Raw genomic sequence first — 56,770 nt, forward strand, 5'->3', positions numbered from 1 at the left:
GGTTCGGGACTATGCGCATCTGGCACGTGAAAAATCAGTGATCGATTATGCCTTTCATCTCATTTTGTCCGACCCGTCCGAAAAGACACTGACGGAGCATCTGCCCGATGTGATCGCCGGAGGCATCACTTCCTTCAAGGTCTACATGACCTATGAATCCTGGAAGCTGGATGATTTTCAACTGCTGGATGTGCTGCATGCCGCCGACCGCTACGGCGCCATGGTGATGGTCCATTGCGAGAACAACGACATCATCCGCTGGATCACGCGCCGGCTGCTCAGCGAAGGCCGCGTGCATCCGAAATATCATGCCGTGGCGCATGATCCGCTGGCGGAAAGCGAGGCCACTAATCGCGCCATCGCCTTGTCGCGCCTCATGAGCGTGCCGCTTTTGATCGTGCACGTGGCGGGCCTGGAGGCTGTTCGGGTGATCCATGCCGCTCAGGTCATGGGCGCGCCCATCTATGCCGAAAGCTGCCCGCAGTATCTGTTTCTCACCGCGGACGATATCGACAAGCCCGGGGTGGAGGGCGCCAAATTCTGTTGCAGTCCGCCGCCGCGAGATCCGCAATCACAGCAGGCTGTCTGGGAAGGCTTGCTGAACGGTACGCTGCAGGTGTTTTCGTCGGATCACGCTCCGTATCGTTTCGATGAAACCGGCAAGCTGCCGCGAGGCGATGCCACCACGTTCAAGCAAATGGCCAACGGTTTGCCGGGGATCGAGTTGCGCATGCCGCTGCTGTTTTCCGAAGGCGTTCGCACCGGCCGCATGAGCATCGAGCAGTTCGTGAACCTGACAGCGACCAATCATGCCGTCATGTATGGGCTGTATCCCCGCAAGGGCGTGATCCGTGTGGGCAGCGATGCGGACTTCGCCGTGTGGGATCCCGAGCTGAGCAAGACCGTGTGCTGGGACATGCTGCACGATAACGTGGGCTATACCCCCTACGAAGGCCGCGAGGTCATCGGCTGGCCCCTGGCCGTCTTCAACCGTGGCCGGGCTGTCGTCGAGCATGGCGAACTGCGGGCCCGAGCGGGCGATGGGCAATATCTGCCCTGCGGCGAGCCCGCTCCCATCACGCGCAACAAGAAAGCCATTCGGCAGGGTCTGGTCGTCAAGAAGCTCTTTGCGGCCTGACCCCCCTATTTTCCAGGAGACAAGACATGTCGACATCGAACAAGAAATTTTTCTTCCTCGTGGCCGCGGCCGGCAGCGCCATGGCGTTGCAGATCGGCCCGGCGGCGGCTGAAACGCTGACGACGGGGGTCGATCCCACCTTCGCCCCCATGGCCATGCAAAACCTCAAGGGGGGGCTGGAGGGCTTCAATGTGGATCTGGGCAATGCGCTGGCCAAGGAAATGGGCATTACGATCAAGATCGAACCTTCGCAGTTTTCCGCCATCATTCCCGCCCTGAACGCCGGCAAGTACGATTTTGTGCTGGCCCCCACCACCGCCACCGAACAGCGGGCCCAGACGCTATTGTTTTCCGAGGGCTATTTCAATACCGACTACACCTTCGTCCAGAAAAAGAACGTCCAGCCCGTCACCGATCTGGAGCAGCTTCGTGGAAAGACCATCACCGTGAACAGCGGTTCGGCTTATGAGGCCTGGGCCAAGGAAAATGAAAAGCGGTACGGCTTCAAGTATCAGGTGTTCAGCACCACGGCCGATGCCATTCAGGCGGTGCTTTCGGGCTTGGCCGATGCGGCCCTGATCGACAATATTTCCGGCCCCTGGGCCGCCAAGAAGAACCCCATGCTGCAGACCAGCTATACCATCCGTTCCGGCAAGGTGTTTGCGCTGGTTTTTCGCAAGAACGACGTGAAGGGGCGTGACCGCCTGTCCAATGCACTGAAGTGCCTGAAGAAAAAGGGCGTGGTGGCGGGCCTGGTCAAGAAGTGGCTGGGCACCGAACCGGGACCGGACGCGGCCGCCGTCGTGATCGAGCCGGGTCAAGGCGTGCCGGGCCTGCCGGGCTATGATCCCGCCCCGGCCCAGTATCGCTGCCAATCCTGAGGATCCCATCATGAACATGGCGACCGAGATAGCCGCGACGCCGGCCACCGCCGCGCAGGCGGAGCCCATCCTGCGGATCAAAGGCCTGCACAAGCAGTATGGCCATAACGAGGTGCTCAAGGGCGTGGACCTGGATGTGCAGGCCGGTGAAATGGTCTTCATCATCGGGCCGTCCGGATCCGGCAAGAGCAGCCTGCTGCGCTGCTGCAATCGCCTGGAGGAAAGCTCGTCCGGGTCCATCATCGTGGACGGCGAGGAAATCACCGCGCCGCGTGCCGACTTGAACCGCATTCGCCAGAAGATCGGCATGGTCTTCCAGCACTTCAATCTGTATCGGCACATGAGCGTGCTGTCCAATGTTGCCCTGGCGCTGCGCAAGGTGCAGAAGTTGCCCAGGGCCGAGGCCGAGTCGCGGGCTCGGGAAGCCTTGGAGCGGGTGGGTCTGGCTCACCGTGCGGATTTTTACCCGGACCAGCTCTCGGGGGGGCAGCAGCAGCGCGTGGGCATCGCCCGTGCCCTGGCGCTGCACCCCAGGATCGTGTTGTTCGACGAGCCCACCAGCGCGCTCGACCCCGAACTGGTGGGCAGCGTGCTGAAGGTCATGAAAGACCTCAAGGCGGGAGGCATGACCATGGTCGTGGTGTCTCATGAGATGAGCTTCGCCATGGCGGCCGCCGATCGGGTGGTGTTCATGGATGGTGGCAGCATCATCGAGCAGGGGTCGCCCAAAGAGGTCTTCGGCAATCCGAGGCATGAACGCACCAAGGCGTTCCTGTCCAGCGTATCGCACAACTATTGAGGCCGTTCCATGGATCTCGCCGCCTTGCGCTTTGCCTTCTTCAACCTGGACGTGGCCCGCCAGGCTTTCGATCCCGTGTTGCATGGGATGTGGGTCACGGTGCAGCTGGGTGTGCTCATCACGCTCACTGGATTGGCCGCGGGGCTGGTGCTGGCCTTCGTGCGCGCGCTGCACTCGCGGGTTCTCAATGTTTGCATCATCGCCTTCGCCGACGTCATGCGAGCCATGCCGCCGCTGGTGGTGCTGATGGTGCTGTTCTTCGCCTTTCCGTACGTCGGGCTGTCGATGTCGGCCTTTTTTGCCACGTGGCTTGCGTTGTCTCTGGTGCTCACCGCCTTTGCCGAGGAAATCTTCTGGGCCGGCATCCAGTCCATTCCCAGGGGGCAGGCCGAGGCCGCCCGGTCCACGGGCATGAGCTGGTTCCAATCCATGCTCTACGTCGTCGTCCCCCAGGCCTGCAAGCTGGCCGTGCCACCGCTGACCAATCGAGTGATCGCCATTACCAAGGCCACGGCCTTGGGCGCCATCGTGGGACTGAGCGAGGTGCTGAACAATTCCCAGACGGCCAGCAGCACCCTGGGCAACGCCACGCCGCTTACCCTGGGGGCCCTGGGCTGCCTGGTCATCTTCGTGCCGATCGTGGTGGGCAGCCGCCTGCTGGAACGTCGCTTCCGCTGGAAAAACTAGGAGGGGTCCGTCGTGCAGGAAATCATTCACAATTTCTTCAACCTGGACATCTACCAGGAAGTCGCCCCCTATCTGCTCGAAGGCTTATGGATGACGGTGCTGTTGTCGGCGCTGGTGATCCCGCTGGGACTGTTCTTTGGCCTGATGGCCGCCGTCATGCATCAAGAACTGCGCTGCCGCGGCCTGCGGGTGGCGCTGATGGTATACATCGACATCTTCCGCTCCCTGCCGCCGCTGGTGCTGCTGATCTTCATCTATTTCGGCTTGCCCTTCCTGAATCTGGACATGCCCAAGCTGGTGGCCGTGGCCTTGTGCTTCACTTTGAACACCAGCGCCTATTTTGGCGAAGTCTTTCGCGCCGGCCTGGAAAGCGTGCCCAAGGGGCAGATGGAAGCCGCCCGGTCCACGGGGCTGTCGAGGGCGCAGGCACTGGTCCACGTGCAGATTCCCCAGGCCACGCGGGCGGTGATGCCCGATCTGATCAGCAATGCGCTCGAGGTGGTGAAGCTCACCACGTTGGCCAGCGCCGTATCCTTGCCCGAGATGCTGTATCTGGCCCGCAACGCCCAGGCGCTGATGTACAACCCTTCGCCGCTGGTGCTGGCGGCGATCCTCTATTTGATCATTCTGTTGCCCATCGTGCGTTACCTGGGCCGGCTGGAGCAACGCAAGCTCGCGGCAGCGAGCCATTGAGGCGGAGGCGCACCGGTTTTGCGCGAACCCGCCATCGGGCGGCGCGGACGTGAAAGAGCGCGGGAACCGGACTGTCCGCCGTTCAGAGCAGACCGGCTTCCTGCTCCACGATCTGGCCAAAGGCACGGGCCAGCAGGGGAAGCGGTTCGTAGCGGGAGCAGGCCAGATAGAGCTCCAGCGTGTGCCGGTCCCGAAGGGGCCTTACCACGAGCCGGTCGCTGGTCTGGGCGGCGGCCACGGCCTGATCCACGATGCCGACTCCAAGCCCCTGTGAAACCAGATCGCAGACATTTTGTTGGGCATCGACCTCGACCAGAATGCGCTCGGGTTCCCGGCCTTCGCCGAACAGATCGGACAGCACCTTGGCCAGGGGCGATCCGCTGCGGTAGGCGATCATGGCCTGATCCTGCAGGTCGGACAGGTCGATGGCCGGTTGATCGGCCAGTGGATGCCCGCCCGGCAGCACGCAGACCAGGGGAATGGCTCCGACCTGGGTGGATTTCAGGTTGGGATGGGCGGCCGGCATGAACAGCAGGCCGATTTCGCTTTCGCCGTCGAGGATGCTGCGGACCAGCGCATCGTAGGTGAGCGTGCGCAGACGGATGCGGACGCCAGGGTGCTGGTGGGTGAATCGCTCGATGCAGCGCGGCATCAGGCCGTGACCGAGGCTGGGGCTGCTGACGATGCCCAACAGGCCTTGTTTTTTCTCACCCAGCTGGTGGGCCAGAGCGGAGATGCGCGTAATGCCGCTGTAAACCGATTGCACTTCATTGAAGAGCAGGCGCGCCTCGGTGGTGGGATACAGCCGGCCCTTGATGCGTTCGAATAACGGATAACCCAGTTGCTGCTCGGTATGCGCAAGCAGGCGGCTGACCGCCGGTTGCGAAACGAATAGCAGCTTGGCTGCCGAACTGATGGTGCCGGTGATCATGATGGCTCGGAAGGTATTGATCTGCTTGAGATTCATGGCCTGCGGAGCCCATAACAAAAGGTTAATGCCGAGGGACAAATGAGTATATCAAGATATTGCGGTTTCAACGATAGAATGAATCGGATCGTTATGGGGCGGTTATGGAAAAAACCATTTATGTCATCAATCCGAATCGTTTGACGGATGTCACCCGGGGCCTGAAAGAAAGTCTGGTGCCGTTTCAACTGAAGGGTGGGCCGGCCATCGAATGCATGACGTTGCATGACGGACCCGCCGGCATCCAGAACGAACAGGACGTGGCCGCGGCCGCTGTGCTGGTGGGGCGGATGATCGATGATCTGGCCCGGAGCCGGGGGGATTGCGCCGCCGCGTTCGTGATTGCCTGCTTCAGCGATCCCGGCCTTCATCTGGCGCGTGAAAAGACCGTCCGTCCTGTGCTGGGCATCAATGAGTGTGGTCTGCTGACCGCCCTGGCCCTCGGGCGGCGAGTAGGCGTGATCGCCATATTGCCCACCCTCATGGACCGCCATGCGCGCGGCTACGCCGCCGCCGGCATCGCTTCGCGCATTGCCGGTGAATATCCCCTGGACCTCGCTGTCGCCCAGCTGCGGGATGCCGAAGCCACTCGGCGGCGCATGCAGGCTGTCGGCCGCCGGCTGGTGCGGGAAGACGGAGCCGATGTGTTGGTGCTGGGCTGCGCCGGCATGTCGCAATACCGTGCCTGGCTCGAAGACGCCCTGGGTGTTCCGGTCGTGGATCCGACCCTGGCGGCCGTGGCCGTGGCCATGGGGCGGGTGGCTGGACAGGCACCGGGATTTTGAATCGGATTTTGGAACTGGAGCACATATGAACGCACACATACCTTCCCGCAAATTCGGCTTGGCCGTGGCTCAGATAGGAGGTATCGATCTGGCCGACAGCCGCGCAAGCGTGGTCAGGCGCTTGCTGGACATGCTGCGTGAGGCGCATGGCCGAGGGGCCGGATTCGTGGTGTTTCCCGAGCTGGCCCTGACCACGTTCTTTCCGCGTTATTGGATGCCCCTCGAAGACGTCGAAGCGCGTTATTTTGAAAAAAAGATGCCTAACGCGGATGTGCAGCCCCTGTTCGATGAGGCTCGGCGTCTGGGCGTCGGGTTTTACCTCGGCTATGCCGAACTGACCCCGGAGGGTAAACGCTACAACACTTCGATCCTGGTTGATAAATCGGCCAATATCGTGGGTAAATATCGAAAGATCCATTTGCCGGGACACGATGACCACAAAGCGGGCGCCCCTTTTCAGCATCTGGAAAAGAAGTATTTCGATGTCGGCGAAGACACCTGGAAAGTCTGGAATATGGATGGCATCCGTACCGGCATGTGCCTGTGCAATGATCGCCGCTGGCCTGAAACCTGGCGTGTCATGGGATTGCAGAGCGCCGAGCTGATCGTGCTGGGCTACAACACCCCCGCGCATAATATCCACTGGCCGGAGCCGGTGCATTTGCGCATGCAGTCGCATTTGCTGTCCATGCAATCGGGCGCTTATCAGAATTGCGTCTGGGCGGCCGCCGCCGGAAAGACCGGCTTCGAGGACGGCTTTCACTTGATCGGAGGCTCCGTGATCGTGTCGCCCGCGGGTGAAATCGTGGCTCAGGCCGCCACGGAAGAGGATGAGGTCATCACTGCCACGATCGATCTGGCGATGGGTGAAAATTTCAGAAAAAATATTTTCGATTTTGCGCGCCATCGCCGGCCTGAGCATTACCGGCTGATCGTGGATCGCGTCGGGGCGGGAGAGGCCATCTAGGGCGCATTTCCGCCGCCGGGGCGCCAGGGCCGGTCCGCATGTCCGGGGCTCGGCCCGCGCCCGGCTCCGGGCGGACTACGGTCGCGCCATCGAGGCGCTCTGATCCGCGGGCGCGTTGGGCAGGGGTTCCCAGCGGAACCGGTTCTTGCCGGAATGCTTGGCCGCGTACATGGCGGCGTCGGCGTGGGCCACCAGGGCGTCCGGGTCCTGGCCGTGCCGGGGGTAGATCGCCGCGCCGATGCTGGCCGAAATCCGCACCTGGACGTCGTCGGCGAGGTCGAAGGGGCGGGCCAGCGCCTCCAGGATCGTGCGGGCGACGCGTTCGCAGCCTTCCAGGTCGTCCAGGCCCGCCAGCACGATGCCGAACTCGTCGCCGCCGAAGCGGGACGCGGTGTCCTCGGAGCCGGCGCGCACGCAGTGTTCCAGACGGCGGGCGACCTGCTGCAGCAGGATGTCGCCCATCGCGTGGCCGTGGCTGTCGTTGACCTCCTTGAAGCCATCCAGGTCCAGGTACAGCACGGCCGCCAGGCCGTTGTGGCGGTTGGCCGCCTCCAGGGCGCGGGCGCAGCGGTCCTGGAACATGACGCGGTTGGGCAGCCCGGTCAGCGCGTCGTGCAGGGCGTCGTGCGACAGGCGGGTCTCCAGGTTCTTGCGGGCCGTGATGTCCTGCACGACGGCGACGAGGAAGTCGGGCAGGCCGGCCGCGTCGCGCACGACGCTGAGGGCCTCGCAGACCCAGAGCAGGCTGCCGTCGCGGCGCCGGTAGGGTTTCTCGACTTCGGGCGGGGGCCCCAGGAAATGCGCCGTCAGGCGGCCGTTCAGGAAGGCGCGGGCGCCGTCCCGGTCGCCCGGATCGACCAGGTCGAACAGGGTGCGCTTGAGCAGTTCGTCCGCCTCGTAGCCCAGCATGCGGCAGAACTTTTCGTTGACCTCCAGGAGGCGGCCGTCGGGCGCGACACGGGCGATGCCCATGGCCGCCTGGTGGAAGGTGGCGCGGAACAGCGCCTCGTTGGCCTCCAGGACCTCGGTGGCCGTGCGCTGGCGCAGCGACAGGAAGAGGAACAGGACGGCGAGTCCGGCCAGGGCGGCCGTCGCGCCGCCGGCGAGGAGCAGGTAGGTCTCGCGGCGCTGCCGGGCGGGGGCCAGGACCTCGGCATAGTCCGTGCCGACGGTGATCATCAGCGGGTAGCTGCTCATCGTGCGGTAGCTGATGATGCGGGTGACGCCGTCGATGGAATGGCCGTCGTCCACGAACGAGCCCTCGGGCTGGGTGGCCTGGCGCAGGTTCCAGGGGTGTTTGCCGGAATCCAGGCCGTAGGTGGGGCGCGTGCCGACCAGGCGGCTGCGCAGGGCGCCGTCCAGGCCGGCGATCTCCAGCATGTCGGAGGGGCCCGGGCGGATCCCGCCGTAGAGGGTGGCGAAGTTGGCGGGGTCCACCGACATCACCACCACGCCGCCGAAGCCGCCGTCCGCTCTGGAGATGCGCAGGGACATGGGGATGCGCCACTGGCCGGAGATCCGGCCCAGGACGGGGCGGTCCAGGTAGAGCGTGTCTTTGCGGTTGTCGCGCTGCTGCGTGAAGAAGTCGCGGTCGGCGTAGTTGACGCGGCTGGCGCCCTGGGTGCTGGTGACGACGGCGCCGGTTGCGTCGACGATGCTGAGGATGGTGAAGGCCTGGTCCCGGATGATGCGCTGCTCGGCCCAGCGCGCCAGATCCAGCCCGGCGCCGTCGCGCAGGTACGCCTGGCGGGCGAACGCGGCGATCTGCTCAGCTTCCTTCAGGGTACGGGCCACCTGCTGCTCCAGGGCGATGGCCAGGTTGGCGTTGGAGCGCATGGCGGCGGTCACGGCCTGGGCGCGCTCGAAGGTGGTGCGCTGCAGGGTGGTGAGCCAGATTGCGCCGATGGCCGCGGCGCAGACCAGCAGGACCACCAGCTGCAGAAGGGACAGGCCAGGCAGCCGGAATCCGGTCCTGCCGGAAGCCTGAGAGGTACGGCTGCCGCCCGGCCTGACGGACAGTGTCATCGAAGGGCTCTCCCGTCTGTGTCCGGCGCGATCCGCGCCCGAATTCCGCCTGTCATGGGTGACAGAACTTTACGGCGCCCCACCCGGTTTGTCGAGCGCGGGCGGGGTACGGACATGATATTCTTTTCGATTCCGTATCCAATTGCTGCCGTTCGCGCCATGTCCGTCGATTATCTGAAACGCATCCTGACGTCCAAAGTCTATGACGTCGCCCACGAAACCGCACTGGACCTGGCGCCCCGGATTTCCAAGCGGATCGGCAACACCGTGCTGCTCAAGCGCGAGGACACCCAGCCCGTGTTCAGCTTCAAGCTGCGCGGCGCCTACAACAAGATGGCGCACCTGAGCGAGGACGAGCTGCGGCGCGGCGTCATCGCCGCGTCGGCCGGCAACCACGCCCAGGGGGTGGCCCTGGCCGCCAGCCGCCTGAAGTGCCGGGCGGTGATCGTCATGCCGGTGACCACGCCCCAGGTCAAGATCGACGCCGTGCGCGCCCTGGGCGGCGAGGTCGTGCTGTTCGGCGACAGTTTCACCGATGCCGCCGAGCATGCCGCCGAACTGCAGGCGCGCGACGGGCTGACCTTCGTGCACCCCTTCGACGACCCCGACGTGATCGCGGGCCAGGGCACCGTGGGCATGGAGATCCTGCGCCAGCACCCCGGCCCCATCGACGCGATCTTCGTGGCCATCGGCGGCGGCGGCCTGATTTCCGGCGTGGCGGCCTACGTCAAGCAGCTGCGTCCGGAAATCAAGATCATCGGCGTGCAGATGGTGGATTCCGACGCCATGGTGCGCAGCATCCAGGCCGGGCGCCGGGTGCGGCTCGCCGACGTGGGGCTGTTCTCCGACGGCACGGCGGTCAAGCAGGTGGGCCAGGAGACCTTCCGCCTGGCCCGCGAATACGTCGATGATTACGTCACCGTCGATACCGACGCCGTCTGTGCCGGGATCAAGGACGTGTTCCAGGACACGCGCAGCGTGCTGGAGCCCGCCGGCGCGCTGGCGCTGGCCGGGGCCAAGCGCTACGCCGCGCAGCACAAATGGAAGGGCAAGACCCTGGTGGCCATCACCTGCGGCGCCAACATGAATTTCGACCGCCTGCGCTTCGTGGCCGAGCGCGCCGACGTCGGCGAGGCGCGCGAGGCCCTGTTCGCCATCACCCTGCCGGAAAAGCGCGGCAGCTTCCTGCGCCTGTGCGAGGCCGTGGGCGACCGCGCCGTGACGGAATTCAACTACCGGATTTCCGACGCCGAGCAGGCGCACGTCTACGTCGGCCTGCAGATCCGCTCCGAAGCCGAAATCGAGAAACTGGCGGCGCATTTCCGCAAGCGGGACTTTCCCACCCTGGACCTGACCAGCAACGAGATGGCCAAGACCCACCTGCGCTACATGGTGGGGGGACGCTCGGCCCTGGCCGAAAACGAAGTGCTGTACCGCTTCGAGTTCCCCGAGCGGCCCGGCGCCCTGATGAAGTTCCTGGGGGCCATGAATCCGGACTGGAACATCAGCCTGTTCCATTACCGCAACCAGGGCGACGACTACGGCCGCATCCTGGTCGGCATCCAGGTGCCGCCCGCCGACAAGAAGGCCTTCAAGGAATTCCTGTCCTCGCTGGGCTATCCGTACTGGAACGAAACCGACAATCCGGCCTACCGCCTGTTCCTGTAGCCTGCGGCTGCGCCCCGCAGCCGGCAACCCGAAGCCCGCCACCCGCAGCCGGCCGCGGCGCGCGGCCCGCCGCGGCCGCGGTCAGGCCGCCCGTGTCGCCGGGCCCGCCGCATCCCGCGCTGGCGCGGCGGGGCCCGCGGGCGGGCAGACGCGCGCCGCCGGAAAGAGGATGCTGAAGACGCTGCCTTCGCCCGGCGTGCTGCGGATGTCCAGCGTGGCATCGTGGCGCATGACGACGTGCTTGGCGATGGCCAGGCCCAGGCCGGTGCCGCCGGTGGCGCGCGAGCGGCCCCGGTCGGCCCGGAAGAAGCGCTCCGTCAGGCGCGGGATGTCGGCGGAATCGATGCCGATGCCGGTGTCCCGCACGCGGCAGGCGGCGCCGCCGCCGGGCGCCGGCTCCCACAGGACCGTGATGGACCCGCCCGGCGGGGTGTAGCGCACGGCGTTGGTCAGCAGGTTGCCGATCGCCGAGGCCAGCTCGGTGTCCTGGCCGCGGATGCGCAGGGTCTCGTCCAGCCGCGCGTCGAAGGTGTGGCGCCCGCCGGACAGGGCCTGGGCCTGGGCCAGGGCGGTGCGCACCAGGGCCGCGACGGGCACGGGGCCGCCTTCCTGGTTGGGAGTCGATTCCAGCGAGGACAGGGTGAGCAGGTCGGACACCAGGGCCTGCATGTTGCGGGTCTGCTGCGCCATCAGGTCCAGGTAGTGGCGGCGCTGTTCGCCGGTCAGGGCATCGCCGGGCAGGTCCTGCAGGGTCTCGACGAAGCCCGACAGCACGGTGAGCGGCGTGCGCAGTTCGTGCGAGACGTTGGCGACGAAGTCCTTGCGGGTGTTCTCCAGCCGCTCGATCTGGGTGATGTCGCGCGTGACCATCAGGAACTGGCCGACGCCGTAGGGCGCCAGGTGCAGCGACAGGGTGCGGGCCGCGCCGCCGTGCCCCAGGTGCAGGATCAGCGGGCGGTCCCAGGTCTCCTGGCCGGCGTAGCGGGCGAATTCGGGCGCGCGCACGATGTTGAGGATGCTGTGCCCGCGGTCCCGTTCCAGGTCCAGCCCCAGGTGGCTGGCCGCGGTCTGGTTGCACCATTGCAGGGCCTTGTGGGGATCCAGCGTCAGGGCGCCGTCGGGCAGGGCCTCGGCGGCCAGCAGGGCGCGGTGGAAGCTGCGCGTGCGGTCCTGCAGGTCCAGGCGGTTCTGCTTCAGCTTGCGGTAGATGGGCGCCAGGATCTCGTCCCACGGGCCGACCGAGGGCGGCGGCGGCTCGTCGATGGCGCGCACCCAGCGGGCGATGCGCGACAGCTGCAGGCCGCTGACGAGGATCATCAGCAGCAGGCCCAGGGCGAAGAAGGCCCAGCCGGTGGCGGCGCCCAGCCAGGCGCCCAGCAGCCAGCCGCCCAGCGCCCAGAGCGCGATGGAAACGAGAGTCTTGCTCATTGAGGATGCGTGATGCTGAAACGGTAGCCCGCCCCGCGCGAGGTCTGGATGGCGCCTTCCAGGCCGGCGGGCGACAGGGCTTTGCGCAGGCGGCGGATGTGGACGTCCACCGTGCGTTCTTCGACGAAGACGTGGTCGCCCCAGACCTGATCCAGCAGCTGGCTCCGGCTGTATACGCGCTCCGCATGCGTCATGAGGAAGTGTAGCAGGCGGAATTCCGTGGGCCCCATGGGCAGCGGCAGGCCGTTGCCCGACACGCGCCGCGAATCCGGCTCCAGCCGCAGTCCGCCGGCCTCGATGGGGTCGGGGGTGTGCTGCGGCGCGCGGCGGCGTAGCAAGGACTTGATGCGCGCCAGCAGCTCGCGCGGGGAGAAGGGCTTGGTGATGTAGTCGTCGGCGCCGGCCTCCAGGCCGTCCACCTTGTCCTGTTCGGCGCCGCGCGCGGTCAGCATGATGAGCGGGATGTCGCGGGTGCGGGCGTCGCCGCGCAGCTGGCGGGCCAGGCGGATGCCGGGCTGGTCGGGCAGCATCCAGTCCAGCAGGATCAGGTCGGGCAGGATCTGCTGGATCTGTTCCTGCGCCTGACGCGCGTCCAGCGCGCTGCGCACGCTGTAGCCGGCGTGTTGCAGGTTGACGGACAGCAGTTCCTGGATGGCGGGTTCGTCTTCGATGAGCAGGATGGTGGCGGGCATGGGGAAGTCTCGCATGGCGGCGGGACCGGAATGCGGGCCCCGCCGTTCCGGGCGCGGGCGGCGCATTCCGGCACGGGTGTCATCATACGGTCGCATTATTTCACTGATGTGACGCTGTCATATAGGGCGCAGCCTGCGCAGCGTGGGGGCCTTTTACGGTGGTACGATACGCGGATCATGAGCACACCCGCACCAGACGCCGGCCAGGGGCCGCAGACGCATTTCGGTTTCGAGACCGTCCAGGAATCGGAGAAGGCCCGCCGCGTGGCCGAGGTCTTCCATTCGGTGGCCTCGCGCTACGACGTGATGAACGACCTGATGTCGGCCGGGCTGCACCGCATCTGGAAGGCCTTCACCATCGGCCGCGCCCAGGTGCGCCCGGGCATGCGGGTGCTGGACATCGCCGGGGGCACCGGCGACCTGGCGCGCGCCTTCGCGCGCCGCGCTGGCCCCGAAGGCGAGGTCTGGCTGACCGACATCAACGACTCCATGCTGCGCGTGGGCCGCGACCGCCTGCTGGATCGCGGCGTGGTCGCGCCGGTGGCGGTCTGCGACGCCGAATGCCTGCCGTTCCCGGACCGGTATTTCGACCGCGTGTCGGTGGCGTTCGGCCTGCGCAACATGACGCACAAGGACCGCGCCCTGGCGGAAATGCGCCGCGTGCTGAAGCCGGGCGGCAAGCTGCTGGTGCTGGAATTTTCCCGCGTGGCGCCGGCGCTGGCGCCCGCGTACGACTGGTATTCCTTCAACATTCTGCCGAAAATGGGCCAGCTGGTGGCCGGCGACGAGGCCAGCTACCGCTACCTGGCCGAATCCATCCGCATGCATCCGGACCAGGAGACCCTGGCCGGCATGATGCGCGAGGCCGGCCTGGGCCGGGTGCAGTACTTCAACATGACGGCCGGCGTGGTCGCCCTGCACGAAGGCATCCGGCTCGACTGAGCGCGCGTCCCGGGCGCGGGCTGCCCGCGCCCTTCCTTCCGCACCCGTGCGCATTTTTCGCCGGGCCGCCCGCGGGCGGCCTGTGCAGGCCCGCGTGCGCCCGGCCTGCGTGTGCCCGGCCTGCGTTCGCCCGGCCTGCGTTCGCCCAGCCTGCGTTCGCCCAGCCGCCTCCGTTCTGTTGCAAGCGGATGTTTCTCGGGATATTTCCCCGCTGCGGTCCGGCCTGATCTGTGTTAACTTTCATGTTCATTCAGCTTTCTGTCAGGTTGCCGGAATCCGCAGGATTCTCCGGCCCTGCCATCCCAGGAGACTCCATGAACCTTCGTCTACCCCGCTGGGCCGCCGCCACCCTGTTGCTGATGGCGGCCTTGTCCCTGCTGGCCGTGACCCAGGATGCGCATGCCCGCCGCATGGGCGGCGGCATGAGCTTCGGCCGCCAGTCCACCAACGTCGTCAAGCAGCGCCAGGCCGTGACGCCGCCGGCCGCCCAGACCACGCAGCGCGCCGCCGCGCCGGCCGCCGGGGCCGCTGCGGGCACGGCGGCCGCGGGCGCCGCCGCCAAGTCGGGCATGTCCCGCTGGCTGGGCCCCATCGCCGGCATCGCCGCCGGCCTGGGCATCGCCGCCCTGCTGTCCAGCCTGGGGCTGTCCGGCGCCTTCCTGGAATTCCTCTCCAGCGCCCTGCTGATCGGCCTGGTGGTCTTCGCGGTGATGTTCCTGGTGCGCCGCCTGCGCGGGGCCCAGCGTCCGCTGGCCGGTGCCGCCGCCGGCGCCGCGCAGGGGCCCAACAGCTACCGCCAGTCGGCGTCCTCCGGCCAGGGCTTCGGCATGCCCGGCCGCCCGGCGTCCGAGCCGGCCGCGGGGGCATCCGCCGCGCCGGTGATCGAGGCCGCGCCGTCCGTTCAGCAGCAGGATCCGTCCTGGTTCATCCCGGCCGGGTTCGACGTGCCGGCCTTCCTGGACCAGGCCAAGCAGCAGTTCACGCGCGTCCAGTCCCTCTGGGATGCGGGCAACCGCGACAGCCTGCGCGAATTCCTCACCGACGACCTGCTGGCGGAGATCACCCCGCGCCTGCCCGGTCCCGAGGAAGGCAACCGCACCGAGGTCGTGCTGCTGAACGCCGAGCTGCTGGGCATCGAGACGGTGGCCGGCGGCCACCTGGCCAGCGTGCGCTATTCCGGCATGCTGCGCGAATCGGCCGGGGCCGAGGCCTTCCACTTCGAGGAAGTCTGGAACCTGTACAAGGCCGATGGCGCCGGCTGGCTGCTCGCCGGCATCCAGCAGACCAACGCGCGCTGATTCCACGCGCCGGATCGGCCTTCGCGGCCGCCCGACCCCGGATGCGGGGCGGGCGGCCGTTTGCGTTCCGGCTCGCGTGAAAGGCCGTGGGCGAGGCCCGGACGACGGCCCGGAACGCGCGCTCCGGCCCGCGTGCGCGGCGCTCAAAACCGGTAAACTGGGGCCTGCGCCCGCTCCTGCCCGGCGCGCCCGGCCCCGTCGTTCATGATCATGCCTCTTCCCTTTCCCTTCCCGTCCCCCTCCGATGTCCTGCTCCGGGGGCTGAACGCGCTGCTGCGCCGCGAACCCTGGGCGCGCGAGCGGCTGGCGGTCCACGCCGGCAAGTCGCTGCGCCTGACGGCGGGCGAGCCCTGGACGCTGCAGTGCGCGATCGCCTCCGACGGCGCCCTGCAGCACTGCCCACGGGCCGTGGTGCCCGACGTGGTGCTGTCCATCCCGCCCGAGCGCCGCCGCGACCTGCCCGGCGCCTGGCGCGGCGAGGGTCTGGCGGGGATCACGGGCCTGGCCCGCATCCAGGGGGACGCCGGCCTGGCCCACCTGGTGTCCGATCTGGCGCGCGGCCTGCGCTGGGACGTGGAGGACGATCTGGCGCGCGTCGTGGGCGACGTGGCGGCGGTGCGCCTCACCCGGGGCGCGCGCGCGCTGGCCGGCGGCCTGCGCCAGGCCGCAAGCCGGGCGCAGGACAACGTGGCGGAATACCTGGGCGAGGAATCCGGCCTGGGCGTTCCGGCGGCGGACTTCCGCGCCTGGGCGGCGGAGCGCCAGGCGCTCGAATCCCGGCTCGAACGGCTCGATGTCCGCCTGCGCCGGCTGGAGGGCGGGGCATGCTGACCTTCCTGCGCCTGGCCTACATCCTGTGGATCGGCCTGCGCTACCGGCTCGACGAGCTGGTCCTGTCGGGCATCCAGCATCCCTGGGCGCACACGCTGCTGAAGATCGTCTGCCTGGGCCGCCGGCCGCGCCGCCCGCGCGGCGAGCGCTTGCGCCTGGCCCTGGAAACCCTGGGACCGATCTACGTCAAGTTCGGCCAGGTCCTGTCCACGCGCCGCGACCTGGTGCCCCAGGACATCGCCGACGAGCTGGCCCGGCTCCAGGACCGCGTGCCACCGTTCCCGTCCGACCAGGCGGCCGCCATCATCCGCGAATCCCTGGGCGACGCGCCGCAGAACCTGTTCGCCCGGTTCGAGCGCGATCCCGTGGCCTCGGCCTCGATCGCCCAGGTGCACTTCGCCGTGCTGCACGACGGCCGCGAGGTCGCGGTCAAGGTGCTGCGTCCCGGGATGCGCGAGGCCATCGAGCGCGACCTGACGCTGCTGCGCGCGCTGGCCGGGCTGGTCGAACGGCTGGCGCCCGACGGGCGGCGGCTCAAGCCGCGCGAAGTCGTGGCCGAATTCGACAAATACCTGCACGACGAGCTGGACCTGATCCGCGAGGCCGCGAACTGCAGCCAGCTGCGGCGCAATTTCGGCCCCGACACCGGCCGCGCCCATCTGCTGCGGGTGCCCGAGGTCGTCTGGGAATACTGCGCCAGCCAGGTCTTCACCATGGAACGCATGCGCGGCGTGCCGGTCAGCCAGGTCGAACGCCTGCGCGCGCTGGGCGTGGACATCCCGCTGCTGGCCCGCCAGGGGGTCGAGATCTTCTTCATGCAGGTGTTCACGGACGGCTTCTTCCACGCCGACATGCACCCGGGCAACATCTACGTGTCCGACGATCCGGACACCCTGGGGCGCTACATCGCCCTGGATTTCGGCATCGTCGGCTCCCTGTCGGAATTCGACAAGAACTACCTGGCGCAGAATTTCCTCGCCTTCTTCCGGCGCGACTACCGCCGGGTGGCCCAGCTGCACATCGAGTCCGGCTGGGTGCCGCCCTCCACCCGCGAAGAAGAGCTGGAGGGCGCCGTGCGCGCCGTCTGCGAGCCCTATTTCGACCGGCCATTGGCGGAAATCTCCCTGGGGCAGGTGCTGCTGCGCCTGTTCCAGACCTCGCGCCGCTTCAACGTCGAGATCCAGCCCCAGCTGGTGCTGCTGCAGAAGACGCTGCTCAACGTGGAAGGCATGGGGCGCGAGCTGGATCCGAACCTGGACCTCTGGCAGACCGCCAAGCCCTTCCTGGAAAAATGGATGCACCAGCGCGTCGGCCTGCGCGGCCTGCGCCAGCGCCTGGACCAGGAAGCCAGCCAGTGGGCGCAGATCCTGCCGCAGATCCCCCGCCTGGTCTATGCCCGCCTGAACCATCCCGATGCGGGGCCGGCGATGCGGGCCGAACTCGAACGGCTGCGCCAGGCCCAGGACCGCTCCAACCGCCTGCTGGCGGTGCTGTGCGGCATCCTGGCGGCCGGGCTGGGCGTGGCGATCTGGGCGCTGACGCGCGGCGGCGGCTTCTGATGGCGGCGCCTCCCGCCTTCGAGTCCAAGATCCTCGATCGCGCGGCCTGCGTGCGGGCGGTGCGCGAGGGACGCCTGTCGCGCCCGCTGATCTTCACCAACGGCGTGTTCGACATCCTGCACCGCGGGCACGTCACCTACCTGGACCGGGCCGCCCGCCTGGGCGCCTCGCTGATCGTGGGGGTGAACACGGACGAGTCCGTGCGCCGCCTGGGCAAGGGCGAGGACCGCCCCCTGAACGGCCAGGACGACCGCGCCGCGCTGCTGGCCGCGCTGGCCTGCGTGGACGGGGTGGTGCTGTTTCCCGAGGACACGCCGCTGGAACTGATCCAGGCCCTGCGGCCCGACGTGATCGTCAAGGGCGGCGACTACGACATGGACGCGCTGCCCGAGACCGCCGTGGTGCGCGGCTGGGGCGGGCGGGCCGTGGCCATCCCGTTCGAGCACCAGCGCTCGACCACGGCGCTGCTGCGCAAGATCCGGACCTGAAACGCACGAGCCCCGCATGCGGGGCTCGCTGGAAACGGAACGCGGCGCGCGTCAGAATTTGAAGCGCGACCGCGCCGTGCCGCGCAGGGGCTTCACGTAGGTGTCGAAGATCGAGTCGGTCTCGAAGTTGGCGGCGCTGGTGCGCGTGATGCGGCACACCGTCATGATCGGGCTGTGGCCGACGATGGCCACCATGCGGCCGCCCACGGCCAGCTGGTATTTCAGCGCGTCGGGCACCGAGGGGACCGAGCCGGTGATCAGGATGGCGTCGTATTCGGCCGTGCCCCAGCCGGCATGCGCGTCGCCCGTTTCCACGGTGACGTTGGCGACCTGGCTGCGTGCGAGGTTCGCCTGCGCGAAGGCCGACAGGCGGCTTTCGAGCTCGATGCTGGTGACCTGCTGGCACAGCCGCGACAGCAGGGCGGCCTGGTAGCCCGAGCCCGTGCCGATTTCCAGCACGCAGTCCGTGGGCTGGAGCCGCAGTTCCTCGGCCAGCCTGGCCTCGACCTTGGGGGACAGCATGGTCTCGCGGGTGTCGACGCCGTCGATCACCAGCGGCAGTTCCGTGTCCGTGAAGGCCAGGGCGCGCATCTGCGGCGGGACGAAGCGTTCGCGGGGCATGTCGAAGACGGCCTGCAGCACCCGTTCGTCCTGGACGTTCCAGGGGCGGATCTGCTGTTCGACCATGTTGAAGCGGGCACGATCGGCGTCGGCGATGTCGTTGACGTTCATGTCGCGGGAGTACCTGAGGTTGATTCGACTGAGGTTGATTCGAGTCCGATTATAGGCCAGCGACCCGGCCGATGGCTTTGAGGCGGGTCAGTCTTGCGGCTTGGGCCACAGGGCGTGGAAGTGATGCACCGGCCCGTGGCCCGAGCCGACCTGGAGCTGGCCGGAGGCGGCGATGGCGCGTTCCAGCCAGGCCTTGGCATGCCGCGCGGCCTCGGGCACGCCCGGGGCGCGCGGCAGCAGGGCGGCCATCGCCGCCGACAGCGTGCAGCCGGTGCCGTGGGTGTTGGGCGTGTCGATGCGCCGGCCCGGCAGCTCGATCAGCCGGTCGCCGTCGTGCAGCAGGTCGATGGTGTCGTCGCCCGGCAGGTGTCCGCCTTTCAGGAAGACCCAGCGCTCGCCGTCGTCGGCCAGCAGCCGGCGCAGGCGCTCGGCGACGCGGCGCATGTCCTTGAGGTTGTCGGCGGGGCTCTGGCCCAGCAGCACGCCGGCTTCGGGCAGGTTGGGGGTGATGACGGTGGCCAGCGGGATCAGGCCTTCGCGCAGGGCGTCCACGGCCTGGCGTTCCAGCAGGTGGTCGCCGCTCTTGGCGACCATCACCGGGTCCAGCACCAGGTGCGCCGGCTTCCAGTGCGCCAGCCGGTCGGCCACGACGCGGGTGACGCCGGCCTGGCCCAGCATGCCGATCTTCACGGCGTCCACGCGCACGTCGGCGAACAGCGTGTCGATCTGGGTTGCGACGAATTCCGGCGGCACGGGGAAAATGCCGGTGACCGCCTGCGTGTTCTGCGCGGTCAGCGCGGCGATCACGGCCATGCCGTAGGCGCCCAGGGCGCTCATGGTCTTGACGTCGGCGAGGACGCCGGCCCCGCCCGAGGGGTCCACGCCGGCAATCGACAGGGTATTGGGGATCATCGCAGGCTCCGTGCGGATGGGGCCGGGGCCGGGGCTGGCGCTGGCGCGCCCCGGCGTGCGCGGCCGAGGGCTCAGGCGGCCCGGGTCGAGGGCAGCAGGCCTTCGGTGGGCGAACTGGGATCGGCGTCGTAGTACTTGCGCTTGATGCGGCCTGCCAGGTAGGCCTCGCGTCCGGCCTCCACGCCCAGGCGCATGGCGCGCGCCATGCGGATCGGGTCGCGCGCGCCGGCGATGGCGGTGTTCATCAGGATCGCGTCGCAGCCCAGTTCCATGGCGATGGCGGCATCCGAGGCCGTGCCCACGCCGGCGTCCACCAGCACCGGGACGCGGGCCTGGTCGATGATCAGGCGCAGGTTCCAGGGGTTGACGATGCCCATGCCCGAGCCGATCAGCGAGGCCAGCGGCATCACCGCCGCCACGCCGATGTCTTCCAGCATGCGGCACTGGATCGGGTCGTCGCTGCAATACACCATGACCTGGAAGCCGTCGGCCACCAGCGTGCGCGCGGCGGCCAGGGTTTCCGGCATGTTGGGGAACAGGTTGCCGGAGTCGCCCAGGACTTCGAGCTTGACCAGGTTGTGGCCGTCCAGCAGCTCGCGCGCCAGGCGCAGCGTGCGCACGGCGTCCTCGGCGGTGTAGCAGCCAGCCGTGTTCGGCAGGATGGTGTAGCGGTCCGGCGACAGGAAATCCAGCAGGTTGGGCTCGCCCGGGTTCTGGCCGATGTTGGTGCGGCGGATGGCGACGGTGACGATCTCGGCGCCGCTGGCCTCGATGGCCTCGCGGGTCTGGCTGAAGTCGCGGTATTTGCCGGTGCCGACCAGCAGGCGGGAATGGAAGACGCGGTCGGCGATGGTGAGGGTGTCTGGGGAGGTCATGGGTGTGTTCGTGGCATGGCGCGTGGGGCTCGTCTTGGCCCGGCTCGTTCGTAAGGATAATCCATTTGGATTCTGGATTGGTCTTGCACGCCAGGGGGGCGTTGTGCGAAGACTGTGCGCCGTTTGGGAAAGGAGATATGACAAAAGGCTATTTTGTAAATTTGTGTGAACGGCTGCGCACCGTTTAAGATGGCACGGGCTTGGCTGATTGAGCGATGTCGCGCGGGACCGCGCCGGCTATCGGCCGATGGAGCCGACGGGTTTCAACATGGGAGAAGCCAGATGAAGGGGAACAAGAAGGCGCTGGCCGCCGTGCTGGTTGCGTCCGTTTTCGCCGCCGGCTGCGCAACGGATGGCAGCGGCGGCTGGGGGACCAAACAGTCGATCGGCACGGCCGTCGGCGCCGTGGCGGGGGTGTTGCTGGGCAGCCAGATCGGTGGCGGGTCGGGCCGGACAGTGGCGATGATCGTCGGCGCCTTCGCTGGCGGCGCGCTGGGCAATTGGATCGGCTCCAGCCTGGACGCCCAGGACCAGGAGGCACTGGCGGCAAGCACCCAGCGCGCGCTCGCCAGCGGCCAGACGGAAACCTGGACGTCCGATCATAGCGGCGCATCCGCCGTGATCCGGCCTGTGTCGTCCGAAACCAAAACGCAGCAGGCAACCGTCAAGCGTTCCGAAAAGATCGTCCAGGTGCAGAACCTGGCGGCGCTCAACGAGACCTGGCAGGCAGCCTCGTCGGTCAATCTGCGTGCGGCGCCGACGGCCTCGGCCACCAAGGTGGGCGGTCTGGCCAGCGGTCAGACGTTCACGGCGCTGGGCCGCACCAGCGACAACTGGATCGCCGTGGGCCGCAAGGGGGTGACGGTGGGCTATGTGTATGGTCCGTTGGTCAAGCCGGTTGTTGTCGCCAAGGCGGATCAGGCGGTGGACCTGGACGGGATCTCGGTGGCCCAGGCCAGGACGCAGGGCTTTGACTTGGACACCATCGAGCCTGCCCGGCCGGTGGTCGAGCAGGTGGCCGTGCAGACGACGTGCCGCACCATGCAGTATGACGTCACGACGGCCAAGGGCAGCGAGTCCAAGACGGTCAATGCCTGCCAGGCTCCCGACGGCGCGTGGCAGATCGGGTGAGGCTCATGAATCAGCGTGTCCTTGCCGTCGCCCTGGCGGGTGCTTTCGCATGGGGTCCGGCATGGGCCGATTCCTTCCGCCTGGCTTTCTCCAAGGCGGAAAACGTCGAGATCTTCGTCGAGCATGCGGCGGGTGCGCCCTGGTGCTCCGCCACCCCGGATCTGCGGGTCGTCTATCATGGTGCGCCGGATCCGGCTGCGCTGGAGCGCCTGCTTCCCAAGCTGGGCGCCTTGCTCGGACAGCAATGCCCGCAGGCCGAGACCGTGACCTGGCGCAGCCAGGATGGAGCGGGCAAGGCGGTGGCTGAGGGCAGCGGCAGCAAGGCAGAACATTGGAGGCCGGTTATGGCCGCGGTCTCGTCGCCTGTTCTCGTGGGGTCCGCTCCTGTAGCGTCCGCGGCACCTGCGCCTGAAGTTGCGCCGACGCCCGCCGTCGCTCCAGTTCCCGCCGTGGCGCAGCTTCCGGCGGCGCCCGCATCGGCCGCGGCGCCGGCCGCCGGGCAGGCCGATGCTCCATCCGCCTCGCCGGCCGTTGCGGCGAAGGGCGCGGTGGAGCAGACTGCCGCTGCACAGCCACAGCCACAGCCACAGCCACAGCCACAGCCACAGCCACAGCCACAGCCACAGCCACAGCCACAGCCACAGCCACAGCCACAAGCGAAATCCCAGGCCCCGCAGGCGGAGACTGAAAATGCGGCTGCGGTAGCCGTTCGGGCGCAGGCCGCGCGATACGCCAGCCTGGGACCGGCTGGTTTTACCGTGGGTGATTGGCAACCGGAAAGCGAAGCGGATGTTCTGGCGAAGTCTTCATTCATCCGAGAGTTGTCGGATCAGAACGGCTGCAAAGTCCGGATCGGCTATCGTCTGGATGACGAGGATGCCAAATATGTCTCTCTGCTGAGTTCGGGCCTGAGCTGCGATGCGGCGGGCCGTGCCCAAGGTGTGGGCGGCCTGACGCTGCGGCGGTCCGATGGCGCGGTAATCTCGCAGGAGCGCAAGGTTTATTTCCTTGATGGCTATGCCTTCAACACGCCGGTCCAGTCAGCCCGGCTGGCAGGGACCAATGGCCAGGATGTGGTCTGGTTCAGCCTGGGCCATGACGCGAAGGACCAGTCGTACTTTCTCCTGCGAGCCGCAGTGTTTGCATGGGGATCGGGTTTGCTGCCTCTGCGAGTGCGGCCGGACCTGGACGTATTGACTGCTCAGGAGTCCAGCTTTCGTCAGGCGGCGGATATTTCCCGGCAGGTCGATGCGGCGCTACATGCCTTGCAGAACGTCGCCTTGCCGGATGCGACAGAAGTGAGCGTCCGGTTTGCCGATAGTCTGGAAGGGGTCGTCAACCAGGATCGAGAGCGCATGATGTATGCCATTAATGCGGACCGGGCCTGGAATTACCGGCAGCGCCAGGCGGTTGGCGAGTGGAGGTTCCGGCTGGATCAGGGCGTCAACTACGTCTTCGCGCGTGAAAAGCGGCGGGCTGACGAGGAGCGCGAGCGCAAGCGTCAGGCGGAGTTCCAGGAGCAGCAGCGCCAACAGCAATTGGCCTGGGAAAAGCGTCGGGAACTGGAAAGCCAGGCTCGCGAGGCCGAGCACCAGTTGCGGCAATACGAGAATCTGGTGGCGGAAGCCCGGCGAGGCCCGGACGGCGCATTGAAGCGCCATTTCGTCAGATCTGACCGCTATATTCCATTGCAGGGTGGCGTCTATGCGCGTTTGTATGGCGGCGGCTCCATTCCTTTCCGGCGGATCGTCCATGTCAGCGGCCGTGACGGCGACGAGGCCAAGGTCGACTTCCCCTACGATCTACGGATCGCGGGTCTCAAGGAGGTGAAAGAAGCCTGGTATGTCGTCGCCGGTGAGGCACGCGTGGATGAAACGCGTCAGGATGCGGATGGCCTTGCGCTGACGGTGGTGACACCGGATCCGGCAGGCGGCCTGCGGGTGTGCGAAGAAAAAGGGTGCGCGGACTTGGCCGAGCCCCTGACGGTGATGCGCTTGCTGTCGGGGCGGTCAGATTGGACGCCGGAGTCTGCTCGGGCGTTGATCGATCAGGCACGAGCCAGGTAAGGTGGAGAGGACGAACACGATGGACAAGCAGAAAAAGATCCTGGTGATCGGCGGCTTGGCGGCTCTGGTGCTGATCGGCGGCTGGCTGGCCGTTTCCCACGTGGCGACCAGCCGTGCCGAGGACAAGTTGTACGCCTTCCTGGACCGGTACCAACTGCGCGATGCCGTTCATTGGCAAAGCCTGTCGGCGTCACCGTTCGGGACAGCCACCTTGAAGGGAATCACGATTCGCCTCGGAGAAGGCCAGAACGCGGAGAAGGGGGCGATCGAACGCATCCACCTGTCCGATCTGGAGGACTCCGAGGATCGCAAGAGTGCCAGGGTCGAGGTGACGGGCATTGCCGGAGGCGATGGCCGCAGCCTCTTGAACCGGACGAGCCTGATCCAGGCCGCTGGCCGCGCCGATTTGCCGCCTTTTTCTCTGACGATGGATTGGCGCCTGGATCGCAAGGACGACACGGGTGCACTGCATTTCTCCCTGGAACAGCCCAAGGCGTTCGATGGGAAGTTCGATCTGGAACTGAGCCGTGTACGCGACCTGCTTCGGCTTGCTGATCGCCTGGCCCATGGGGGTGGAGACGATTTTCAGGAACTGGCTGGCGGTTTCGGATTCCTGGGCCCTTTGGGAGCGCTGGCGGTGGTCAGTCAGAAGATCCAGCAGATGGAGGTTCGTGCCGTGCGAGCCAGCATCCGGGATGAGGGCTATGGCGAGCGGTCCCGTGCGCTTGCCAAGCGGCATGACTTCGATGCGGCGCCGGGTGAAGGCTCGGCGGATGTGCAGCGCGAGCGGTGGTTCAAGGAAAAGATCGATGCGGGCCGGGCACAGTGCAAAAAGGACCCCGAGGCCGCGTTCGGCGGAGCGCCTCTGAGCCGCGACGACTGCCTGGCCTTGCTGGATTTCGTAACGGGGGAGTCTGCCAAGCTGACCGTGAAAATGGAACCCGCGCGTCCGGTTTCCCTGGAACAGCTATTGGAGGGAGGGTCCAGCCGCGATCCTTATCGTTCTATCCGTCTACTCGAAATGCGGCTGGATAATTAATGCGCATAGGCATCCCGCAAATCCGCACAGATCGCCTCGGCCGCGTCCACCAGGCGCGGTCCCGGCCGGTGCAACTGGTCGGGATCGACGGCATAGATGCGGTCCGCGAGGGCGGCGGGCAGGCCGTGCTGGGCCCACCAGGCGCGCCGGGCCGCCAGGGTTTCGCGGCCGTAGGGCGAGACGATCAGCACCTGCGGGTTCAGGTGCAGCACCGACTCCACGCTGACCTGCGGCGCGGCGATCGCGTGCGTGGCGTAGGGGTTGACGCCGCCGCAGCGCGCCAGCAGGTCGTTGGTCAGGGGGTCGCGGCCCAGGGTGTATAGCGGGTCGGCGCTGATCTCGATGAAGACGGTCTGCGGCGGGGGCGGCGCTGGCCGCAGGGCGCGGATGCGGCGCTCCAGGCCGCGCGCGGCGGCGTCGGCGGTGGCGCGGGTGCCCAGACGGTCGCCCAGGTCGCGGATCAGGGCCGGGATGTCGTCCAGCGATTTCGGATTGGCGTAGACCAGGGGCACGCCCAGAGGCGCCAGGCGCCGTTCCAGAGACCGCGTGCCGTCGGACGGCAGCCAGCCGACCACCAGGGTTGGGCGCAAGGTCAGGATGGTTTCCTCGCTGAACTGGATGCCGTCGCCGATGCGCGGGATGGCGCGCGCCTCGGGCGGGTAGTCGCTGCGCAGGACGGTGCCGACGATATCGGCACCGGCGCCGGCGGCGTAGACCAGCTCGGTGGCGTTGGGCGCCAGGGTGACGATGCGGGGCGGCGTGCCGTGCCGGACCGGACCGGTCGCAAGGGGCGCCGCGGCGGCAACGGGCACGGCAGCGGCCCCTGCGTAGGCGGCCCCGGCATCGGCAACTCCGGCATCGGCAGCCCCGGCATCGGCGATCCCGGCATCGACGGTCCCGGCATCCGCGGCCCCGGCCCGCGCAAGGTCCGGGCCGGCAACGGCCGCCCAGGCGGCGCACAGGCCCAGGCAGGCGGCGGCCGCCAGGCGCGGCAGGCGCCGCCGCGCTCCGGCCAAGCCGCCCGCCGTCCGCCGCCGCATGGCTACATCCGCCAGGACAGGTTCACGAACACGTTGGAGCCCGGCGTGTTGTAGCCGTCCACCCGCACGTAGTCCTTGTCCAGCACGTTGTTCCAGCGCACCTGCACGCCCAGCGACTTGCTGAAGTCGTAGGCGGCGGTCAGGTTGACCAGGGCATAGCCGCCCAGGCGGGTGCGGTTGGCGATGTCGGCGTAGCGGTTGCCGGTGTACTGGTATTCCGCGCCCAGCCGCAGGGCCTGGATGCGGTGCTCGACGCCCAGGTGGAAGACCTGGCGGGCGCGGTAGGGCAGCGCCGAGCCTTCGGCGGGCGTGAAGCCCTGGGCGGGCCGCGGGTCGTCGTTGCGCGGATCGAGGAAGTCGGCGCTGGCGCGCAGGGTGGTATCGCCGAAGTCGTGCTCCCCGGCCAGAGTCAGGCCGCGCAGGGTGGCCTGGGCGACGTTTTGCGGGGTCGTCCACCAGGTCACGGGGTCGGAGACGTTGACGATCAGGTCGCGCACCTTGTTCTGGTAGGCGGTCAGCCGCAGCAGGGTGCCGCCGCCCTGGTACTGGACGTGCGCCTCGATGTTGTGGGATTTTTCCGGCTTCAGGTCGGGATTCCCCTTGTAGAAGGCCGCGGGGTAGTCCTGGTACAGGTCGGCGAAGGTCGGGACGCGAAAGCCGGTGCTGCCGGCGATGCCGACCTGCCACGCCTCGCTCAGGTCCAGGTCCAGGCCCAGGCTGCCCGTGGTCTGGTTGCCGTGATCCGTGTAGTTGTCGTTGCGCACGCTGGCCTGCGTGTGCAGCCGGTCGAAGCCGCCCTTGTAGATCAGCGCCGCGCTGTTGACGTTGCGGTCCGTCCGGTCGTAGGAGAAGTCGCTGTTGACGCGTTCTTCCAGGCGTTCGGCCAGGATCGAGACGCGCTGGCCGGGCAGGACCTGCAGGTTGTTCTGCCACGACAGGGTGCGCTTCAGGCTCGAATGCACGAACGAGCCGTCGGTGGGACGGCGGTAGTCCAGGGAATCCCGCGTCCAGCCGAATCGCAGCACGCTTTCCCACCGGTCGGTGATCCGGTCCGTGCTGGTGAGGCGGTAGGCCTGCTGGCGCACGAGGTTGCGCACGTTGTCCTCGGTGGCGTAGGGGTAGTCGTCCTGCGTGCCGTCGGAATCGGCATGCAGGGTGCTGTCGTAGGCGGCCAGGCCGATGTGGTGGCCCGCGGCCCACTGGTAGCCCAGGGTGCCGGCCCAGCCGCGGCTGGCATAGCCGTCCTCGTCGGCGTAGTGTCCCCAGCTGTCGGTGGAACTGTTGTTGGCGAAATGCCGGCGCATGACGTCGAAGCCCTTGCTGCCCGCGGCGCTGGCGGAAAGGCTGTAGTCCCAGCCCGCGCTGGCGCCCGACAGTCCCAGGCTGGACTTGACCGTCTCGTAGGTGCCGTATCCCAGGTTGGCCCAGGCCGACAGCGGACGGTCCTGCGCGCCCTTTTTCGTGATGATGTTGACCACGCCGCCGATGGCGTCCGAGCCGTACAGGCTGCTGGCGGCGCCGCGCAGGATCTCGACGCGTTCGACCAGGGCCGGGTCGATGGATTCCAGCCGGGTTCCGCCCGACAGCAGTTCCGTGGCCCGCATGCCGTCGATCAGCACGAGCGTCTGGCTGGGATTGGCGCCGCGCAGGTAGAGGCCGCTGACGGTCTGCGGCCCGCCGGTGGTCGTGAACTGCACGCCCGGGGCGCGGCCGATGATTTCGGCGAGGCCGTCGCCGCGTGCGCGGGCGAGCGTGTCCTGGCCGATGACGGTGACGTCGCCCACCGCGTCGGCCAGCGGCTCGGGGCTGCGGCTGGCGGTGACGACGATGTCCCGCAGCGTCGGCACGGCGGCGTCGGTGGCGGTGGCGGTGGATTGGGCCGTGGCGGCCAGGGGAAGCAGACAGCAGGCGGCCGCGAGGCGGCGCGGGATGGAAGCAGACATGACGAGGCCCTGTTTGGCGCGCGTCCCCGCACGCCGGCATTGAAAAACGCCCGTGGGCCGCGTTCCGCCATGGAGGGCGGGATGCCGGGGCCGCGCCGGGCGGGATCAGGTATCGAAGCAGGCCGGTATCGGGCTGGCATGGAGGCATGCGCACCGTTGCGGGGGCAGCACAGCTGGGCTCGCGGGCGAGCCGTCTGTTTCCCGTTTGAATACGCCGCACGGGTGGCGCGGCGCATACCTGTTTCGCCGCGAACTATAGCATGCGGCTTCCGTAGGCAAGGGCGATGACCTTGCCGGGAACGCGGTCCGTCAGGCGCTCGTCGCCGCCGGGCGGCGCGCGCCGGACAGGATGTCCAGGACGCGGGCGATCAGGCTCTTGCGGGGCCGGCCCGCGCGGGCGGCGAGTTCCTGCGCCAGCATGCGCTCGAAGGTTTCGTTCACGGGGTAGTTGGAAAAGGGAACCAACATGCTGCGCTCCTTGCGTGTGTCTGCGTGCTTGCCTGTCTGCCTTTCGCAAGCCCGCAAGCAACTGGTGAAAACCCTTTATAGGGTTAACCCTAGTATAGCGAAAGAAGCGGGTCGGCGCCTGCTTTCTGGTTTATAACCTTGCGTTACACCATCATCATTCTGTTGCGCTCATGTTCCTCAAATCGCTCACCGGCCTGTTTTCCCTCACGTTGGCCGGTTTATCCTGCGCACAGGCGTACGAAGTCCACACGATCACGACACCCGCCGGGCAGCCGGCGTTCGAGCTGCGGTACTTCGATCCGGCCGACGGGCCCTTCGTGTCCGACAACGAGGGCACCCAGGTATCGACATGGGCCTGGTCGCCGCATCTGATCCAGCAGATCAATCAGGGGGTGCGCTACTGGGCCAGCCTGATCCAGCCCCAGGGCGCCTTGGAGCCGGCCGTCATCCATATCGGCACCTATGATGCATGGGCCAATGCCTTCGGCCTGTCTATCCTGGGCGATGGCGGGCGGAACCCGAAAACCGTGCTGCAGATGCGGCTGCAGGGCCTGCCGAGCAGCCCCGCCAGCATGGAGGACGGCTCGCACGCGGCCTTCGGCCTGGGGCCGTCCGTTTACCCCACCGTCACGCATTTCAGCCAGATCCCCTTGACGGGCAAGGACGATATCGTTTCGACCGCCATTCACGAACTGGGTCATGGCTTCGGCATCATCAGCTCGATCCGGAACACCGCGGGCACGCTGACGCCGGCCTTCGGCGACGTGCTGGGCGGGTGGGCGTCCCTGATGGTGGACGACAACGGCAACCCCGCGCGGCCGGGGCAGGTCATCCTGTGCCGGGGATGCCCCAACCCCGCAGCGTCCGATGTCTTCGACGTGCGCCAGGACAAGGGCATGCTGGTGGGCCCCCATATCGATGAAGTGCTGGCCGGCGGCCTGCCCGGCGTGCCGGTGGCCATGCTGAAGCACAAGGTCGACGGGACCGTCAGTGTGGATGACAACTACATGAGCCACATCGAGCTGAAGAACAGCATGATGAGCCACCAGAGCTACCGCAACTACACCGGCTTCATGGAAGCGGAGCTGGCGGTGCTGCAGGACCTGGGCTACACCATAGACCGGCGTAATTTCTTCGGGCGCTCGATCTACGGCAGCGGCCTGGATGTCGTCAACACGCAGGGCTATTCCGCCCGCAACGCCGAGGGCACCGCGTATCTGCCGGGCAGCTACAGCACGGCGCTGCTGGGCCTGGGCCTGCACGTCTATGGCAGCGGCAACCGGATCCGCCAGGCGGCCGACCTGCTGACGGCGGGAGAGGGCGGCGCCGGCATCCGGGTCGATGGCGAAGGCAATGCGCTGACGATCGATCCGGGCGTGCGCGTGCATGCCGACGGTTCGTCGGGGCAGGGGATTATGTTCGCCTACGGCAGGAACCATACCCTGGTCCAGCGCGGCGACGTCGAAGCCCTGGGCGAGCGCGGTGTCGGCCTGCGCTTCGATTTCGGTACCAACGTTTTTACCGCGGCGTTCGAGGACCGGGGCTCGTATATCCATGCCTCCGCCGAGGGCCCCTTGCCCCCGCTGCCGGAACTTGACGGCCCCCTGGTGACCCAGGCCGATATCTCCGGCCGGGTGGCGGGGCGAGAAGCCGCCATTTACATGTCGGCCAATGCTTACGTGGCACGCCTGAATCTGATGCAGGGCGCGCGCATCGAAGGCGATATCGTGTCTTTGTACGATCAGCAGGACGATCTGGGCGCCCAACGCCTGACGACCGTGTCCTTCGGCCAGCGCGCCGATGTGGCGGGCCGGGCCACGGGGCAGGCGGATGCGGATTTTCGCTTTGCCTATACGGGCAATATCCTGGGCGGGAAGAACCTGACGCTGACGTTTGACGGCGGCGATACCCGCTTGAACGGCCGCAACGAGGTATATGGTGCGGAGATCCGGCCGGGCGCCCGGCTCGGCGGCAATGCCACCTACACAATGACCGGGGGCGGCGCCTTGACCAATCAGGGGACGCTCGCGCCCGGCAACTCGCTGGGCCGGATCGACGTGATCGGCAATTATGCGCAGACGGCCAGCGGCACCTTGCAGGCCGAATTCGACGCCTCGGGCGCCTCGGACGTGCTGGCCGTCAGCGGGACGGCGACGCTGGCGGGCGGACTGGATCTGATGCCGATGGCCGGCTGGTACGCCGACGGCTGGTCCGCCACGGCGAGCCCCCTGCGGGCGGGCACCGTGGCCGGGGATTTCGACACGGTCGCGTTGTCGCCGGTTTCGCCCACCCTGCGGTTCGAGGCCGCCGGCCTGGGCGCCGGCCAGTATGACCTGAGCATGACGCGGCCGGCCGACGCCTATGGCCGCTACGGCGCCAGCGCCAACGATCTGCGCGCAGGGCGGGCCCTGTCGCAGCTGGCTGCGTTGGGGACGCCGGCGGTGCAGCCGCTGTTCCGCGGCCTGGATTTCTCCGCTCCGGATGGTCACGAAGTCGCGCAGGCGCTGGTGCAGGTGTCGCCCGCCCCCTACAGCACGGGGCTGGCGGCGTCGCTGCGGCGTGATCGCGCGGCGGCGGATGCGGCCCTGCGCAGCCTGGCGCCGGACGGTGCTCCGGCCGGTTCGGGATGGGCCGGCCATGCCGCCCTGTTCGGCGGCACGGGCAGGCAGGATGCCCGGGGCACGCTGGTGGGCGGCCGCGAGACCCTGTATGGGGTGGTGGCGGGCAGCAGCCGGCGGCTGGAGGCGGCCCCCGACGTCACGGTGGGCTTCAGCCTGGACCTGTCCGAGCAGAAGGTCAGCCTGCGGACTCCGTATCGGGGCGAGGCCAAGGCCACGGCCGTGGGGCTGGGCGCGCAGTGGCGCTACCGGCCCGATGCCGGGCGGGGCTGGACCGCGCAGAGCGCCGCGCGCCTGGGGGTGGAGCGCGGAACCATGGATCGCCAGGTGGCCTTTGCGGATTATTCCGCCCGCCACAAGGCGGACTGGACGGGCTACGGGGTGTCGGCCCAGGCCGAGGGCGGCTATCGGTTTGCCTTGACGGAATCGCTGTCGGCGGGGCCTTTCGTGTCGCTGGACTATGCGCGTCTGATGCGCCCCGGGGTGGATGAGTCCGGCGCCCAGGCGACGCGGCTGATGCTGGATCGCCTGCACGCCGATGCCTTGCGCTCGCGCCTGGGGATCGATGCCCGTACGGCATGGGATCTGGGCGGCGAGCGGGCGGTCTCGGCCCGGCTGCAGATCAGCTGGGACCGGGAATGGCTGGACCGGGACGTCAGCCAGACGGCGCGCTTCGACGCGCAGCCGGCCGTGTCGTTTGCCAGCGTCAACACCTGGGTGCCGCGCGACACGCTGGGACTGCGCGCGGGTCTGGACTGGCGGCGCGGCGAGCGGGTCTCCGTGGGCCTGGAGCTGGGCGGCCAGACGGGAGGCAGTTACCGGGCCATCGACGGGCAGCTCAAGCTGCGCTGGGCGTTCCGCTAGCGCACGTTGCCGCGCATCCGCGGCGGGGCCTGGTGTCGGCGATACAATGAAAGTTTGTCCATTGCCGCCCGGATCCCGCCGTGTCCTATCCCGCCTTGCCCTATCCCATCGAATCCTACACGCGCGGGGCCGAGTTCGTGCGCCTGCTGGGCCGGCGCATCGTGGTGCTGGACGGGGCCATGGGCACCATGATCCAGCGCTACAAGCTGACCGAGGCCGATTTCCGCGGCGAGCGCTTCGCCGGTCATGACCGCGACCTGAAGGGCGACAACGAACTCCTGTCGCTCGTGCGGCCCGACGTCATCCGGGAAATCCACCGGGCCTACCTGGACGCCGGGGCCGACGTGGTGGAAACCAACACCTTCGGCGCCACGCGGGTGGCCCAGGGCGACTACGGCCTGCCGGAGCTGGCCTACGAACTGAACGTGGCCTCGGCGCGGCTGGCGCGGGAAGCCTGCGACGCCGTGGCCACGCCCGACCATCCCCGCTTCGTGGCCGGCGCCGTCGGGCCGCAGCCCAAGACGGCGTCGCTGTCGCCGGACGTGAACGATCCGGGCGCGCGCAACGTCACCTTCGAGGAACTGCGCGCGGCCTACACCGAGCAGGTCAACGGCCTGATCGACGGCGGCGCGGACCTGCTGCTGATCGAGACCATCTTCGACACGCTGAACGCCAAGGCGGCCATCTTCGCCATCGAGACGATCTTCGAGGAACGCGGCATCCGCCTGCCGGTGATGATCTCGGGCACGGTGACCGACGCCTCCGGGCGCATCCTGTCGGGCCAGACGGTCGAGGCCTTCTGGAATTCCGTGCGCCACGCGCGCCCCGTCACCATCGGCCTGAACTGTGCGCTGGGCGCCGCGCTGATGCGCCCCTACGTCGCCGAGCTGTCCAAGATCTGCGACACCTACGTCTGCGTCTACCCCAATGCCGGCCTGCCCAATCCGATGGCCGAAACCGGCTTCGACGAGACGCCTTCCGACACCTCCGGCCTGCTGGAGGAATTCGCCCGGGCGGGGCTGGTGAACGTGGTGGGCGGCTGTTGCGGCACCACGCCCGAGCACATCCGCGCCATCGCCGAAAAGGTCCGCAGGCTGCCGCATCGCCAGCCGCCGGTCATCCCGGTCAAGACCCGCCTGTCCGGCCTGGAGCCGCTGAACTTCGACCGCGACACGCTGTTCGTCAACGTGGGCGAACGCACCAACGTCACCGGCAGCAAGATGTTCCTGCGCCTGATCCGCGAGGAAAAGTTCGACGAGGCGCTGTCCGTGGCGCGCCAGCAGGTGGAGAACGGCGCCCAGATCATCGACGTCAACATGGACGAGGGCATGCTCGACGCCCTGGCCATCATGCCGCGCTTCCTCAACCTGCTGGCGTCCGAGCCGGACATCTCGCGCGTGCCGGTGATGATCGACAGTTCCAAGTGGCCGGTGATCGAGGCCGGCCTGCGCTGCGTGCAGGGCAAGTGCGTGGTCAATTCGATTTCCATGAAGGAAGGCGAGGGCCCCTTCATCGAGCAGGCGAAGCTGTGCCGCAAGTACGGCGCGGCGGTGGTGGTCATGGCCTTCGACACCGACGGCCAAGCCGACACCCTGCAACGCCGCATCGACATCTGTTCCAGGGCCTACGACATCCTGGTGAACCAGGTGGGCTTCCCGCCCGAGGACATCATCTTCGATCCCAACGTCTTCGCCATCGCCACCGGCATCGACGAGCACAACCACTACGCCGTGGACTTCATCGAGGCCACCGGCTGGATCACGGAAAACCTGTCGCACGCGCGCGTGTCGGGCGGGATCTCCAACGTCAGCTTCTCCTTCCGCGGCAACGAGGCCATGCGCGAGGCCATCCACGCGGTCTTCCTGTATTACGCGGTGCGGCGCGGCCTGACCATGGGCATCGTCAACGCCGGCCAGCTGGGCGTGTATTCCGACCTGGACCCGCAGGTGCGCGACCTGGTCGAGGACGTGGTGCTCGACCGCCCCGACCCCGTCGGCAGGACCGACCCGGCCGACGAGCGCACGTCCACCGAGCGCCTGGTGGAACTGGCCGAGACCATCAAGGGCTCGGGCGCGAAGAAGGAAGAGGACCTGGCGTGGCGCGAAGGCCCGGTGCGCGAGCGCCTGACGCATTCGCTGGTGCACGGCATCACCACCTTCATCGTCGAGGACACCGAGGAAGTCCGCCAGGAAATCATGGCGGCGGGCGGGCGGCCCATCGAAGTCATCGAGGGTCCGCTGATGGACGGCATGAACGTGGTGGGCGACCTGTTCGGCTCGGGCAAGATGTTCCTGCCCCAGGTGGTGAAGTCCGCGCGCGTGATGAAGCAGGCCGTGGCGCACCTGCTGCCCTTCATCGAAGAGGAAAAGCGCCAGCTGGCCGATGCCGGCGGCGACGTGCGCTCCAAGGGCAAGCTGGTCATCGCCACGGTCAAGGGTGACGTGCACGACATCGGCAAGAACATCGTCACCGTCGTCCTGCAATGCAACAACTTCGAGGTCGAGAACATGGGCGTGATGGTGCCCTGCGCCAAGATCCTCGAAAAGGCCAAGGAAATCGGCGCCGACATGGTGGGCCTGTCGGGCCTGATCACGCCGAGCCTGGAGGAAATGGCCTACGTCGCCGCGGAAATGCAGCGCGACCCGTACTTCCGCGAGCGCAACGTCCCGCTGCTGGTGGGCGGAGCCACCACCAGCAAGGTCCACACGGCCGTGAAGATCGCGCCCAACTACGAAGGCCCGGTGATCTACGTGCCCGACGCCAGCCGTTCCGTGGGGGTGGCCACCAGCCTGATGTCCGACCAGGCCGAGACCTATCTCCAGAGCGTGGCCGACGAATACGAGCTGGTGCGCACGCGCCATGCCAACCGCCAGGCCGCGCCGATGCTGACGATCGAAGAAGCGCGCGCGCACAAGCCGGCGATCGACTGGTCGGACTACACGCCGCCCCGGCCTAAGTTCATCGGCCGGCGCACCTTCAAGCACTACGACCTGCACGAGATCCTGAACTTCCTGGACTGGACGCCGTTCTTTCAGTCCTGGGGCCTGATGGCGCAGTTCCCGGCCATCCTGACCGACGCGGTCGTGGGCGAGGAGGCCCGCAAGCTCTACGAGGACGGCCAGGCCATGATGAAGCGCATCGTCGAGGGCCGCTGGCTGACGGCCAACGGCATCGTCGCCTTCTACCCGGCCAACAGCGTCAACGACGACGACATCGAGATCTACCGCGACGAGACCCGCAGCGAGGTCCTGCTGACCTGGCGCGGCGTGCGCCAGCAGACGGCCAAGCGCGACGGGGTGGACAACAAGTGCCTGGCCGACTTCATCGCGCCCAGGGACTCGGGCGTGACCGACTACATCGGCCTGTTCGCGGTCACGGGGGGCATCGGCATCGAAAAATACGAAAAGCAGTTCCAGGACGCCGGCGACGACTATTCGGTGATCATGCTCAAGGCCCTGGCCGACCGCCTGGCCGAGGGCTTCGCCGAGACCCTGCACGCGCGGGTGCGCCGCGACCTGTGGGGCTACGTGCCCGACGAATCCCTGTCCAACGAGGCCATCATCGCCGAAAAGTACCAGGGCATCCGCCCGGCGCCCGGCTATCCGGCCTGTCCGGAACATATCGTCAAGCGCGAGATGTTCGACCTGCTGGACTGCGGCGAGATCGGCATGCAACTGACGGAGGGCTTCGCCATGATGCCGGCCTCCAGCGTCTGCGGCTTCTATCTCAGCCATCCGCGGTCGCAGTATTTCAACGTGGGCAACATCGGCGCCGACCAGGTGGCCGATTACGTGCGCCGCACCGGCCGCGACGAGGAAGACGTGCGCCGTACCCTGGCCAGCACGCTGCGCTGATGCGGACCGGGGCGTTTGCGGGCGAGTCCCCGCGCCGGGCGCATCTGGGGATCCGGACGGCCCGCGGCCTTGCCCGCCGTGCGGGCCGCGCCGCGCCGGCGGGCCGCCCGCCCGCCGCCGATCCGGAGCAAGGCCGTGCCGCGCGATGACGCGGCCCGGCGCCGGGAACTGGGCGCCTTCCTGCGCAGCGCCCGGGCGCGCGTCGCCCCGGCCGACCACGGCCTGCCGCCTGGTGTCCGGCGCCGCACGCCGGGCCTGCGGCGCGAGGAGATCGCCCAGCTGTGCGGCATCAGCACCACCTGGTACACCTGGATCGAGCAGGGGCGCGAGGTGTCCGTGTCCGTGGACGTCTGGTGCCGCCTGGCCGAGGCCCTGCGGCTGGCGCGTGCCGAGCGGCACTACCTGTTCAGCCTGGCCGAATGCGCCGACCCCGAGGCCGGCCGCCTGGATGCGATCGCCCTGCCCGAGGGCCTGCAGGATTGCGTCGACAGCATCCGCTGCCCGGCCTACGTGCTGGACCGGTGCTGGAACGTGCTGGCCTGCAACGCCGCCCTGCTGCGGCTGTTCGACGGCTGGCCGGCGCGCGGCCAGCCCAATCTGCTGCGCTACATCTTCCTCGACCCGGCGGCGCGCACGCTGGTGGTGGACTGGGAGGAGCGCGCCAGCCGGGTGGTGGCCGAGTTCCGCGCCGACGTGGCGGCGCTGGCGGGCGAATCCGACATCGCGGCGCTGGTGGCCGAGCTGCAGGCCGGCAGCCCGCTGTTCGCCCGGGCCTGGACGCGCCAGGTGGTGGTGGACCGGGAAGGCGGCCTGCGCGAATTCCAGCATCCGGCCGACGGCCGGATGCGCCTGCGGCAGTTCACCTTCCGGCTGGCGATCCGGCCCGACTGCAAGCTGGTGATGCTGCTTGATGAGCCCGGACATTGAATAGTGAACAGTCCCCGCGGGCCGCTCCGTGCCGGACGGACTAGCTGCGTGCCCGCAGCTGGCTGCCCGCGCGCGCCGGCAGGCGCCGGAAGGACAGGGCGGAGGCCGCCACGATCAGGGCGATGACCGCGAAGCCCCACATCACGTCGATGCGGTCGGCCTCGACGCCGCCGCGCAGCGTCATGCTGAGGTTCAGCGTCATCGCCGCGCAGGCCACCCCCAGGCTGATGCCCAGCTGCTGGGCCGTGGCGGCGAAGCTGCTGGCGCGGCTCATCTGCGCGGAATCCAGGTCGGCGTAGGTCAGGGCGTTGATGGCGGTGAACTGCAGCGAACGGAAGAAGCCCCCGACCAGCAGCACCGCCACCATGGCCCAGATCGGCGTGTCGGCCCGGAACAGGGCGCAGGCGGCGATGAAGGCCGCCGCGATCAGGGCGTTGGCGACCAGCACGCGGCGGAAGCCGAAGCGGCGCACGATGGGCGTGGCCACCAGCTTCATGAGCATCGCGCCGGCGGCCGAGGTGAAGGTGATCATGCCGGCCGAGAAGGCCGACAGGCCGAAGCCCACCTGCAGCAGGATGGCCAGCAGGAAGGGCGAGGCGCCGACGGAGAAGCGGCACAGATTGCCGCCCAGCACCGACACGGCGAAGGTCTGGATGCGCAGCAGGCTCAGGTCGATGATGGGGTAGGTGACGTGGCGGGCGTGGCGGATGTACAGGATCCCGCAGACCAGGCCCAGGCCCAGCAGCCCCAGGGTCGGCCAGAGGCCCAGGCTGCCGTGGCCGGCGGCCTCCAGGCAGCTCATCAGGGCCGCCATGGCGGCGCTGCTGAGCAGGAAGCCCACCGTGTCCAGCCGCGGACGGCTGTCGGGCACGTCGGCGGCGATCCAGCGCCGCACCATATAGATGCCCAGGATGCCCACCGGGATGTTGATCAGGAAGATCCAGTGCCAGGAGGCGTAGGTGACCAGAAAGCCGCCGACCGGCGGGCCGATGACCGGCCCCAGCAGGGCGGGGATGGTCAGGAAGGCCATGGCCTTGAGCAGCTCGGCCTTGGGGATGCGGCGCAGCAGGATGATGCGCCCCACCGGCACCATCATGGCGCCCGCGGCGCCCTGCACGAGCCGGGCGGCGACCAGCTGGGCCAGCGTGACGCTGGCCGCGCAGGCGACCGAGCTCAGGGTGAACAGCGCGATGGCCGCCAGGAACACGGCGCGCGCGCCGAACCGGTCCGCCGCCCAGCCGCTGATGGGCACGAACACCGCCGTGGCCAGCAGGTAGGAGGTGATGGTGACGTTCATGTGCACCACCGTGGTGCCGAAATTCAACGCCATGGCGGGCAGCGCGGTGGCGACCACGGTGGCGTCCAGCATCTGCATGAACAGCGCGCAGCCCACGATGAAGGGAATCATCCGGATTTCCCGGGACGAGGCGGCGGACGGGGCGGAGGCGCGGCGGGGCGGGGATTCGGACATGAAAGGGGCCCGACGGGGCCGAGTGCAGTAAACTTGGGGCCCATCGGTCATGGAGATCGGCTACGGCACTATTATGGCAAACAACTACACCTCTGAACTGACCCAGTTCCTGAACCAATACAAATCGGATCATCCCGATACCGAAGCGCGCCAGTTCGCCGGCCGCGCCCGCCTGTGGGACAAGGAACTGGATCCGGAGCTGCAGGAAGGCTTCCGGGCCGCCCGCGTGCCCCAGGACCCCTACGTCTACTACCAGAAGGCCTGACCGGGCCCCATGCCGCCCCGGCCGCCCGATCCCGGGCTGGACGCCCTGATGGCGCCCCTGGAGGACAGCACGCCCGACGTGGTGGACCACGTCGCCCTGGCGCGCCTGTACGGCGAGCCGCTGTTCGCCATCCCCCAGGATCTCTACATCCCGCCCGACGCGCTCGAAGTCTTCCTGGAGGCATTCGAGGGGCCGCTGGATCTGCTGCTCTACCTGATCCGGAAACAGAACTTCAACGTGCTCGACATCCCCATGGCCGAGGTCACCGCCCAGTACCTCGCCTATGTGGAGCAGGTGCGGCAGTCGAACCTGGAGCTGGCGGGCGAATACCTGCTGATGGCGGCGATGCTCATCGAGATCAAGTCGCGCATGCTGCTGCCGGTGCGCCGCTCCGACAGCGGCGAGGAGCCCGAGGATCCGCGCGCCGAGCTGGTGCGCCGCCTGCTGGAATACGAGCGCATGAAACTGGCGGCCCGGCGGCTGGACGAGATGCCGCGCGTGGGCCGCGACTTCCTGGTGGCCCATGCCGTGGCCGACTTCGAGGTCGCGCGGCCGCTGCCCGAGGTCTCGCCGGACGACCTGCGCGAGGCCTGGGCCGCGATCATGCACCGGGCGCGCCTGAACGCCAGCCACCGCATCACCCGCGAGCAGCTGTCCGTGCGCGACCACATGAGCCACATCCTGCGCCGCCTGTCGGACGTGCGCTTCATGGAATTCACCGAGCTGTTCCTTGAGCGCGTGCGCATGGGAGAGCCGGCCGCCGTCATCGTGGTCCATTTCCTGGCGCTGCTGGAGCTGGCCCGCGAATCCCTGCTGGAAATCACCCAGGCGGCGCCCTACGCGCCGCTGTACGTCAGACTGTCCTATACGCGTTCGGCCTGAGCCGCGCACCGGAGAATCCCCTGTGAAAGTCGTCCATACCATCGAGGCGTTGCGCGATCAGCTGCGCGGGCAGCTGCGCGTGGCCTTCGTGCCCACCATGGGCAATCTGCATGCCGCGCACCTGTCGCTGATGCGGCTGGCGCGCCAGCACGGCGATCCCGTGGTGGCCAGCATCTTCGTCAACCGGCTGCAGTTCGGCCCCAACGAGGATTTCGACCGCTATCCCCGCACCCTGGCCGAGGACATCGAGAAGCTGGAGGCTGAGCGCGACGTCTACGTGCTGTTCGCGCCCGACGAGCGGGAGCTATATCCCGAGCCGCAGAATTTCCGCATCCAGCCGGGCGAGGCCCTGGGCAAGATCCTGGAGGGCGAGTTCCGGCCCGGCTTCTTCATGGGCGTGAGCACCGTGGTGCTGAAGCTGTTTTCCTGTGTGCAGCCGCGCGTGGCCGTGTTCGGCAAGAAGGACTACCAGCAGCTGATGGTGGTGCGCGCCATGTGCCGCCAGTTCCAGCTGCCGGTGGAAATCCTCGCCCACGAGACCGTGCGCGACGCCGACGGCCTGGCGCTGTCCTCGCGCAACCGCTTCCTCAGCGCGCAGGAGCGGGCCGAGGCCCCCAACCTGTACGGCCTGCTGCAGCGGGTGCGCGACCAGATCCGGAGCGGCCGGGTGGACGCCGCCACGGCGGAAGGCCAGGCGATGCAGGTCCTGCGCGAGCGCGGCTGGGATCCCGACTACGTCGCCGTGCGCCGCCAGCGCGACCTGCTGCCTCCCACCGCCCAGGAAATCCACGGTGGCGAACCCCTGGTCGTGCTGACGGCCGCCCGCCTGGGCACGACGCGGCTGATCGACAATCTGGAGTTCTAGCCCCCGGATTCCGGCCTTCTTGCCCCCTGGAACGCCCGGGGGAGCGGCAAGCTGTCAGAATTGACAGGTGCGCCACCCCTGCCCGTCATGCAGAATCCCCCGCATACGACAATGAAGGGGGAGACTCCATGCGGGAAAGCGATTCGATACGAAAATGCCCCGACGGCCCGGAGGCGTCGTTCGGCCGCCTGACGATGCGCGAGCGCGAAGTCACGGACTACCTCACGCGGGGTAGGTCCAACAAGTACATCGCGGTCGAACTCGGGGTCACGCAGCGCACGATCGAAGCCCATCGCGCGCGGATATTCCAGAAACTGCGCGTGCGCAACGTGGTGGAACTGACCCGGTATTGCCTGTCCCGGCGCGCGGGCGCGCCGGATGCCGGCACGGGCGATCCCGGGTCGTCGGCCGGCGGGGGCGCCGCCGCGGTGCCGGGGATCAGCGCCCGGCGCAGGCTTCGGCCGGTTTCGCGGCCAGTTCCTGGATGGGGTCGATATCCGCCTGGCGGGTCAGCCGCGATTCCAGCAAGGGGGTCTGGCCGTCCAGGCGGATCAGGCGCAAGACGTTCGGCTGGATGAATTCCAGCGTGGCATGGGGCTGCTCGCCGGCTTGCAGCACGATGCGGACCGGTTCGGTGGACACCAGGTGCCAGCAGCCCATCGCGGCGGTGGCGGCCGTGCCATCCAGCGGTGCGCTGCGGGCGCGCCATTGGCCGTCGGGCGCCAGGGTGAGCGTCATGCGGCGCGCCGGGCAGGCCTGCTGTCCGGCGGGGCAGGCGACGGTGCCCAGGTAGGATCGGGTCTCGGCCAGTTCGCGGGGCATGTGGCCGGGGCCGGCCGGCCGGCCGGCGGCCTGCCCGGTGGCGGCCTGCACAGCGGCGGGGGCCGCATCGGTCCCGGCGGGCTGGGCGGCCGCGGCGCCGCTTTCCGGCGCCGGCTTTTTCTGGCTGTCGGCACCGAAGCCGAATTGCAGCTGCGCGGGGGCGACCGTGTCCGCGTCGCCCTGGGCGCGGTGGCGCGCGTCGGAAACCGTGCCGCCGCGCGAAACGTCATAGAAGCCGGGTTCGCGCTGCTGGGCGCAGGCGGCCAGCAGGGCCAGCAGCCCCAGGCTGAGCAGGCGGGGGATCGTGGGGGAAAGGGCGCGCGGCATGATCATGACGAACTGGATCGAGAAGCCGCCATTCTACGCATTTGCGGGAGGCTTGGCGATGGGATGCGGGGCGATGGCCGGATGGGCGGGGGGCCTGCTCCAGGGGCTGGCGCCCTGGGCCGACGCGGCATGGGACGCGGTGGGCGGGGAGGCTTGGCGATGGGATGCCGCGGGTTGGGGCGCGGCCGGCCCAGGCGTGCCGGGCCTGGCCGCGGCGGTGGGCGCGTGCGTGGGCGTCCTGCTGGGGCGCTGGGCCCGGGCCTATGCGGATCGCCTGGATGCCGATGCGCCGGCCACGGCGGGCACGCTGTGGGCCGCGGCGGCGGATGCCCCCTCGCGCCCCTGGCGGCCGCTGCGCGACGGCCCGATGGCGGCGCTGCTGGGCCTTGCGGCCGGGCTGCTGGCGGCCGGCGGCGGCCTGGCACTCGTGCCGCTGGCCCTGGTCCTGGCCGCGCTCGCCTGGATCGATGCGCGCAGCGGCCTCCTGCCCGATGCGCTCACCTTGCCGCTGATGGCGGCCGGCTGGCTGCTGGGTCCCCAGGGCTCCGGAACCGCGGCCGGCGCGTCCGCCCTGGTCTGGGCGGGCCTGGCCGGCATGGCGGGGCTGTACCGCCGCCTGCGCGGGCGCGACGGCTTCGGCGGCGGCGACGTCAAGTGCCTGGCGGCGCTGGCGGGTTGGTTCGGGCCGCAGGCCGCCCTCGGCATCCTCTGGCTGGCCTGCGTGCTCGGGCTGGCCGCCTGCCTGGCCCGGCGCGGCGGCTGGCGCCGGCCGTATCCCTTCGGGCCCTGCATCGCCGCGGCGGCGGGCGCATGGATGCTGGCGCCGTTCGGCGCGGTCCTCCTGGCGCCGCCCTGGGCCTCCCCGCCGGCGCCGTCCGGCGCCCCCCCGGCGGCCGCCTTCCTTGCGCCGCTCGGCGCACCCTTCGCGGCACTCGACGCATCCCTTGCGGTACATTCATGTCTTTGATTCGACATGCGGGGATGCCATGTTTTCCATCGGCCTGACCGGGGGCATCGGCTCGGGCAAGTCCATGGTGGCCGACTGGCTGGCCGAATGGGGCGCGGCGGTCATCGACACCGACCGGATCGCCCATGACCTGACGGCTCCGGGCGGCGCCGCGATCGGCCCCTTGCGGGAGGCGTTCGGCGCGGCGGCGATCGGCCCGGACGGCGCCCTGGACCGGGGCTGGATGCGCACGCACGCCTTCGCCGACCCGGCGGTGCGGCGGCGGCTCGAAGCCGTGCTCCATCCCCTGATCGACCAGGCCGTGCGCGATCAGGCGCAGCGGGCCCGGGGGCCTTACCGGGTGTTCGTCGTGCCGCTGCTGGTCGAGTCCGGCCGCTGGCGCGACCGGGTGGACCGCATCTGCGTGGTCGACTGCGATCCCGAGACCCAGGTGCGCCGGGTGCAGGCGCGCAGCGGGCTGACGCGCGACACCATTGAGCGTATCATGTCCGCTCAGGCATCCAGGACGGAGCGCCTTGCTGCGGCCGACGACGTCATCTCCAACGACGACTCGACCGATCTGGACGTGCTGCGCCAGCGCGCATTCCAGCTTCACCAGGCCTGGTGCGACCGCGCCTCGCGGTCGGCGGATGGGCGCACCACTCATGGATAGGGTCTTTTGCGCGTGATTTTGTACGAGTATCCCTGCAATGAACGTGTCCGCACCCTGCTGAGGGTCGAATACCTGTTCGACCGCCTGTTCTTCTTCGCCCGGGGCGAAGACGCCCACTGCCACCAGATCGCCATGACCACGCTGTTCGATCTGCTGGACATCTGCGAGCGCGCCGACGTCCGCACGGCGATCCTCCAGGACATGGACCGCCACCGGTCCGCCCTGTCCGCCCTGCGCGAGCATCCGGGCGTGGACGGCGTCACGCTGGATCGGCTGCTGGCGGAAATGCAGTCGGTGTCCGCGGCGCTCGCCGGCCAGGGCCGCATCGGCCAGGGCCTGCGCGACAACGAGTGGCTCGCCAGCCTGCGCGGGCGGATCACGGTGCCGGGCGGCTCCTCGCCCGTGGACATGCCTTCCTACTATTCCTGGCAGCTCAAGCCGGCCGAGGCGCGCGTGGCCGACCTGCGCGGCTGGATCGAGCCGATGATGCCGCTGCACCGCGCGATGGCGCTGATCCTGCAATTGCTGCGCGACGCCGGCGACGCCCGCGACCAGGTGGCCACCCAGGGCGCCTACCAGGAGATGCTGGGCGGCAAGTCCTTCCAGCTGCTGCGCGTCTGGGTCGATCCGGCCCTGGGCGTCTTCCCGGAAGTCAGTGCCAACAAATACGTCATCTGGGTGCGGTTTTCCACCCAGGACAATGAACTCAAGCCCCAGCCGGTCAGCCGCGACGTGGCCTTCCGCCTGGCGCGCTGCAATCTGTAGGACCCCATCATGACCTCTATCACGACGCGGCCCCGTGGGACGCGCCGCAGGATCCTGGCGTGGGCGGCAGCCTGCGGGCTGGCGGCGTTCGCCCTGTGGTATTTCTGGCCGGGCGGCGCCGGCGGACCGGGCGGCCCCGGAGGCCCGGGCGGCCCGGGCGGGCGCGGCTTCCGCATGGGCGCGCAGGCCACGCCGGTGGCCGTCGCGCGGGCCGAGCCGGGCCGCATCGACCGCACCCTGCGGGCGCTGGGCACCGTCACGCCGCTGGCGACCGTCGTCATCCGCGCGCGCGTGGACGGCCCGCTGCAATCGGTGAATTTCGACGACGGCCAGGCCGTGCGGGCCGGCGAGGTGCTGGCGGTGATCGATCCCCAGCCCTTCCGCGTCCAGCTGGACCAGGCCCTGGGCCAGCAGATGCAGCATGCCGCCCAGCTCGAACAGGCGCGCCGCGACCTGGCCCGCTACGAGCAGCTGTACAAGCAGGATTCGGTGGCGCGCCAGCAGCTGGATTCCGCCCGCGCCCAGGTGCGCGAGCTCCAGGGGCAGGCGAAATCGGACCAGGCGGCGGTGGACGACGCCCGCCTGCAGCTGGGCTACACGGAAATCCGCGCTCCCGTGGACGGCCGCCTGGGCCTGCGCAAGGTCGATGCGGGCAACATGATCCGCACCTCCGACGCCGACGGCCTGGTGGTGCTGACGCAGAGCCGGCCGATCGATGTGGTGTTCTCCATTCCCCAGACCCGCCTGCCGGCCCTGCTGGAGGCGCGCCGCGCCGAGCCGGCCCTGCAGACGCGCCTGTTCAGCGATGCCGCCGGGACGGCGCTGGCCACCGGGACCCTGGTGGCGGTGGACAACCAGATCGATGTGGCCACCGGCACCGTCCAGCTCAAGGCCCGCTTCGACAACGCCGACGAGTCCCTCTTTCCCAACCAGTTCGTCCAGGTCCGCCTGCGCCTGGGGACGCAGGAAGGCGTGACGCTGCCCCTGCGCGCGGTGCAGCGCGGCTCGCAGGGCGAGTACGTCTATCGGCTCGACGCCGAGCGCAAGGCTCGGGTCGTGCCGGTCACGACCGGAGTGGACGACGGCGAGCGGGTGGTGATCGAATCCGGCCTGCGGGCGGGCGACACGGTGGTGGTCGAGGGCACGGACCGGCTGCGCGACGGCAGCGAGGTGGAGATCGTCGCGCCGGAGGCCGCGGGTGCCGCGGCCGGAGCCGGGGCCGGCGCCGCGGCCCAGGCGGAAGGCGGCCCCGTCAAGGCCGAAGGCGCCGCCCGTCCGGAAGGGGCGGGGTCCGCCGAGGGCGCCCGCCAGGCGCCGCCCGGAACGGCGGGCGGGCGCCGCGGCGCCGGCCGGAGCCCGGCCTCGTGAACCTGTCGCGCCTGTTCATCCTGCGGCCGGTCGCCACGACCCTGGCGATGGTCGCGCTGGCGCTGGCGGGCCTGCTGGCCTACCGCGAACTGCCGGTGTCGGCGCTGCCCCAGGTCGATTTCCCCACCATCCAGGTCACCACCCTGTACCCGGGCGCCGGCCCGGACGTCATGACCGCGCTGGTGACTTCGCCGCTGGAGCGCCAGTTCGGCCAGATGCCGGGCCTGTCGCAGATGCTGTCCACCAGTTCGGGAGGCTCGTCGCGCATCACGCTGCGCTTCGACCTGGGCCTGCCGCTGGACGTGGCCGAACAGGAGGTGCAGGCGGCCATCAACGCGGCCTCGAACCTGCTGCCCGCGGACATGCCCTCGCCGCCGATCTACAGCAAGATCAACCCGGCCGACGCCCCGGTGATGACCCTGGCGGTGACGTCCCCCACGCTGCCGCTGCCCCAGGTGCGCGACCTGATCGAGGTGCGCGTGGCGCAGAAGCTGTCCCAGATCAGCGGCGTCGGGCTGGTCAGCGTGGCCGGCGGCCAGCGGCCGGCCGTGCGCATCCAGGTCGATCCGCAGGCGCTGGCCGCGCACAAGCTGACGCTGGCCGACGTGCGCAAGGCCGTGACCCAGTCCAACGTCAACCAGCCCAAGGGCAATCTGGACGGGCCGCAGCGCTCGATCACGATCAGCGTCAACGACCAGCTCAAGGACCCGGCCGAATACGAGCGCCTGATCCTGGCCTACGAGAACGGCGCGCCGCTGCGCCTGGGCGACGTGGCGCAGGTGCGCCGCGCGGCGGAAAACCTCGACCAGGCCGCCTGGTTCGGCCGCACGCCCGCCATCCTGCTGAACATCCAGCGCCAGCCGGGCGCCAACGTGATCGAGGTGGTGGACCGCGTCCAGGCCCTGCTGCCCGGCCTGCGCGCCACCCTGCCCACCGGCGTGGACCTGCAGGTGGCCTCCGACCGCACGCACACGATCCGCGATTCGGTGGCCCACGTGCAGATCGAGATGCTGCTGGCCATCGCCCTGGTGGTGGCGGTGACCTTCGTGTTCCTGCGCACCTGGCGGGCCACCCTGATCCCGGGCGTGGTCGTGCCGCTGTCCCTGGTCGGGACCTTCGCCCTGATGGCGCTGCTGGGCTTCAGCATCAACAACCTGACCCTGATGGCCCTGACCATCGCCACCGGCTTCGTGGTGGACGACGCCATCGTCATGATCGAGAACATCGCCCGCCACATCGAGGAAGGCGAGACCGCGATGGCGGCCGCGCTGCGCGGGGCCAGGCAGATCGGCTTCACCCTGGTGTCGCTGACCCTGTCGCTGATCGCGGTGCTGATCCCGCTGCTGTTCATGGCCGACGTGGTCGGGCGGCTGTTCCGCGAGTTCGCCGTCACCCTGGCCGTGGCCATCCTGCTGTCGCTGCTGATCTCCCTGACGCTCACGCCCATGATGTGCGCGCGCATGCTGCGGCCCGAATCGGAGGAAAAGCACGGGCGCTTCCTGCAAGGGGCCGGGGCGCTGATGGATCGGCTGATCGCCGCCTACGACCGCGGGCTGACCTGGGTCCTGGCGCACCAGCGCGCCACGCTGTGGGCCGCGGCGGCGACGCTGCTCGTCACCGCGGGGCTGTACGCCGCCATCCCCAAGGGTTTCTTCCCGCAGCAGGACACGGGGGCGCTGCAGGCCATCACCCAGGGGCCGCAGTCGGCCTCGTTCCAGGTCATGAGCCGCCTGCAGCAGCAGGCCGTCGAGCGGCTGCTGGACGACCCGGCGGTGGCCTCGGTGGCGTCCTTCATCGGCATCGACGGTGACAACGCCACGCTGAACACCGGGCGACTGCAGATCACGCTCAAGCCGCTGGCCGAGCGCGGCGAGCGGGCGGCCGCCGTGATCGAACGCCTGCAGGCGGCCCTGCAGCCGGTGGTGGGCCTGGAGGCCTGGCTGCAGCCGGTGCAGGAGCTGTCCGTCGAGGACCAGGTCAGCCGCGCCCAGTTCCAGATGACGCTGTCCAGCCCCGACGAGGCCGCGCTGGCGGACTGGACCCCCCGGCTGGTGGACGCCTTGCGCGCGCTGCCGGAACTGCGCGACGTGGCCGGCGACTTGCAGGACCGGGGCCTGGCGCTGGCCGTGTCGGTGGACCGCGACGCGGCGGCGCGGCTGGGCGTCACCCAGGCCTCGATCGACGACGCGCTCTACGACGCCTTCGGCCAGCGGCTGATCTCCACGATCTACACGCAGTCGGCGCAATACCGGGTGGTGCTGGAGGCCGACGCCGACCTGCTCGACGGCGGCCCCGCAGCGCTGGAGCACCTGCACGTGCCGACGGCCTCGGGCGGGGTCACGCCGCTGTCCAGCGTGGCGCGCTTCGAGCCCGGGCTGGCGCGCCTGGCCGTGCAGCGCCTGGATCAGTTCCCGGCGGCCACCGTGTCGTTCAGCCTGGAGCCGGGCACCGCCCTGTCCGACGCCGTGGACGCCATCGAGTCGGCGCGCGTCGCGCTGGGCGTGCCCGATTCCGTCGATGTCCGCTTCCAGGGCGCGGCCCAGGCCTTCCAGGCCTCGCTCTCCAGCACGCTGTGGCTGCTGCTGGCGGCGGTGGTGACCATGTACATCGTGCTCGGGGTGCTGTACGAGAGCCTGATCCATCCGGTCACCATCCTGTCCACGCTGCCCTCGGCGGCCATCGGCGCGCTGCTGGCGCTGTGGCTGGGCGGGGCGGAACTGGACATGATCGGCGTGATCGGCATCATCCTGCTGATCGGGATCGTCAAGAAGAACGCCATCCTGATGATCGATTTCGCGCTCGATGCGCAGCGCGAGCGCGGCCTGGGGCCGCAGGCGGCGATCCACGAGGCCGCCCTGCTGCGCTTCCGGCCCATCCTGATGACGACCCTGGCGGCCTTCTTCAGCGCCATCCCGCTGATGCTGGCCTCCGGGTCGGGGGCGGAACTGCGCCAGCCGCTGGGCCTGGCGATGGTGGGCGGGCTGCTGTGCAGCCAAGTGCTGACGCTGTTCACCACGCCCGTGATCTACCTGCTGTTCGAGCGCCTGGGCCACCGGCGGGCGGCGGGCGGCTGACATGCGGTTCTTCGCCCTGTTCCTGCGCCGGCCGGTGGGCACGTCCCTGCTGTGCCTGGCGCTGGTCCTGGCCGGGGCGCTGGCGCTGCGCTTCCTGCCGGTGGCGCCGCTGCCGCAGGTGGATTTCCCCATGATCTCGGTCTCGGCCTCGCTGCCGGGGGCCAGCCCCGAGACCATGGCCTCCAGCGTGGCCATGCCGCTGGAGCAGTCGCTGGGCGCGATCGCCGGGGTGGAAAGCATGAGCTCGCGCAGCAGCGAGGGCCAGACCGAGATCTCCCTGATGTTCGAGCTGGACCGCGACATCAACAGCGCCGCGCGCGACGTCCAGGCCGCCATCAACGCCGCGCGGCCCATGCTGCCCTCGGGCATGCGCAACAATCCCGTCTACCGCAAGGTGAATTCCTCGTCCTCGCCCATCATGACGCTGGCGCTGACTTCGGACACCGCCACGCGCGGCGAGCTCTACGACCTGGCGTCCACCGTGCTGGCGCAGAAACTGGCGCAGGTCAAGGGCGTGGGGCAGGTGACGCTGGGAGGCAGCTCGCTGCCGGCGGTGCGCGTGCTGGTGAATCCGCGCGCGCTGGAATCCATGGAGATCCCGCTGGACCGCGTGCGCGAGGTGCTGCAGGACGTGAATTCGCTGCGCCCCGGCGGGCTGGCGCGGCGCGGCGACACCCAATGGCAGATCCACTCCAGCGGGCAGCTGCGCAAGGCCGCCGACTACGCCCCCCTGGTGGTGGAATGGCGCGACGGCCGCCCGGTGCGGCTGAGCGACGTGGCGCGCGTCGAGGACTCGGTCGAGGACACCAACCAGGTGGGCTATTTCAACGACCGCCCCGCCGTGCTGCTCATCATCCGCCGCCAGGCCGACGCCAACATCATCGAGACCGTGGACGCCATCCGCACGCTGCTGCCCGAGTTCCAGTCGCTGCTGCCCGAGCGGGTGCGCCTGACCGTGGCGCAGGACCGCACGCCCAGCATCCGGGCCTCGCTGTTCGAGGCCGAGCTGACCCTGGTGCTGTCGGTCGTGCTGGTGGTGGCCGTGGTGCTGGCCTTCCTCGGCAACTGGCGCGCCGCCCTGATCCCGGCGATCGCCGTGCCGGCCTCGCTGATCAGCACCTTCAGCCTGATGTGGTGGTTCGGCTTCACCCTGAACACGATTTCCCTGATGGCCCTGATCGTGGCCACCGGCTTCGTCGTGGACGACGCCATCGTGGTGCTGGAGAACATCATGCGCCACGTCGAGCGCGGCATGCGCCCGGCGCGCGCCGCCCTGCGCGGCGTGACCGAGGTCGGCTTCACCGTGCTGGCCATGAGCCTGTCGCTGATCGCCGTGTTCATCCCCCTGTGGCTGGTGGGCGGCCTGGTGGGGCGGCTGTTCAAGGAATTCGCGGTCACGCTGTCGGTGGCCATCGGCGTGTCGCTGCTGGTGTCGGTGACGCTGACGCCGGTCATGGCGGCGCGCCTGCTGCGCGCGCCGGCCGCGCACGAACCGCCGTCCGGGGGCCTGCTGCGGCGCTGGCTGCGGCGCTGGGGCCAGGCGGGCGATGCCGCCTACCGGCGCTCCCTGCGCTGGTCGCTGGACCACGGGCGCATCGTGCTGCTGCTGCTCCTGGCCACGGTGGGCCTGAACGTGTACCTGTACGCCAGCATCCCCAAGGGCTTCTTCCCGCAGCAGGACACGGGCCAGCTGATGGGCTTCTTCCGGGTGGACACCGGGACCTCCTTCGCCGAGACCCAGGTCCGGCTGGACGCGTTCCGCCGCGTGCTGCTGGCCGACCCGGCGGTGGACACCGTCACCGCCTTCGCCGGCGGGCGCGGCGGCAGCAATTCCAGCTTCATCCAGGTGCAGCTCAAGCCCCTGGGCGAGCGCACGGCCAGCGCCACCGACGTCGTCAACCGCCTGCGGCCCCGCTTCGAGCACACGCCGGGGGCGCGCATGTTCCTGGTGCCGCAGCAGGACATCTTCGTGGGCCATTCCTCGCGCTCGGGCTCCTATTCCTACGTGCTGATGGGCAGCGACCTGGGCCTGCTGGCCCAGTGGCTGCCGCGCGTGCGCAACGTCCTGGCCGGACTGCCCGAGCTGGTGGACGTGGACGACGACGTCGAGGACAAGGGCCGGCGGGTGGAGCTGGTCGTCGACCGGGACGCCGCGCGGCGCCTGGGCGTACAGATGGCGGACCTGGCGGGCGTGCTGAACAATGCCTTCAGCCAGCGGCAGGCGGCCGTGCTGTACGGCGCGCTGAACCAGTACCACGTCGTCATGGCGGTGCAGCCGCAGTACGCCCAGGACCTGCATTCGCTGCAGGCCCTGCAGGTGCTCAACGCCGCCGGCGAGCGCGTCCCCCTGACCGCTTTCACCCGCATCACCGAGGGCACCGCGCCGCGCGCGGTCAACCACGAGGGCCTGCTGGCGGCCGATTCGGTGTCCTTCGGCCTGGCGCCGGGCGTGTCCCTGGACCAGGCGCTGACGGCCATCGACCAGGCCGTGGCGCGCATCGGCCTGCCGACGCAGGAACTGCAGGCGGGGCTGGACCAGAGCGCCGGCATGATGCGCGACGCGGTGGCGCAGCAGCCCTGGATGCTGGCGGCCGCGCTGGTGGCCATGTACCTGGTGCTGGGCATGCTCTACGAGAGCACCATCCATCCGATCACCATCCTGTCCACGCTGCCCTCGGCCGGCGTGGGCGCCCTGCTGGCCCTGCGGCTGGTGGGCATGGAATTCACCCTGATCGCGCTGATCGGCGTGTTCCTGCTGATCGGCATCGTCAAGAAGAACGCCATCATGATGGTGGACTTCGCCCTGCAGGCGCAGCGGCGCGAGGGCCTGGACCCGCGCGAGGCCATCTACCGCGCCTGCCTGGCGCGCCTGCGCCCGATCCTGATGACCACCCTGTCGGCCATGCTGGGCGCGCTGCCGCTGCTGCTGGCCACGGGCGCCGGGGTGGAGATGCGCCGCCCCCTGGGGCTGACGATCTTCGGCGGCCTGTTGGTCAGCCAGGTGCTGACGCTCTACACTACGCCCGTCGTCTACCTCAGCCTGGATCGCCTGCGTGGATCCCGCCGCCGCATCCCCCCATCGCCGCAACAGGAGCCTGCCCCCCATGGCTGATCGCGCGTTCCCGCCTTCCGCCGCGGATTCCGCCGCGCGGCCCGCGAGTCCGCGCCGCCCGCCGCGCCGCGCCGCGCGGGCGCTGCTGATCGCCGCGGCGGCCCTGGTCCTGTCGGCCTGCGCCGTCGGCCCCGACTACCGGCGCCCCGCCCAGGATCTCGGCGCGGCCTATGCCCACGCGCCCGAGGGCCGCTGGATCCGGGCCGACGCGGCGCCGCGCGAGCTGCCCGCCGACTGGTGGACCCTGTTCGGCGACGCGGTGCTGGACGATCTGATGGACCGCATGCCACGGGGGAACCTGGACCTGGCCAAGGCCGAGGCCGAGTTCCGCGAGGCCCGCGCCGCGCTGGATTCGGCGCGCGCCGGCCTGTTCCCGACGCTGGACGCGTCGGGCGCCATGAGCCGGGCGGGGCAGGGCGCGGCCGGGTCGGGCAGTGCCGGCAACACCTACAACCTGTCGGCCACCGCCAGCTGGGAAGTCGATCTGTGGGGCCGCGTGCGGCGCGGGGTCGAGGCCGCCCGCGCCGGCGAGCAGGCCAGCGCCGCGGACCTGGATGCCATGCGCCTGAGCCTGCGGTTCGCCCTGGCGCAGGCCTATTTCGGCGTGCGCGCCAGCCAGCTGCAGGACGCCCTGCTGGCCCGCACGCTGGACGAATACGCCCGCGCGCTGGAGATGACGCGCAACCGCCTGGCGGCGGGCGTGGTGTCGCCGGCCGACGTGGCGGCGGCCTCCGCGCAGCTGGACCAGGCCCGCGCCCAGCGCATCCGCCTGGGCTGGCAGCGCGAGCAGCAGATCCACGCCATCGCGGTGCTGCTGGGCCAGGCGCCGGCGAGCTTCCGCCTGGCCGGGGGCGCCGTGCTGCCGACGGTGCCCGAGGTGCCGGTGGGCGTGCCTTCAGCCCTGCTGCTGCGGCGCCCCGACGTGGCCGGCGCCGAGCGGCGCGTGGCGCAGGCCAATGCGCGCATCGGCGTGGCGCAGGCCGCCTGGTTTCCCGACCTGACCCTGAGCGCCCAGGGCGGCTACCGGGCGGCGGAGTTCGCTTCGTGGATCACGGCGCCCGCCCGTTTCTGGACCCTGGGACCCAGCCTGGCGCTGAGCCTGTTCGACGGCGGCGCGCGCGCCGCCGCCGTGGAGTCCGCCCGGGCGGCCTACGACATCCAGGCGGCCACCTATCGCAAGACCGTGCTGGATGCCCTGCGCGAGGTCGAGGACCTCCTGGTGCAGTCGCAGGCGCTGGCCGAGGAGCAGGCCGCGCGGGACCGCGCGCTGGCCGCGGCGCGCGAGACCCTGCGCCAGGTCACCAACCAGTACCAGGCCGGCCTGGTGGACTACCTGAGCGTGGTCCAGGCGCAGGCCAGCGCGCTGAGCGCCGAGCAGACCGCGCTGGACGTGCGCTCCGAGCGCCTGACGGCCTCGGCGCAGCTGATCGCCGCCCTGGGCGGGGGGTATTCGGTGGATGCGGCGGGCCCGGCCGCTTCGATCGATCCGGCGCCTTCGGCCACGCCGGCGGGCCCGGCGGATTCGGCGGTTTCGCGCGGTCCGGCGGGCCCGGCCGCCGCGGTCAACTGACCAGCCGGCCGCGGATCGCCGCGATCCCGTGCGCGCCGTGCAGGCGCGCCGTCTCCAGCGTGTCCAGCGACTGGCCGCCGATGGCGAAGACCGGCCGGCCGGCGGCGTCCGCCAGGGCGCGGAAGCGGTCCCAGCCCAGCGCCGGCAGGTCCGGGTGGCTGTCCGTGTCCAGCGCGTGTCCCAGCACCACGAAATCGGCCTGCAGCTGGCGCGCGCATTCGATGTCCTCCGCCGTGTGGGCGGACACCCCCAGCCAGCCCGGCGGGCGCGTGTCGTCCTGCAGGATGCGGGCCGCGTCGGCCGCCCGCAGCTGCACGCCGTCGGCCTCGGACCACCAGGCGGCCGGATGGACGCTGTTGACCAGGCAGCGGGCGCCGTGCTGGCGGCACAGGGCCAGGGCGGCCAGGAAGGCCTCGCGCAGCGAGTCCGGGTCGGCCTGCCAGTCCGGTTCGCGGAACTGCACCAGCCGCAGCCCGCGCAGCAGTTCCTGGCGCAGGTCGGCCAGCCAGCCGGAAAGCCGGTCGGGATGGCCGATCCGGCTGATGCGGTAGCGCGTGGGCAGGCGCAGCCAGCGCAGCGGCGGCGCGGCGGCCGGCAGCAGCGAGCCGCCGCCCGGGCCGATGGGGTGTTCGGATTCGTCCAGGCGGATCTCCCAGGGGTCCACCCAGTCCAGCGCCTGGTTCTCGCGGCCGTGGGGCTCGCCCTCCCAGGCGGTCACCTGGCAGAAGGCCAGCTCGACGATGGTCTTGGGGTATTCGTGCACGTGCACGACCCAGGGATAGACGCGCGTGGCGCGGATGCCCAGCTCCTCGTCCAGCTCGCGCACCAGCGCCTGCTCGACGGTTTCGCCGGCCTCGATCTTGCCGCCGGGGAATTCCCACCAGCCGGGCCAGGCCTTGCCTTCCGGGCGCTGGCCCAGCAGCAGCCGGCCCCGGGCATCGATGATCAGGCCGGCGGCCACGCGGATGTAGGGTTTGGAGTCAGTCATGGCGGATCGGGAACGATGCGGAGCGGGGGGGAAACGGGGCCTCAGACATGGCGGGCCGCCCAGTCGCGCGCGAACTGGCGCGCCACCCGCCCGGACCGCGAGCCGCGTTCCAGCGCCCATTGCAGGGCCTCGGTGCGCGCTTCGCGGACCTGGGCCTCGCCGCAGCCGTGGACCCGCAGCCAGTGGCCGACGATGTCCAGGTAGTCGTCCTGGGCGAAGGGATAGAACGACAGCCACAGGCCGAAGCGTTCCGACAGGGAGATCTTTTCCTCGACGGTTTCCCCGGGGTGGATCTCGCCGTCGGGCTGGTGCTGGGCTTCCAGGTTCTCGTGCATGTATTCCGGCATCAGGTGGCGCCGGTTCGAGGTGGCGTAGATCAGCAGATTGTCGCCCGGCGAGGCGACCGAGCCGTCCAGCGCCGATTTCAGCGCCTTGTAGCCGGCTTCGCCTTCCTCGAAGGACAGGTCGTCGCAGAACACGATGTAGCGTTCCGGGCGGCCGTGGATGAGCTCGATGATCTCGCCCAGGTCTCCCAGGTCGGACTTGTCGATCTCGATCAGGCGCAGGCCCCGGTCCGAGTGCGCGTCGAGCAGCGCCCGCACCAGCGAACTCTTGCCCGTGCCGCGCGCGCCGGTCATCAGGACGTTGTTGGCCGGCCTGCCGTCCAGGAAGGCCAGCGTGTTGCGTTCGAGGACGGCCTTCTGCCGGTCGACGTGGCGCAGGTCGTCCAGGTGGATGGGAGCGATGCGGCGCACGGCTTCGAGCCAGCCGCGCGCGCCCCGGCGCTGCCAGCGGTAGGCGCGGGCCGTCCAGTCGATGGCGGGCGGCGCGGGCGGCAGCCAGGCTTCCAGCTGGGCCAGCACGCCCATCGCCCGGTCCATCAGCGCCTGCAATCGATCGTCTGCCACGGAATCTGCCACGGAATTCTCCTCGATGTGATGCGGAAAGTATAATCTGGCTCTTTGCGGCCGCTTCCGGCGGGCGCCCCTCAGCATCCGGGTCCGTCTTGAACTTCTCAGAACTGTTCGCTCCCATCGTGTCCGACATGCGGGCGGTCGACGCCGTCATCCGCGCCCGCCTGGATTCCGAAGTCGTCCTGATCCGCACCATCGGCGATTACATCGTCGGCGCCGGCGGCAAGCGCATGCGCCCGGCCATGGTGCTGCTGGTGGCGGGGGCGCTGGGCTACCGGGGCGACAACCACCACCGCCTCGCCGCCGTGGTGGAATTCATCCACACCGCCACCCTGCTGCACGACGACGTGGTGGACGAGTCCGACATGCGCCGCGGCCGCCAGACGGCCAACGCCGTGTTCGGCAACGCCGCCAGCGTGCTGGTGGGCGACTACCTGTATTCGCGCTCCTTCGAGATGATGGTCGAATCCGACTCCATGGCCGCCATGGCGGTGCTGTCGGCGGCCACCACCATCATCGCCGAGGGCGAGGTCCTGCAACTGCTGAACGTGCACGATCCGGACGTGTCCCTGGACCGCTACCTGCAGGTCGTGCGCTACAAGACCGCCAAGCTGTTCGAGGCCGCCGCCCAGGTGGGGGCCATCATTTCGCGCGCCACGCCGGAGCAGGAAGCCGCGGCCGCCGCCTACGGCCGGCACATCGGCACGGCCTTCCAGCTGATCGACGACGTGCTGGACTACAGCGGCGACGTCCAGGCCCTGGGCAAGAACGTGGGCGACGACCTGCGCGAAGGCAAGCCCACCCTGCCGCTGATCCGGGTCCTGGAAACCGGCACGCCCGAGCAGCGCGCCCTGATCCGCGGCGCCATCGAGACCGGCGACGCCGACTTCGAGGCCGTGGCGCGCGCCATCCACGCCACCGACGCGCTCGACTACACCCGCCAGGCGGCCCGCGCCGAGGCCGATCTGGCCCGCGAGGCGCTGTCGGCCTTCCCGGATTCCGTTTATCGGGAAACTCTGCTAAAATTCTGTGCTTTCGCGGTCGAGCGTGATCGCTGAAAAATTTCCCGCTGGCGGGGCTTGCCGGTTGATCTTCATCCGGCCGGGGCCTGAAATATGGTCTTCCATGAACTTCATGGGCCCGCCTGGCAGCACCGTCGGGGTGTAGCTCAGCCTGGTAGAGTACTACGTTCGGGACGTAGGAGTCGCATGTTCGAATCATGTCACCCCGACCACCATTTCCTCAGAAACGCACGGCCGAAAGCCGTGCGTTTTTGTTTATGCGGCGGGCGGGATGCGTCTGCCGCGTGGCCTTCCGGCAGGTCCGTCCGGCGGGCCCGTCCAACAGGTCCATCCACCCGGTTCGGCCGGATTCCCCATCGAGTATTCAGGGTTTCCCCCAAGGCCGAACGCATTGAAACGTTTTACCTTTTCCCAAGTTGTATACTAGAATTCAATCCAAGAAGAGACGCCGGCGATGGGCGGATTTCGGCCTGGACCGATCCGTTGCCATCCTTTCATCAAATGGCGGGGTACTGCCCCGGGAGACAAAGAAATGACTCGAGTTTCGGTGCACAAGATCTGGAGTACGGCCCGGCGGTATTCGCTGGCGGCCTGCGTCGGCCTGGCGATGAGCCCCATGGCCGTTCATGCGGCGGACGTGCCCGTGCCCGCGGACAGCCCCAGGATTCAGGCGATCCAGAAGGCAGGCGTGCTGCGGGTGGGCGTGCTGTCGAATCCGCCCTGGCTGGTGGAAAACACCCGCGGCGGCGATGAAGTCTGGTCGGGCCCCGCCTGGCTCCTGTCCAAGGAATACGCCAGGCTCCTGGGCGTGAAGCTGCAGCCCGTGCTGGTGTCGCACGAGACCAAGGTGCCCGTGCTGGCGTCGAACCAGGTGGACATGACGATCTCCCCGCTGTCGGTGACGCCGGCCCGGCAAAAGGTCGTGGATTTCGTCACCTACTCCAAGACCAGCCTGTGCGTCTTCGGCCGGGCCGACAATCCCAAGGTGGCCAATGCGAAATCCGTGGACGATTTCGACAAGCCCGAAGTCACCGTGGCCTATCTGACGGGCGGCGGCGAGGAAGCCTGGGTCAAGACCCGCTTTCCGCATGCGAACCTGCGGGGCGTGACCAGCGGGGTCGCCGCGCCGGTCGAGGAAATCATGGCGCGGCGTGCCGACGTGACGCCCATCAACCGCATTCCCTGGATCGCATTGAACAAGAAGGTGAAAGGACTGAAGGCGCTGCCGGAAGGAAACAACTGCCAGGACAGCACGGAGATGGCGTCCGACATCGGCCTGGCGATCGACAAGAACCAGCCCGAATTCCTGGCCTGGCTGACTGCGGTCAAGGATCGCATGCAGGCCCAGCTGGCCGCCGAGGAAGCCGCTTCCATCGAAAAGATGTAAGA

The 56,770-nt window shown here is 69.2% G+C and carries 45 protein-coding genes, 1 tRNA gene and 1 pseudogene (1 of these 47 cut by a window edge); 33 read left to right on the plus strand and 14 right to left on the minus strand.

Features of this window, described 5'->3' with window-relative positions; genetic code table 11:
- The 5 genes in view from hydA to HNR28_RS07190 are tightly spaced (at most 26 nt apart) and all read left to right on the plus strand, a layout consistent with a single transcriptional unit that may run on beyond the window.
- Positions 1-1,138, plus strand: partial view of a dihydropyrimidinase gene (gene hydA / locus HNR28_RS07170; RefSeq protein WP_151024335.1) — the 3' portion only. 317 nt of this gene lie to the left of the window's left edge; only the last 1,138 of its 1,455 coding nucleotides appear in the window; the start codon falls outside the window, past its left edge; it ends in the stop codon at positions 1,136-1,138.
- 26 nt (positions 1,139-1,164) lie between these two features.
- Entirely contained in the window at positions 1,165-2,019 is an 855-nt protein-coding gene (locus tag HNR28_RS07175; protein WP_151024336.1) for a transporter substrate-binding domain-containing protein, read from the plus strand.
- 10 nt (positions 2,020-2,029) lie between these two features.
- A complete protein-coding gene (locus HNR28_RS07180) occupies positions 2,030-2,818 on the plus strand; it encodes an amino acid ABC transporter ATP-binding protein (RefSeq protein ID WP_280528021.1) in 789 nt (262 codons plus the stop codon).
- Positions 2,819-2,827: 9 nt separating this feature from the next.
- Positions 2,828-3,505: an amino acid ABC transporter permease gene (locus HNR28_RS07185; protein ID WP_151024337.1), complete on the plus strand. Its 678-nt coding sequence runs from the start codon at positions 2,828-2,830 to the stop codon at positions 3,503-3,505.
- A 12-nt stretch (positions 3,506-3,517) separates the two neighbouring features.
- Positions 3,518-4,198 carry an amino acid ABC transporter permease gene (locus HNR28_RS07190; protein ID WP_151024338.1) on the plus strand — a complete coding sequence of 227 codons (681 nt, stop codon included), beginning with the start codon at positions 3,518-3,520 and terminating at the stop codon, positions 4,196-4,198.
- Positions 4,199-4,280: 82 nt separating this feature from the next.
- Here the strand turns inward: HNR28_RS07190 and HNR28_RS07195 are convergent, their stop codons facing one another.
- Positions 4,281-5,165 carry a LysR substrate-binding domain-containing protein gene (locus HNR28_RS07195; protein ID WP_151024339.1) on the minus strand — a complete coding sequence of 295 codons (885 nt, stop codon included), beginning with the start codon at positions 5,163-5,165 and terminating at the stop codon, positions 4,281-4,283.
- A 104-nt stretch (positions 5,166-5,269) separates the two neighbouring features.
- Between HNR28_RS07195 and HNR28_RS07200 the strand changes: the two genes are divergently transcribed.
- Together HNR28_RS07200 and HNR28_RS07205 are read left to right on the plus strand one after the other, a co-directional pair.
- Positions 5,270-5,950 carry an aspartate/glutamate racemase family protein gene (locus HNR28_RS07200; RefSeq protein ID WP_151024340.1) on the plus strand — a complete coding sequence of 227 codons (681 nt, stop codon included), beginning with the start codon at positions 5,270-5,272 and terminating at the stop codon, positions 5,948-5,950.
- 25 nt (positions 5,951-5,975) lie between these two features.
- Positions 5,976-6,917: an N-carbamoyl-D-amino-acid hydrolase gene (locus tag HNR28_RS07205; protein ID WP_151024341.1), complete on the plus strand. Its 942-nt coding sequence runs from the start codon at positions 5,976-5,978 to the stop codon at positions 6,915-6,917.
- 75 nt (positions 6,918-6,992) lie between these two features.
- Here HNR28_RS07205 and HNR28_RS07210 read toward each other — a convergent pair whose 3' ends face one another.
- Positions 6,993-8,942, minus strand: coding sequence for a bifunctional diguanylate cyclase/phosphodiesterase (locus tag HNR28_RS07210; RefSeq protein WP_211369290.1), 1,950 nt, complete (start codon positions 8,940-8,942; stop codon positions 6,993-6,995).
- Positions 8,943-9,101: 159 nt separating this feature from the next.
- Between HNR28_RS07210 and ilvA the strand changes: the two genes are divergently transcribed.
- A complete protein-coding gene (ilvA, locus tag HNR28_RS07215; RefSeq protein WP_151024342.1) occupies positions 9,102-10,610 on the plus strand; it encodes a threonine ammonia-lyase, biosynthetic in 1,509 nt (502 codons plus the stop codon).
- A gap of 81 nt (positions 10,611-10,691) precedes the next feature.
- On the opposite strand, the gene phoR is transcribed toward ilvA, so the two are convergent.
- On the minus strand, positions 10,692-12,038 hold the full coding sequence (phoR, locus tag HNR28_RS07220) for a phosphate regulon sensor histidine kinase PhoR (RefSeq protein ID WP_151025591.1): 1,347 nt from the start codon (positions 12,036-12,038) through the stop codon (positions 10,692-10,694).
- Positions 12,035-12,730, minus strand: a complete 696-nt coding sequence (gene phoB, locus HNR28_RS07225; protein WP_151025592.1) for a phosphate regulon transcriptional regulator PhoB — start codon at positions 12,728-12,730, stop codon at positions 12,035-12,037. The genes phoR and phoB overlap by 4 nt, the downstream gene beginning before the upstream one ends.
- A 177-nt stretch (positions 12,731-12,907) precedes the next feature.
- Between phoB and ubiE the strand changes: the two genes are divergently transcribed.
- The 5 genes from ubiE to rfaE2 all read left to right on the plus strand — a co-directional run bounded on the left by ubiE (position 12,908) and on the right by rfaE2 (position 17,848).
- Positions 12,908-13,672, plus strand: a complete 765-nt coding sequence (ubiE, locus tag HNR28_RS07230; RefSeq protein WP_151025593.1) for a bifunctional demethylmenaquinone methyltransferase/2-methoxy-6-polyprenyl-1,4-benzoquinol methylase UbiE — start codon at positions 12,908-12,910, stop codon at positions 13,670-13,672.
- A 314-nt stretch (positions 13,673-13,986) separates the two neighbouring features.
- On the plus strand, positions 13,987-14,970 hold the full coding sequence (locus HNR28_RS07235; RefSeq protein WP_184142679.1) for a Tim44 domain-containing protein: 984 nt from the start codon (positions 13,987-13,989) through the stop codon (positions 14,968-14,970).
- Between the two features lie 204 nt (positions 14,971-15,174).
- Positions 15,175-15,801, plus strand: coding sequence for a ubiquinone biosynthesis accessory factor UbiJ (locus HNR28_RS07240; protein WP_151025269.1), 627 nt, complete (start codon positions 15,175-15,177; stop codon positions 15,799-15,801).
- The gene (ubiB, locus tag HNR28_RS07245) at positions 15,795-17,360 is read left to right on the plus strand and encodes a ubiquinone biosynthesis regulatory protein kinase UbiB (protein WP_043680152.1); all 1,566 of its coding nucleotides are present in this window, start codon (positions 15,795-15,797) and stop codon (positions 17,358-17,360) included. The genes HNR28_RS07240 and ubiB overlap by 7 nt, the downstream gene beginning before the upstream one ends.
- Positions 17,360-17,848: a D-glycero-beta-D-manno-heptose 1-phosphate adenylyltransferase gene (gene rfaE2, locus HNR28_RS07250; protein WP_151025270.1), complete on the plus strand. Its 489-nt coding sequence runs from the start codon at positions 17,360-17,362 to the stop codon at positions 17,846-17,848. The genes ubiB and rfaE2 overlap by 1 nt, the downstream gene beginning before the upstream one ends.
- 51 nt (positions 17,849-17,899) lie before the next feature.
- On the opposite strand, the gene HNR28_RS07255 is transcribed toward rfaE2, so the two are convergent.
- From HNR28_RS07255 to HNR28_RS07265, 3 genes are all read right to left on the minus strand, one after another.
- Positions 17,900-18,580: a protein-L-isoaspartate O-methyltransferase family protein gene (locus tag HNR28_RS07255; RefSeq protein WP_043680156.1), complete on the minus strand. Its 681-nt coding sequence runs from the start codon at positions 18,578-18,580 to the stop codon at positions 17,900-17,902.
- An 87-nt stretch (positions 18,581-18,667) separates the two neighbouring features.
- Positions 18,668-19,492, minus strand: a complete 825-nt coding sequence (gene thiD / locus HNR28_RS07260) for a bifunctional hydroxymethylpyrimidine kinase/phosphomethylpyrimidine kinase (RefSeq protein WP_151025271.1) — start codon at positions 19,490-19,492, stop codon at positions 18,668-18,670.
- Positions 19,493-19,563: 71 nt separating this feature from the next.
- On the minus strand, positions 19,564-20,367 hold the full coding sequence (locus HNR28_RS07265; RefSeq protein ID WP_043685690.1) for a thiazole synthase: 804 nt from the start codon (positions 20,365-20,367) through the stop codon (positions 19,564-19,566).
- Positions 20,368-20,649: 282 nt separating this feature from the next.
- On the opposite strand from HNR28_RS07265, the gene HNR28_RS07270 reads away from it, so the two are divergent.
- Genes HNR28_RS07270 through HNR28_RS07280 form a run of 3 tightly spaced genes read left to right on the plus strand, consistent with a single transcriptional unit; the run spans position 20,650 to position 24,603 of the window.
- Positions 20,650-21,498 (plus strand): SH3 domain-containing protein, encoded by an 849-nt coding sequence (locus HNR28_RS07270; protein WP_151025272.1) that lies wholly within the window; start codon positions 20,650-20,652, stop codon positions 21,496-21,498.
- A gap of 5 nt (positions 21,499-21,503) precedes the next feature.
- Complete coding sequence (locus HNR28_RS07275) at positions 21,504-23,564, plus strand: hypothetical protein (protein ID WP_151025273.1); 2,061 nt, start codon at positions 21,504-21,506, stop codon at positions 23,562-23,564.
- Between the two features lie 19 nt (positions 23,565-23,583).
- Complete coding sequence (locus HNR28_RS07280) at positions 23,584-24,603, plus strand: hypothetical protein (protein WP_151025274.1); 1,020 nt, start codon at positions 23,584-23,586, stop codon at positions 24,601-24,603.
- Here HNR28_RS07280 and HNR28_RS07285 read toward each other — a convergent pair.
- From HNR28_RS07285 to HNR28_RS07295, 3 genes are all read right to left on the minus strand, one after another.
- A complete protein-coding gene (locus HNR28_RS07285; RefSeq protein WP_184142682.1) occupies positions 24,600-25,643 on the minus strand; it encodes a helical backbone metal receptor in 1,044 nt (347 codons plus the stop codon). The genes HNR28_RS07280 and HNR28_RS07285 overlap by 4 nt on opposite strands.
- 2 nt (positions 25,644-25,645) lie before the next feature.
- Positions 25,646-27,586: a TonB-dependent receptor plug domain-containing protein gene (locus tag HNR28_RS07290; RefSeq protein ID WP_151025335.1), complete on the minus strand. Its 1,941-nt coding sequence runs from the start codon at positions 27,584-27,586 to the stop codon at positions 25,646-25,648.
- Between the two features lie 309 nt (positions 27,587-27,895).
- The gene (locus HNR28_RS07295) at positions 27,896-28,054 is read right to left on the minus strand and encodes a hypothetical protein (RefSeq protein WP_158386227.1); all 159 of its coding nucleotides are present in this window, start codon (positions 28,052-28,054) and stop codon (positions 27,896-27,898) included.
- 170 nt (positions 28,055-28,224) lie between these two features.
- On the opposite strand from HNR28_RS07295, the gene HNR28_RS07300 reads away from it, so the two are divergent.
- From HNR28_RS07300 to HNR28_RS07310, 3 genes are all read left to right on the plus strand, one after another.
- Positions 28,225-31,536, plus strand: a complete 3,312-nt coding sequence (locus HNR28_RS07300; RefSeq protein ID WP_151025336.1) for an autotransporter outer membrane beta-barrel domain-containing protein — start codon at positions 28,225-28,227, stop codon at positions 31,534-31,536.
- A gap of 80 nt (positions 31,537-31,616) precedes the next feature.
- Positions 31,617-35,390, plus strand: a complete 3,774-nt coding sequence (gene metH / locus HNR28_RS07305) for a methionine synthase (protein WP_151025337.1) — start codon at positions 31,617-31,619, stop codon at positions 35,388-35,390.
- Between the two features lie 135 nt (positions 35,391-35,525).
- Entirely contained in the window at positions 35,526-36,317 is a 792-nt protein-coding gene (locus HNR28_RS07310; protein WP_043685701.1) for a helix-turn-helix transcriptional regulator, read from the plus strand.
- Between the two features lie 40 nt (positions 36,318-36,357).
- On the opposite strand, the gene HNR28_RS07315 is transcribed toward HNR28_RS07310, so the two are convergent.
- Positions 36,358-37,788 (minus strand): DHA2 family efflux MFS transporter permease subunit, encoded by a 1,431-nt coding sequence (locus tag HNR28_RS07315; RefSeq protein ID WP_409360372.1) that lies wholly within the window; start codon positions 37,786-37,788, stop codon positions 36,358-36,360.
- A gap of 73 nt (positions 37,789-37,861) precedes the next feature.
- On the opposite strand from HNR28_RS07315, the gene HNR28_RS07320 reads away from it, so the two are divergent.
- The 4 genes and pseudogenes from HNR28_RS07320 to HNR28_RS18380 form a co-directional block, all read left to right on the plus strand.
- The gene (locus HNR28_RS07320; protein ID WP_043680184.1) at positions 37,862-38,053 is read left to right on the plus strand and encodes a DUF3460 family protein; all 192 of its coding nucleotides are present in this window, start codon (positions 37,862-37,864) and stop codon (positions 38,051-38,053) included.
- Between the two features lie 9 nt (positions 38,054-38,062).
- Positions 38,063-38,935 (plus strand): segregation and condensation protein A, encoded by an 873-nt coding sequence (locus HNR28_RS07325; protein WP_043680187.1) that lies wholly within the window; start codon positions 38,063-38,065, stop codon positions 38,933-38,935.
- Positions 38,936-38,957: 22 nt separating this feature from the next.
- On the plus strand, positions 38,958-39,800 hold the full coding sequence (gene panC, locus HNR28_RS07330) for a pantoate--beta-alanine ligase (protein WP_151025510.1): 843 nt from the start codon (positions 38,958-38,960) through the stop codon (positions 39,798-39,800).
- 194 nt (positions 39,801-39,994) lie between these two features.
- A pseudogene (locus HNR28_RS18380) lies at positions 39,995-40,138 on the plus strand (LuxR C-terminal-related transcriptional regulator); the annotation flags it as partial.
- A gap of 100 nt (positions 40,139-40,238) precedes the next feature.
- Here the strand turns inward: HNR28_RS18380 and HNR28_RS18385 are convergent.
- Positions 40,239-40,955 carry a hypothetical protein gene (locus HNR28_RS18385; protein ID WP_244978216.1) on the minus strand — a complete coding sequence of 239 codons (717 nt, stop codon included), beginning with the start codon at positions 40,953-40,955 and terminating at the stop codon, positions 40,239-40,241.
- A 67-nt stretch (positions 40,956-41,022) separates the two neighbouring features.
- Here HNR28_RS18385 and HNR28_RS07340 point away from each other — a divergent pair, with 67 nt between their 5' ends.
- From HNR28_RS07340 to HNR28_RS07370, 7 genes are read left to right on the plus strand one after another with little or no spacing between them, the layout of a single operon-like run.
- Positions 41,023-41,916: a prepilin peptidase gene (locus HNR28_RS07340; protein ID WP_184142685.1), complete on the plus strand. Its 894-nt coding sequence runs from the start codon at positions 41,023-41,025 to the stop codon at positions 41,914-41,916.
- Positions 41,917-41,935: 19 nt separating this feature from the next.
- Entirely contained in the window at positions 41,936-42,568 is a 633-nt protein-coding gene (gene coaE, locus HNR28_RS07345) for a dephospho-CoA kinase (RefSeq protein WP_151025662.1), read from the plus strand.
- A 12-nt stretch (positions 42,569-42,580) separates the two neighbouring features.
- Positions 42,581-43,333, plus strand: a complete 753-nt coding sequence (gene zapD / locus HNR28_RS07350; protein WP_151025661.1) for a cell division protein ZapD — start codon at positions 42,581-42,583, stop codon at positions 43,331-43,333.
- Between the two features lie 9 nt (positions 43,334-43,342).
- Positions 43,343-44,701, plus strand: coding sequence for an efflux RND transporter periplasmic adaptor subunit (locus HNR28_RS07355; RefSeq protein ID WP_184142688.1), 1,359 nt, complete (start codon positions 43,343-43,345; stop codon positions 44,699-44,701).
- Positions 44,698-47,775 (plus strand): multidrug efflux RND transporter permease subunit, encoded by a 3,078-nt coding sequence (locus tag HNR28_RS07360; protein WP_151025453.1) that lies wholly within the window; start codon positions 44,698-44,700, stop codon positions 47,773-47,775. Before HNR28_RS07355 ends, HNR28_RS07360 begins: the two co-directional genes overlap by 4 nt.
- A gap of 1 nt (position 47,776) precedes the next feature.
- Positions 47,777-50,887 (plus strand): efflux RND transporter permease subunit, encoded by a 3,111-nt coding sequence (locus tag HNR28_RS07365; RefSeq protein ID WP_151025454.1) that lies wholly within the window; start codon positions 47,777-47,779, stop codon positions 50,885-50,887.
- A complete protein-coding gene (locus HNR28_RS07370; RefSeq protein WP_184142691.1) occupies positions 50,880-52,457 on the plus strand; it encodes an efflux transporter outer membrane subunit in 1,578 nt (525 codons plus the stop codon). The genes HNR28_RS07365 and HNR28_RS07370 overlap by 8 nt, the downstream gene beginning before the upstream one ends.
- On the opposite strand, the gene HNR28_RS07375 is transcribed toward HNR28_RS07370, so the two are convergent.
- Both HNR28_RS07375 and HNR28_RS07380 read right to left on the minus strand, forming a co-directional pair.
- Complete coding sequence (locus tag HNR28_RS07375) at positions 52,450-53,445, minus strand: Nudix family hydrolase (protein ID WP_043680199.1); 996 nt, start codon at positions 53,443-53,445, stop codon at positions 52,450-52,452. The two genes, HNR28_RS07370 and HNR28_RS07375, sit on opposite strands and share 8 nt — an antisense overlap.
- A gap of 41 nt (positions 53,446-53,486) precedes the next feature.
- The gene (locus tag HNR28_RS07380; RefSeq protein WP_244978225.1) at positions 53,487-54,326 is read right to left on the minus strand and encodes an ATP-binding protein; all 840 of its coding nucleotides are present in this window, start codon (positions 54,324-54,326) and stop codon (positions 53,487-53,489) included.
- Between the two features lie 125 nt (positions 54,327-54,451).
- Here HNR28_RS07380 and ispB point away from each other — a divergent pair, with 125 nt between their 5' ends.
- The 3 genes from ispB to HNR28_RS07395 all read left to right on the plus strand — a co-directional run bounded on the left by ispB (position 54,452) and on the right by HNR28_RS07395 (position 56,768).
- Entirely contained in the window at positions 54,452-55,417 is a 966-nt protein-coding gene (gene ispB / locus HNR28_RS07385; protein WP_151024004.1) for an octaprenyl diphosphate synthase, read from the plus strand.
- Between the two features lie 99 nt (positions 55,418-55,516).
- Positions 55,517-55,593 (plus strand) — tRNA-Pro (locus tag HNR28_RS07390).
- A gap of 320 nt (positions 55,594-55,913) precedes the next feature.
- Complete coding sequence (locus HNR28_RS07395; RefSeq protein WP_409360330.1) at positions 55,914-56,768, plus strand: substrate-binding periplasmic protein; 855 nt, start codon at positions 55,914-55,916, stop codon at positions 56,766-56,768.
- Positions 56,769-56,770 lie beyond the last annotated feature (2 nt).

The sequence above is a fragment of the Castellaniella defragrans genome (assembly GCF_014203015.1).
Taxonomy (GTDB): Bacteria; Pseudomonadota; Gammaproteobacteria; order Burkholderiales; family Burkholderiaceae_B; genus Castellaniella; species Castellaniella defragrans.

What these genes read in the sequence shown, in the direction of transcription:
- HNR28_RS07370 (WP_184142691.1), top strand. Translation starts at nt 50,880, where the DNA reads ATGGCTGATCGCGCGTTCCCGCCTTCCGCCGCGGATTCCGCCGCGCGG.
- HNR28_RS07375 (WP_043680199.1), bottom strand. Translation starts at nt 53,445, where the DNA reads ATGACTGACTCCAAACCCTACATCCGCGTGGCCGCCGGCCTGATCATC.
- ubiE (WP_151025593.1), top strand. Translation starts at nt 12,908, where the DNA reads ATGAGCACACCCGCACCAGACGCCGGCCAGGGGCCGCAGACGCATTTC.
- HNR28_RS07240 (WP_151025269.1), top strand. Translation starts at nt 15,175, where the DNA reads ATGATCATGCCTCTTCCCTTTCCCTTCCCGTCCCCCTCCGATGTCCTG.
- HNR28_RS07275 (WP_151025273.1), top strand. Translation starts at nt 21,504, where the DNA reads ATGAATCAGCGTGTCCTTGCCGTCGCCCTGGCGGGTGCTTTCGCATGG.
- HNR28_RS07200 (WP_151024340.1), top strand. Translation starts at nt 5,270, where the DNA reads ATGGAAAAAACCATTTATGTCATCAATCCGAATCGTTTGACGGATGTC.
- HNR28_RS07205 (WP_151024341.1), top strand. Translation starts at nt 5,976, where the DNA reads ATGAACGCACACATACCTTCCCGCAAATTCGGCTTGGCCGTGGCTCAG.
- phoB (WP_151025592.1), bottom strand. Translation starts at nt 12,730, where the DNA reads ATGCCCGCCACCATCCTGCTCATCGAAGACGAACCCGCCATCCAGGAA.
- HNR28_RS07285 (WP_184142682.1), bottom strand. Translation starts at nt 25,643, where the DNA reads ATGCGGCGGCGGACGGCGGGCGGCTTGGCCGGAGCGCGGCGGCGCCTG.
- HNR28_RS07300 (WP_151025336.1), top strand. Translation starts at nt 28,225, where the DNA reads ATGTTCCTCAAATCGCTCACCGGCCTGTTTTCCCTCACGTTGGCCGGT.
- HNR28_RS07395 (WP_409360330.1), top strand. Translation starts at nt 55,914, where the DNA reads ATGACTCGAGTTTCGGTGCACAAGATCTGGAGTACGGCCCGGCGGTAT.
- HNR28_RS07320 (WP_043680184.1), top strand. Translation starts at nt 37,862, where the DNA reads ATGGCAAACAACTACACCTCTGAACTGACCCAGTTCCTGAACCAATAC.
- HNR28_RS18385 (WP_244978216.1), bottom strand. Translation starts at nt 40,955, where the DNA reads ATGATCATGCCGCGCGCCCTTTCCCCCACGATCCCCCGCCTGCTCAGC.
- HNR28_RS07195 (WP_151024339.1), bottom strand. Translation starts at nt 5,165, where the DNA reads ATGAATCTCAAGCAGATCAATACCTTCCGAGCCATCATGATCACCGGC.
- HNR28_RS07340 (WP_184142685.1), top strand. Translation starts at nt 41,023, where the DNA reads ATGGCCGGATGGGCGGGGGGCCTGCTCCAGGGGCTGGCGCCCTGGGCC.
- HNR28_RS07255 (WP_043680156.1), bottom strand. Translation starts at nt 18,580, where the DNA reads ATGAACGTCAACGACATCGCCGACGCCGATCGTGCCCGCTTCAACATG.
- HNR28_RS07175 (WP_151024336.1), top strand. Translation starts at nt 1,165, where the DNA reads ATGTCGACATCGAACAAGAAATTTTTCTTCCTCGTGGCCGCGGCCGGC.
- HNR28_RS07270 (WP_151025272.1), top strand. Translation starts at nt 20,650, where the DNA reads ATGAAGGGGAACAAGAAGGCGCTGGCCGCCGTGCTGGTTGCGTCCGTT.
- HNR28_RS07365 (WP_151025454.1), top strand. Translation starts at nt 47,777, where the DNA reads ATGCGGTTCTTCGCCCTGTTCCTGCGCCGGCCGGTGGGCACGTCCCTG.
- ubiB (WP_043680152.1), top strand. Translation starts at nt 15,795, where the DNA reads ATGCTGACCTTCCTGCGCCTGGCCTACATCCTGTGGATCGGCCTGCGC.
- HNR28_RS07210 (WP_211369290.1), bottom strand. Translation starts at nt 8,942, where the DNA reads ATGACACTGTCCGTCAGGCCGGGCGGCAGCCGTACCTCTCAGGCTTCC.
- HNR28_RS07290 (WP_151025335.1), bottom strand. Translation starts at nt 27,586, where the DNA reads ATGTCTGCTTCCATCCCGCGCCGCCTCGCGGCCGCCTGCTGTCTGCTT.
- HNR28_RS07315 (WP_409360372.1), bottom strand. Translation starts at nt 37,788, where the DNA reads ATGTCCGAATCCCCGCCCCGCCGCGCCTCCGCCCCGTCCGCCGCCTCG.
- HNR28_RS07380 (WP_244978225.1), bottom strand. Translation starts at nt 54,326, where the DNA reads ATGGACCGGGCGATGGGCGTGCTGGCCCAGCTGGAAGCCTGGCTGCCG.
- HNR28_RS07235 (WP_184142679.1), top strand. Translation starts at nt 13,987, where the DNA reads ATGAACCTTCGTCTACCCCGCTGGGCCGCCGCCACCCTGTTGCTGATG.
- HNR28_RS07265 (WP_043685690.1), bottom strand. Translation starts at nt 20,367, where the DNA reads ATGACCTCCCCAGACACCCTCACCATCGCCGACCGCGTCTTCCATTCC.
- rfaE2 (WP_151025270.1), top strand. Translation starts at nt 17,360, where the DNA reads ATGGCGGCGCCTCCCGCCTTCGAGTCCAAGATCCTCGATCGCGCGGCC.
- ilvA (WP_151024342.1), top strand. Translation starts at nt 9,102, where the DNA reads ATGTCCGTCGATTATCTGAAACGCATCCTGACGTCCAAAGTCTATGAC.
- thiD (WP_151025271.1), bottom strand. Translation starts at nt 19,492, where the DNA reads ATGATCCCCAATACCCTGTCGATTGCCGGCGTGGACCCCTCGGGCGGG.
- HNR28_RS07280 (WP_151025274.1), top strand. Translation starts at nt 23,584, where the DNA reads ATGGACAAGCAGAAAAAGATCCTGGTGATCGGCGGCTTGGCGGCTCTG.
- coaE (WP_151025662.1), top strand. Translation starts at nt 41,936, where the DNA reads ATGTTTTCCATCGGCCTGACCGGGGGCATCGGCTCGGGCAAGTCCATG.
- HNR28_RS07185 (WP_151024337.1), top strand. Translation starts at nt 2,828, where the DNA reads ATGGATCTCGCCGCCTTGCGCTTTGCCTTCTTCAACCTGGACGTGGCC.
- HNR28_RS07355 (WP_184142688.1), top strand. Translation starts at nt 43,343, where the DNA reads ATGACCTCTATCACGACGCGGCCCCGTGGGACGCGCCGCAGGATCCTG.
- HNR28_RS07325 (WP_043680187.1), top strand. Translation starts at nt 38,063, where the DNA reads ATGCCGCCCCGGCCGCCCGATCCCGGGCTGGACGCCCTGATGGCGCCC.
- HNR28_RS07295 (WP_158386227.1), bottom strand. Translation starts at nt 28,054, where the DNA reads ATGTTGGTTCCCTTTTCCAACTACCCCGTGAACGAAACCTTCGAGCGC.
- phoR (WP_151025591.1), bottom strand. Translation starts at nt 12,038, where the DNA reads ATGAGCAAGACTCTCGTTTCCATCGCGCTCTGGGCGCTGGGCGGCTGG.
- HNR28_RS07180 (WP_280528021.1), top strand. Translation starts at nt 2,030, where the DNA reads ATGAACATGGCGACCGAGATAGCCGCGACGCCGGCCACCGCCGCGCAG.